This is a genomic window from Rhizobium sp. LjRoot30 (assembly GCF_964253915.1).
In the GTDB taxonomy this organism is placed as follows: domain Bacteria; phylum Pseudomonadota; class Alphaproteobacteria; order Rhizobiales; family Rhizobiaceae; genus Metarhizobium.
Window position 1 is genome coordinate 170,180 of record NZ_CAXUSG020000006.1, and the last position, 57,671, is coordinate 227,850.

The 57,671-nt window shown below is 63.1% G+C and carries 48 protein-coding genes (2 of these 48 running past the window's edge); 31 read left to right on the forward strand and 17 right to left on the reverse strand.

Going from position 1 to position 57,671, the window contains the following annotated elements:
* The 22 genes from ACSQ3I_RS14375 to ACSQ3I_RS14480 all read left to right on the forward strand — a co-directional run.
* A protein-coding gene (locus ACSQ3I_RS14375) for a carbohydrate ABC transporter permease (protein ID WP_435999943.1) crosses the window boundary here: on the forward strand, window positions 1-792 show its 3' portion. The gene continues 69 nt to the left of window position 1, outside the view; only the last 792 of its 861 coding nucleotides appear in the window; its start codon lies off the left edge, out of view; its stop codon occupies window positions 790-792.
* 23 nt (window positions 793-815) lie between these two features.
* Window positions 816-1,742 (forward strand): carbohydrate ABC transporter permease, encoded by a 927-nt coding sequence (locus ACSQ3I_RS14380; protein WP_435999945.1) that lies wholly within the window; start codon window positions 816-818, stop codon window positions 1,740-1,742.
* 3 nt (window positions 1,743-1,745) lie between these two features.
* A complete protein-coding gene (locus ACSQ3I_RS14385) occupies window positions 1,746-2,840 on the forward strand; it encodes an ABC transporter ATP-binding protein (protein ID WP_435999947.1) in 1,095 nt (364 codons plus the stop codon).
* Window positions 2,841-2,842: 2 nt separating this feature from the next.
* On the forward strand, window positions 2,843-3,901 hold the full coding sequence (locus ACSQ3I_RS14390; protein WP_435999949.1) for an ABC transporter ATP-binding protein: 1,059 nt from the start codon (window positions 2,843-2,845) through the stop codon (window positions 3,899-3,901).
* A gap of 36 nt (window positions 3,902-3,937) precedes the next feature.
* The gene (locus ACSQ3I_RS14395; protein WP_435999951.1) at window positions 3,938-5,029 is read left to right on the forward strand and encodes a Gfo/Idh/MocA family protein; all 1,092 of its coding nucleotides are present in this window, start codon (window positions 3,938-3,940) and stop codon (window positions 5,027-5,029) included.
* 21 nt (window positions 5,030-5,050) lie between these two features.
* Window positions 5,051-5,965 (forward strand): sugar phosphate isomerase/epimerase family protein, encoded by a 915-nt coding sequence (locus ACSQ3I_RS14400; RefSeq protein ID WP_435999953.1) that lies wholly within the window; start codon window positions 5,051-5,053, stop codon window positions 5,963-5,965.
* A gap of 224 nt (window positions 5,966-6,189) precedes the next feature.
* Window positions 6,190-7,371, forward strand: coding sequence for an aldose 1-epimerase family protein (locus tag ACSQ3I_RS14405; RefSeq protein ID WP_435999955.1), 1,182 nt, complete (start codon window positions 6,190-6,192; stop codon window positions 7,369-7,371).
* Window positions 7,368-8,162, forward strand: a complete 795-nt coding sequence (locus ACSQ3I_RS14410) for an SDR family NAD(P)-dependent oxidoreductase (protein ID WP_435999957.1) — start codon at window positions 7,368-7,370, stop codon at window positions 8,160-8,162. The genes ACSQ3I_RS14405 and ACSQ3I_RS14410 overlap by 4 nt, the downstream gene beginning before the upstream one ends.
* Before the next feature lie 30 nt (window positions 8,163-8,192).
* On the forward strand, window positions 8,193-9,386 hold the full coding sequence (locus tag ACSQ3I_RS14415; RefSeq protein ID WP_435999959.1) for a CaiB/BaiF CoA transferase family protein: 1,194 nt from the start codon (window positions 8,193-8,195) through the stop codon (window positions 9,384-9,386).
* 2 nt (window positions 9,387-9,388) lie between these two features.
* Window positions 9,389-10,534, forward strand: coding sequence for a carbohydrate ABC transporter substrate-binding protein (locus tag ACSQ3I_RS14420; protein WP_435999961.1), 1,146 nt, complete (start codon window positions 9,389-9,391; stop codon window positions 10,532-10,534).
* A gap of 7 nt (window positions 10,535-10,541) precedes the next feature.
* The gene (locus ACSQ3I_RS14425; RefSeq protein ID WP_435999963.1) at window positions 10,542-11,312 is read left to right on the forward strand and encodes an enoyl-CoA hydratase/isomerase family protein; all 771 of its coding nucleotides are present in this window, start codon (window positions 10,542-10,544) and stop codon (window positions 11,310-11,312) included.
* 121 nt (window positions 11,313-11,433) lie between these two features.
* Window positions 11,434-12,585, forward strand: coding sequence for a fumarylacetoacetate hydrolase family protein (locus tag ACSQ3I_RS14430; protein WP_435999965.1), 1,152 nt, complete (start codon window positions 11,434-11,436; stop codon window positions 12,583-12,585).
* An 18-nt stretch (window positions 12,586-12,603) separates the two neighbouring features.
* Window positions 12,604-14,037, forward strand: coding sequence for an aldehyde dehydrogenase family protein (locus tag ACSQ3I_RS14435; protein ID WP_435999967.1), 1,434 nt, complete (start codon window positions 12,604-12,606; stop codon window positions 14,035-14,037).
* Window positions 14,038-14,142: 105 nt separating this feature from the next.
* The gene (locus ACSQ3I_RS14440) at window positions 14,143-14,892 is read left to right on the forward strand and encodes a GGDEF domain-containing protein (protein WP_435999968.1); all 750 of its coding nucleotides are present in this window, start codon (window positions 14,143-14,145) and stop codon (window positions 14,890-14,892) included.
* A gap of 323 nt (window positions 14,893-15,215) precedes the next feature.
* Window positions 15,216-16,373, forward strand: coding sequence for a transporter substrate-binding protein (locus ACSQ3I_RS14445; RefSeq protein ID WP_435999970.1), 1,158 nt, complete (start codon window positions 15,216-15,218; stop codon window positions 16,371-16,373).
* Entirely contained in the window at window positions 16,370-16,960 is a 591-nt protein-coding gene (locus ACSQ3I_RS14450) for an ANTAR domain-containing response regulator (RefSeq protein WP_435999972.1), read from the forward strand. Before ACSQ3I_RS14445 ends, ACSQ3I_RS14450 begins: the two co-directional genes overlap by 4 nt.
* A gap of 20 nt (window positions 16,961-16,980) precedes the next feature.
* Complete coding sequence (locus ACSQ3I_RS14455) at window positions 16,981-17,880, forward strand: proline iminopeptidase-family hydrolase (RefSeq protein ID WP_435999974.1); 900 nt, start codon at window positions 16,981-16,983, stop codon at window positions 17,878-17,880.
* Window positions 17,881-17,967: 87 nt separating this feature from the next.
* The gene (locus ACSQ3I_RS14460; RefSeq protein WP_435999976.1) at window positions 17,968-19,665 is read left to right on the forward strand and encodes an ABC transporter substrate-binding protein; all 1,698 of its coding nucleotides are present in this window, start codon (window positions 17,968-17,970) and stop codon (window positions 19,663-19,665) included.
* Between the two features lie 78 nt (window positions 19,666-19,743).
* On the forward strand, window positions 19,744-20,781 hold the full coding sequence (locus ACSQ3I_RS14465; protein ID WP_435999978.1) for an ABC transporter permease: 1,038 nt from the start codon (window positions 19,744-19,746) through the stop codon (window positions 20,779-20,781).
* 10 nt (window positions 20,782-20,791) lie between these two features.
* Complete coding sequence (locus ACSQ3I_RS14470) at window positions 20,792-21,763, forward strand: ABC transporter permease (protein ID WP_435999980.1); 972 nt, start codon at window positions 20,792-20,794, stop codon at window positions 21,761-21,763.
* A 4-nt stretch (window positions 21,764-21,767) separates the two neighbouring features.
* On the forward strand, window positions 21,768-22,793 hold the full coding sequence (locus tag ACSQ3I_RS14475; protein ID WP_435999982.1) for an ABC transporter ATP-binding protein: 1,026 nt from the start codon (window positions 21,768-21,770) through the stop codon (window positions 22,791-22,793).
* Window positions 22,790-23,779 carry an ABC transporter ATP-binding protein gene (locus ACSQ3I_RS14480; protein ID WP_435999984.1) on the forward strand — a complete coding sequence of 330 codons (990 nt, stop codon included), beginning with the start codon at window positions 22,790-22,792 and terminating at the stop codon, window positions 23,777-23,779. The genes ACSQ3I_RS14475 and ACSQ3I_RS14480 overlap by 4 nt, the downstream gene beginning before the upstream one ends.
* An 18-nt stretch (window positions 23,780-23,797) precedes the next feature.
* Here the strand turns inward: ACSQ3I_RS14480 and ACSQ3I_RS14485 are convergent, their stop codons facing one another.
* The 9 genes from ACSQ3I_RS14485 to ACSQ3I_RS14525 all read right to left on the reverse strand — a co-directional run bounded on the left by ACSQ3I_RS14485 (window position 23,798) and on the right by ACSQ3I_RS14525 (window position 34,213).
* Window positions 23,798-24,259 (reverse strand): MarR family winged helix-turn-helix transcriptional regulator, encoded by a 462-nt coding sequence (locus ACSQ3I_RS14485; protein WP_435999985.1) that lies wholly within the window; start codon window positions 24,257-24,259, stop codon window positions 23,798-23,800.
* Between the two features lie 109 nt (window positions 24,260-24,368).
* Complete coding sequence (locus ACSQ3I_RS14490) at window positions 24,369-25,697, reverse strand: glycerate kinase type-2 family protein (protein WP_435999987.1); 1,329 nt, start codon at window positions 25,695-25,697, stop codon at window positions 24,369-24,371.
* A gap of 53 nt (window positions 25,698-25,750) precedes the next feature.
* Entirely contained in the window at window positions 25,751-27,406 is a 1,656-nt protein-coding gene (locus ACSQ3I_RS14495) for a GMC family oxidoreductase (protein WP_435999989.1), read from the reverse strand.
* Window positions 27,407-27,589: 183 nt separating this feature from the next.
* Window positions 27,590-28,357, reverse strand: coding sequence for a 3-ketoacyl-ACP reductase (locus tag ACSQ3I_RS14500; protein ID WP_435999991.1), 768 nt, complete (start codon window positions 28,355-28,357; stop codon window positions 27,590-27,592).
* Window positions 28,354-29,862, reverse strand: a complete 1,509-nt coding sequence (locus tag ACSQ3I_RS14505; RefSeq protein ID WP_435999993.1) for an FAD-dependent oxidoreductase — start codon at window positions 29,860-29,862, stop codon at window positions 28,354-28,356. Before ACSQ3I_RS14505 ends, ACSQ3I_RS14500 begins: the two co-directional genes overlap by 4 nt.
* Window positions 29,863-29,870: 8 nt before the next feature.
* Entirely contained in the window at window positions 29,871-30,986 is a 1,116-nt protein-coding gene (locus tag ACSQ3I_RS14510; RefSeq protein ID WP_435999995.1) for an ABC transporter ATP-binding protein, read from the reverse strand.
* Window positions 30,987-30,991: 5 nt separating this feature from the next.
* Complete coding sequence (locus tag ACSQ3I_RS14515) at window positions 30,992-31,876, reverse strand: carbohydrate ABC transporter permease (RefSeq protein WP_435999997.1); 885 nt, start codon at window positions 31,874-31,876, stop codon at window positions 30,992-30,994.
* On the reverse strand, window positions 31,876-32,754 hold the full coding sequence (locus tag ACSQ3I_RS14520) for a carbohydrate ABC transporter permease (protein WP_435999999.1): 879 nt from the start codon (window positions 32,752-32,754) through the stop codon (window positions 31,876-31,878). Before ACSQ3I_RS14520 ends, ACSQ3I_RS14515 begins: the two co-directional genes overlap by 1 nt.
* A 217-nt stretch (window positions 32,755-32,971) precedes the next feature.
* Window positions 32,972-34,213, reverse strand: coding sequence for an ABC transporter substrate-binding protein (locus tag ACSQ3I_RS14525; RefSeq protein ID WP_436000001.1), 1,242 nt, complete (start codon window positions 34,211-34,213; stop codon window positions 32,972-32,974).
* 332 nt (window positions 34,214-34,545) lie between these two features.
* Here ACSQ3I_RS14525 and ACSQ3I_RS14530 point away from each other — a divergent pair, with 332 nt between their 5' ends.
* The gene (locus tag ACSQ3I_RS14530; protein WP_436000003.1) at window positions 34,546-35,601 is read left to right on the forward strand and encodes a LacI family transcriptional regulator; all 1,056 of its coding nucleotides are present in this window, start codon (window positions 34,546-34,548) and stop codon (window positions 35,599-35,601) included.
* Between the two features lie 77 nt (window positions 35,602-35,678).
* On the opposite strand, the gene ACSQ3I_RS14535 is transcribed toward ACSQ3I_RS14530, so the two are convergent.
* From ACSQ3I_RS14535 to ACSQ3I_RS14555, 5 genes are read right to left on the reverse strand one after another with little or no spacing between them, the layout of a single operon-like run.
* Window positions 35,679-37,187: an aldehyde dehydrogenase family protein gene (locus ACSQ3I_RS14535; protein ID WP_436000004.1), complete on the reverse strand. Its 1,509-nt coding sequence runs from the start codon at window positions 37,185-37,187 to the stop codon at window positions 35,679-35,681.
* The gene (locus ACSQ3I_RS14540) at window positions 37,187-37,966 is read right to left on the reverse strand and encodes an enoyl-CoA hydratase/isomerase family protein (protein ID WP_436000006.1); all 780 of its coding nucleotides are present in this window, start codon (window positions 37,964-37,966) and stop codon (window positions 37,187-37,189) included. The genes ACSQ3I_RS14535 and ACSQ3I_RS14540 overlap by 1 nt, the downstream gene beginning before the upstream one ends.
* Window positions 37,959-39,572: an acyl CoA:acetate/3-ketoacid CoA transferase gene (locus ACSQ3I_RS14545; RefSeq protein ID WP_436000008.1), complete on the reverse strand. Its 1,614-nt coding sequence runs from the start codon at window positions 39,570-39,572 to the stop codon at window positions 37,959-37,961. Before ACSQ3I_RS14545 ends, ACSQ3I_RS14540 begins: the two co-directional genes overlap by 8 nt.
* 9 nt (window positions 39,573-39,581) lie before the next feature.
* Window positions 39,582-40,583, reverse strand: a complete 1,002-nt coding sequence (locus tag ACSQ3I_RS14550) for a Gfo/Idh/MocA family protein (RefSeq protein WP_436000009.1) — start codon at window positions 40,581-40,583, stop codon at window positions 39,582-39,584.
* Entirely contained in the window at window positions 40,580-41,620 is a 1,041-nt protein-coding gene (locus ACSQ3I_RS14555) for a LacI family DNA-binding transcriptional regulator (protein WP_436000011.1), read from the reverse strand. Before ACSQ3I_RS14555 ends, ACSQ3I_RS14550 begins: the two co-directional genes overlap by 4 nt.
* 470 nt (window positions 41,621-42,090) lie before the next feature.
* Here ACSQ3I_RS14555 and ACSQ3I_RS14560 point away from each other — a divergent pair, with 470 nt between their 5' ends.
* The gene (locus ACSQ3I_RS14560; RefSeq protein WP_436000013.1) at window positions 42,091-43,254 is read left to right on the forward strand and encodes a dihydrodipicolinate synthase family protein; all 1,164 of its coding nucleotides are present in this window, start codon (window positions 42,091-42,093) and stop codon (window positions 43,252-43,254) included.
* A gap of 154 nt (window positions 43,255-43,408) precedes the next feature.
* Here the strand turns inward: ACSQ3I_RS14560 and ACSQ3I_RS14565 are convergent, their stop codons facing one another.
* On the reverse strand, window positions 43,409-43,603 hold the full coding sequence (locus tag ACSQ3I_RS14565) for a hypothetical protein (protein ID WP_436000014.1): 195 nt from the start codon (window positions 43,601-43,603) through the stop codon (window positions 43,409-43,411).
* Window positions 43,604-44,317: 714 nt separating this feature from the next.
* A complete protein-coding gene (gene speB / locus ACSQ3I_RS14570) occupies window positions 44,318-45,367 on the reverse strand; it encodes an agmatinase (RefSeq protein WP_436000016.1) in 1,050 nt (349 codons plus the stop codon).
* A 152-nt stretch (window positions 45,368-45,519) separates the two neighbouring features.
* Here speB and ACSQ3I_RS14575 point away from each other — a divergent pair, with 152 nt between their 5' ends.
* Together ACSQ3I_RS14575 and ACSQ3I_RS14580 are read left to right on the forward strand one after the other, a co-directional pair.
* Window positions 45,520-46,497 carry a LysR substrate-binding domain-containing protein gene (locus tag ACSQ3I_RS14575; RefSeq protein WP_436000018.1) on the forward strand — a complete coding sequence of 326 codons (978 nt, stop codon included), beginning with the start codon at window positions 45,520-45,522 and terminating at the stop codon, window positions 46,495-46,497.
* 124 nt (window positions 46,498-46,621) lie between these two features.
* Window positions 46,622-47,791 (forward strand): aminotransferase, encoded by a 1,170-nt coding sequence (locus tag ACSQ3I_RS14580; protein WP_436000235.1) that lies wholly within the window; start codon window positions 46,622-46,624, stop codon window positions 47,789-47,791.
* A 317-nt stretch (window positions 47,792-48,108) separates the two neighbouring features.
* Here ACSQ3I_RS14580 and ACSQ3I_RS14585 read toward each other — a convergent pair whose 3' ends face one another.
* On the reverse strand, window positions 48,109-49,215 hold the full coding sequence (locus ACSQ3I_RS14585; RefSeq protein ID WP_436000020.1) for a vWA domain-containing protein: 1,107 nt from the start codon (window positions 49,213-49,215) through the stop codon (window positions 48,109-48,111).
* Between the two features lie 259 nt (window positions 49,216-49,474).
* Here ACSQ3I_RS14585 and ACSQ3I_RS14590 point away from each other — a divergent pair, with 259 nt between their 5' ends.
* From ACSQ3I_RS14590 to ACSQ3I_RS14610, 5 genes are all read left to right on the forward strand, one after another.
* A complete protein-coding gene (locus ACSQ3I_RS14590) occupies window positions 49,475-51,781 on the forward strand; it encodes a KAP family P-loop NTPase fold protein (RefSeq protein ID WP_436000022.1) in 2,307 nt (768 codons plus the stop codon).
* A 333-nt stretch (window positions 51,782-52,114) separates the two neighbouring features.
* Complete coding sequence (gene repA / locus ACSQ3I_RS14595) at window positions 52,115-53,374, forward strand: plasmid partitioning protein RepA (RefSeq protein ID WP_436000024.1); 1,260 nt, start codon at window positions 52,115-52,117, stop codon at window positions 53,372-53,374.
* Between the two features lie 273 nt (window positions 53,375-53,647).
* The gene (gene repC / locus ACSQ3I_RS14600; RefSeq protein WP_436000026.1) at window positions 53,648-54,883 is read left to right on the forward strand and encodes a plasmid replication protein RepC; all 1,236 of its coding nucleotides are present in this window, start codon (window positions 53,648-53,650) and stop codon (window positions 54,881-54,883) included.
* A gap of 125 nt (window positions 54,884-55,008) precedes the next feature.
* The gene (locus ACSQ3I_RS14605) at window positions 55,009-56,292 is read left to right on the forward strand and encodes a 4-aminobutyrate--2-oxoglutarate transaminase (RefSeq protein WP_436000028.1); all 1,284 of its coding nucleotides are present in this window, start codon (window positions 55,009-55,011) and stop codon (window positions 56,290-56,292) included.
* Between the two features lie 2 nt (window positions 56,293-56,294).
* Window positions 56,295-57,671, forward strand: partial view of an NAD-dependent succinate-semialdehyde dehydrogenase gene (locus ACSQ3I_RS14610; protein WP_436000030.1) — the 5' portion only. 108 nt of this gene lie beyond the right edge of the window; only the first 1,377 of its 1,485 coding nucleotides appear in the window; it begins with the start codon at window positions 56,295-56,297; its stop codon lies beyond the right edge, outside the window.

Genomic DNA, 57,671 nt, shown 5'->3' on the forward strand with positions numbered 1-57,671 from the left:
ATCCCGACGCTCTGGATGGCCTCGATGGCCTTCAAGCCGATCGCGGAATGGTCGGCCACCGGCGCCGATCTCACCTGGTGGCCCAAGGCGCCGACGCTCGACAATTTCCGCTTCATCTTCGGCACCTCGACCAGCGACCTGATCGTCGCGCTCGACCGCACCGCCGGCAAGCCGATCCTGTCGTCGCTGCTGTCGGCCGTCTTCGGCACGATCATCGCAATGGTTTGCGGCACGTCTGCGGCCTACGGCCTGTCGCGCTTCAGCTCCGGGCAGAACCTGCCGCTGGCGCTGATCCAGTTGCGTCTCTTCCCGCCGATGGCGGTGATGATTCCCGTGATGATCATGTGGGCCTTCTTCGGGCTGGTCGATACCTGGTGGGGCCTGGCGCTGATCTACGGCATCGTCACCTTGCCCTTCGCCTTCTGGCTGATGAAGACCTTCTTCGACGACATGCCGCGCGAAATCGAGGATGCGGCGCTTGTCGAAGGCTGCTCGCGGATGCGGGTGTTCATGAAGATCACCCTGCCGATGATGCGCCCGGCGCTCGCCAGCTCCGCCCTCTTCGTCTTCATCCTCAACTGGTCCGACTATCTCATCGCCCTGCTTCTGACGACCCGCGAATGGGTGACGATCCCGGTCTACATGGCCTCGCTGTCGTCGTCGATGACCGGCCAGCTCTACGGCGCCAAGGCCGCCCTCGGCCTCATCGCCGCCGTTCCGCCCGTCATCATGGGCATCGCCATCCAGAAACATCTGGTCCGCGGACTGACCTTCGGAGCGCTGAAACAATGAACGCGCTGGTAACTGAGGAGAAAATGCCCGTGGCCAACGATATCGCCAGGACAGAACCCCACGCCGAAGATGGCGGACGCCGGCTCGGCTTCATGCTGACGCTGCCCGCGCAGATCCTCGTGCTGTTCATCGCCGTGTTCCCGCTGCTGATGCAGCTCTATATCAGCCTGACCGACTGGTCGCCGCTCGACGGCGTCAGCTGGTGGCAGGCCTACGAATCCTGGAACAGCTTTGCCAACTACACCGACCTGATGGGCGACACCCGCTTCTGGAACGCCCTCGGACGCACGGCGCTGGTGATGGCGATCTGCGTGCCGGCGGAATTCCTGCTCGGCCTCGGCCTCGCCATCCTGTTCATGGACGATTTCGCCGGCAAGCGGGTGTTCTATTCGATCATGCTGATCCCGATGATGGTCGTTCCTGCCGTCGCCGGCTACATGTTCTTCATGCTGTTCCAGTCGGGCGGGCCGATCAACGACATCCTGTCGACGCTGACCGGCCAGCCGATCACGCTCGCCTGGCTGTCCAACCCGACAACCGCGCTGATTGCCGTGATGATCGCCGATATCTGGCAATGGACGCCGCTGATGTTCCTCATCCTGCTCGCCGGCCTCGTCGGCGTACCGGAGGACCAGGTGCGGGCCGCCACATTGCTCGGCGCCTCCTGGTGGCAGCGTTTCCGCACCATCGTGCTGCCGAAGATGAAGACCATCATCATCATCGCACTCGCCATCCGCGTCATCGAGAATTTCAAGATCTTCGACACGCTCTATATCATGACCGGCGGTGGCCCCGGCGTCGCCACCGAAACCATCTCCGTCTACATCTACAAGGTGACGCAGAACGACCTGATCTGGGGTTATGTCGCGGCGATCGCCCTTGTCATCCTCATCGCGCTCTCCATCGTCGTATCGCTGGCGATCAGCCGGATGAACCGGAAGGAAGCCTGATCCATGACCTCGATCCACCTCAACAACCTCGTCAAGAAGTTCGGGGCCTTCACGGCGCTGAAGACCATGGACCTGGAAATCCGCGACGGCGAATTCATGGCGCTGCTCGGTCCTTCCGGCTGCGGCAAGTCCACCACCATGAACATGATCGCCGGCATGGAAGAACCCTCCGAAGGCAAGATCCTGTTCGACGGCCGCGACATGAACGGCGTGCCGATGGGCCGCCGCGGTGTCGGTTTCGTCTTCCAGAACTATGCGATCTTCACGCATATGAGCGTTTACGACAATCTGGCCTACGGCCTGAAGGTCACCGGCGTCGCCAGCAGCGAAGTCGACCGCCGCGTCAAGGCGATCGCCGATTTCCTGCAGCTGACGCCGATGCTGAAGCAGCCTTCGGCAAAGCTGTCGGTCAATATCCTGCAGCGCCTGGCGATCGGCCGCTCGGCCATCGTCGAACCGGCGATCTTCCTGCTCGACGAGCCGCTGTCCAACGTCGATGCCGCCTTCCGTGCCGTCATGCGCACCGAACTCAAGCACCTGCAGCGGCAGTTCAAGCAGACGATGGTCTACGTCACCCACGACCAGCTGGAGGCGATGACCATGGCCGACCGCATCGCCGTCATGGACCACGGTGTCCTGCAGCAGGTCGGCACGCCGCTCGAGGTCTACAACAACCCCAACAATCTCTTCGTCGCCAGCTTCATCGGCTCGCCGGGCATGAACCTGATCAAGGGCAAGCTCGCCGACAGCGATCGCGGCCTGATCGTCGATCTCGGCGGCCTCGGCCGCAGCGCGCCGCTGGATGCGGCGCTTGCTGCAGCCGCCCGCAAGGCCGGCGTGCAGGACGTCGTCTACGGCTTCCGTCCGGAACGGGCGACGCTTTCGGCTGCCGGCGAGGGTCTGGCTTTGCCGGTGACCTTCGTCGAGCGCATCGGCGCACGCACGGTCGTCCATCTCGGCGACGGCGAGCAGCGGGTCAAGGCGGTGTTCGACAACGACGTCTCGGTGGAGAACGGCGGCACGGCCCATATCGCCGTCGAAGCCGGTTCGGTCCGTCTCTTCGACGCCCAGAGCGGCGCCAGCATCAAGGGAGAATGACGATGGCCGGCATTTCCTTCCGCAATGTCACCAAGCGCTACGGCAAGACCGTCGCCGTCGACAATGCCAGCTTCGATATCCAGGCAGGCGAATTCTTCTGCTTCTTCGGCCCGCCGCTTTCCGGCAAGTCGACGATCCTGAAGCTGATCCTCGGCCTCGAAACGCCTGACGAGGGCGAGGTGCTGATCGGCGGCAAGCCGGTCAACCACGTCTCGCCGGCCGGCCGCAACGTCGCCATGGTGTTCCAGAACCTCGCGCTTTTCCCGCATATGACGGCGGGCGAAAACGTGCGTTTCCCGCTGGTCGAGCGGAAAATCCCGGAAGCGACGATCAAGGCGCGTGTCGATGAAGTGGCCGGCAAGCTGCATATCGGCCACCTCTTGCACAAGCCGCCGGCACAGCTTTCCGGCGGCGAGCGCCAGCGCGTGGCGATTGCGCGTGCGCTGGTGCGCGATCCCGTCGCCTACCTGATGGACGATCCGATCTCCGCGCTCGACGCCCGCCTGCGCGAAGAGACCCGCGTCGAACTGAAGCGCATCCAGCGCGATCTCGGCCAGACGCTGATCTATGTCACCCACGACCAGGAAGAGGCGATGTCGGTGGCCGACCGCATGGCGATCATGGAACAGGGCTCGATCCGCCAGATCGGCACGCCGGTGGATATCTACGACCGGCCGGCCAGCCGCTACGTCGCCCAGCTTCTCGGCGCGCCAATGATGAACATCATGAACGCCACGACATCGGGACGGATCGAAGCCGGCGAGGGCACCATCGTGCTGCCGCTGGATGCGGCGCCGCAAGGCGTGTCCGGCCTCGGCATCCGCCCGGAAGACCTCAAGGTCGAGCCATGGGCGGAGCGCCACACCGGCAAGCCGGCCAAGGTCTACGAAGTCGAGCCGCTCGGCGGCTACACCGTCGTGACGCTGGATACCGGTGCGCAAAAACTCCGGGCGCTGATGCGCGGCCAACCTCAGATTGCGCTCGACAGCGCCGTGGCATTGAGCTGCAACCCGGCACGGGTACATTTCTTCGGAGCAGCGGGCGAGGCGCTGCGTGCGTAAGCTCGAACGAACAAGCATATGAAATGGGAGGATACCATGAGTGATGCCAAGGGCTTCGTGCCCGACCCGCCGGTGCGGGCGAAGGAGTTCAACATCGGCTGCATCGGCGCCGGCATGATCATGGCGGAATGCCATCTCGCCGCCTACAAGGAAGCCGGCTTCCCGGTCACCGCCATCGCCTCGCGGACGCAGGAGAAGGCCGCGGCCGTTGCCGAGCGCTGGGGCATCCCGACCGTTCACGCCACGCCGTCCGAGCTGATTGCCGATGCCGATGTCCAGATCCTCGACATCGCCTATCCGCCGGACCAGCAGCCGGCGCTGATCCGCGAAGCGCTGAAGCAGCCGCACATCAAGGCGATCCTGGCGCAGAAGCCGCTGGCATTGACGCTGGACGAAGCCAAGGCGCTGCGCGACGAAGCCGCCGCCGCCGGCAAGATCCTCTCTGTCAACCAGAACATGCGCTACGACCAGTCGATGCGCGTGCTCAAGCAGATCCTCGACAAAGGCGAACTCGGCACGATCGTCATCGCCACCATCGAGATGCGCGCCATCCCGCACTGGCAGGCCTTCCTCGAAGACTACGACCGCCTGACGCTGTCGAACATGAGCGTGCACCATCTCGACGTGCTGCGTTTCCTGTTCGGCGATCCGGATGCCATCACCACCGTCACCCGCACCGATCCGCGCACCAAGTTCGACCACAAGGACGGCATCACCGTTTCGACGCTGACCTTCCCGAGCGGCGTTCTCGCCGTGTCGATGGAAGACGTCTGGTCCGGCCCGCGCGAAGAGGGTTTCGACAGCGACATCTACATCAAGTGGCGCGTCGAAGGCACCGACGGCGTGGCGCAGGGCACGATCGGTTGGCCGGACGGCTCGCCGTCCACCCTGTCCTACGCTTCGAAAACCACCACCGGCGGCAAGTGGGTCACCCCCACCTGGGAGACGATGTGGTTCCCGCAGGCCTTCGTCGGCGTCATGGAGCAACTGCAATACGCTGTGAAATCCGGCGAACCGCCGGCACTTTCCGTCGCCGACAACGTCAAGACCGTGGCGCTGGTGGAAGCGGGTTACCGCTCCATCGCCGAGGGGCGCACGGTCAAGCTTTCCGAAATCTCGATCAACTAATTCCAAGGGAGGATTTTTATCATGATGCAGTCAGGTATTTTCACGGGTTACTTCCCGTACGGCCTTGAAGAGACCGCCAAGAAGATCCGCGCGCTCGACTTCAACACCGTCCAGCTCGACATGCACTTCAAGGATGTCGACGTTTCGGCCGGCCAGATCACCAAGGAGAAATGCGTCAAGATCCGCGAGACCTTCCGCGATCACAACCTGCCGATCTCGTGCATTTCCGGCTACACCAACATCATCCATCCGGATAAGGACGAGCGCGCCCGCCGCGTCGGTTACCTCAAGGAAATCATTGCCAACGCGCAATATCTCGGCACGCCCTACGTGATTTCCGAAACCGGCACCTACAACACCGAATCCGACTGGGTGCATCACCCGAAGAACAAGACGGAAGAAGGTTTCGAGGAGTGCCGCAAGGTCATCGCCGACCTCGCCCAGCATGCCTATGACCACGGCGCCGTCTTCCTGCTCGAAACCTATGTCAACAACGTCGTCGGCTCGGTCGAGGAGACCGTGAAGATGTTCGCCCAGGTCGATCATCCCGGCCTCGGCCTGCTGATGGACCCGACCAACTATTTCGAGTCCCACAACATCGACCGCATGGACCAGATCCTCAACCAGGTCTTCGACACGCTGTCGGACAAGATCAAGATCGGCCATGCCAAGGACGTCAAGCGTTCGGGCGACGACAAGACCGAAAAGCATGCCGATATCGGCGACTCGGATGCGCTCGAAAGCCACACCTTCCGCGGCGTCGGCGAAATCGAACTGCCGGCCCCCGGCCTCGGTTCGCTGAACTACGACCTGTACCTGAAGCGCCTGGCGCAGAAGCACCCGAACATTCCGATGATCATCGAGCACCTCGACGAAAGCGATGTTCCGCGCGCCAAGAAGTTCCTCGACGGCAAGCTGCGCGCGCTGGGTCTTTGATGCATCCGGCGGCCGGGCCTTCGGTCCGGCTGCCAAAGCCTTCTCCTGCCGTCATCCTCGGGCTTGACCCGAGGATCCAAGCACCGTGCGGCAGATGCTCGGGTCAAGCCCGAGCATGACGAGAGGGAGGCTGGTTCCCTAGACAAACAAGTGCCGGGCCTTCCGCCCGGCGCCTCACCACCAGAAACGCAAGGCCGCTTGCGACGACAAACAGGAAGAAGACCATGGTCGAACTCTACGGGAAGGCGCGGTCGCGCCGCGATATCGCCGCCAGCGCCGGCTCCTTTTCGCAATTTGCCGGCGTCCGCCTGATGACGCTCGGCGATGGTGTCGAGCGCGGCATCCGCCTCCTGGAGTTCCGCAGCGGCACCGGCCTGCGCTTCACCGTTCTCATCGACCGTGCCATGGACATTGCCGATTGCGAGTATCGCGGCATGGCGATCGGCTGGAATTCGCCCGCCGGCTTCAAGCATCCGGGCCTTGCCGAATATGAAGGCGAGGGCGGGCTTGCCTGGCTGCGCTCCTTCTCCGGCCTGATGGTCACCTGCGGCCTCGACCACATCCTGTTCATGAACGACGAGCCGGGCGACAGCTATGTCTACGGCCCGCGCAAGACGATCAGCCACTCGCTGCACGGCCGCATCGGCACCATTCCCGGCAAACTGACCGGCTATGGCGAAGAATGGCAGGGCGACGACTGTATCCTCTGGTGCGAAGGCGTCGTGACCCAGGGCACGGTGTTCGGCGAACACCTGGAGCTGATCCGCCGCATCGAGATCAAGGCCGGCACCAACGACATCAAGCTGACCGACCGCGTCGTCAACCGCGGCTTTTACCGCACGCCGCATATGTATTGTTACCATATCAATGTCGGCCACCCCGTGCTGTCGGAAAACTCGCGCTACATCGCGCCGCTCAAGGAGGTCGTCTGGGCAGCCCATGCCGGCGCCGACTACCGCAAACAGGGCGTCGGTTACCGCACGCTGCCGGCGCCGCAGCTGAATTTCCACGAACAGGTCTGGCAGCACGAAATGGCAGCCGATGCGAACGGCGAAGTGCCGGTGGCGCTGGTCAACGACGCGCTCGGCATCGGCTTCGAGGTCACCACCCGCAAGGACCAGTTCCCCTGCATGTACGAGTGGCAGAACCTGCAGTCCGGCCAGTATGCGCTGGGTATCGAACCCTCGACCAACCACGTGCTCGGCCACACCGCCGCCCGCGAACGCGGCGAACTGATCTGGCTGGAGCATGGCGACGAGCGTCGTTACGACACGACCTTGCGCATCCTCGGCGATGCCGCGGCGATTGCCGAAAGCGAGGCCCGCATCACGGCGCTGGCGAAGCAGCCGGCCGAAGAATACCCGCAGCCTTCCGGCAATCACCTGCCGATCGGGGGCCGGGCATGAACATGCAGCTGACGCAGACCATGGAGAAGGCATCGATGATGTCGATTGCGGGCAAAGTCATCCTCTACACCGGCGCCGCCGGCGGGCTGGGAACCGAAACGACGCTGAGCTTTTTGCGCGCCGGTGCCAAGGTCGTGGCCATCGACAACAACCCGGAAAAGACGGCCGGGCTTCTCGAAGCCGCCACCCGCGAAAACCTGACGGGCCTGACGGTGAAGGCGATCGATCTCTCCAATCTGACCGCCCTGCGGCAAGAACTGGAAGCCGTGGCCAAGGAAGTCGGCGGCTTCGACGTCGTCATCAACAATGCGGCGATCTATCCCTCGAAACCCTTCGAGGACTATACGATCGAGGAAATGCAGGCGGTGCAGCGGGTCAATGTCGATGCCGGCATCGTCTGCGTGCAGGTGGCCTTGCCGCATATGCGCGCCAACAACTGGGGCCGCATCGTCAACATCGCCAGCGTCACCTTCTACGGCGGCTGGGCGAACCTTTCGCCCTACGTCCAGTCGAAGGGCGCGCTTGTCGGCCTGACCCGCGGCTGGGCGCGCGAATTCGGCGCCTACGGCATCACCGTCAACGCCATCTCGCCCGGCGCCTTCCCGACCGATGCGGAAAAGATCCATCCCGATCCGGAAGGTTATACGCGCCACGTGCTCGACCACCAGGCGGTGAAGCGTCGCGGCAGCCCCGCCGATATCGCCAATGCGCTGACCTTCCTGATTTCCGATGCCGCAGGTTTCATCACCGGCCAGACGCTGAACGTCGATGGCGGCTGGGTGATGCACTGACCGTTCGTTCAATACAAGGACTTGAAAACAATGGGTATTCTTAGCGGCTTCCGCGTTCTCGACTGCTCGATCGCGATGGCAGGACCGTTTGCGGCGCAGCGCCTCGGCGATCTCGGCGCCGATGTCGTCAAGGTCGAGCCGGTGACAGGCGAATGGCAGCGCCATGTCGCCGCCGGCGGCGCCGAAGGCAACAAGGTCAACGTCTCCTTCCTGTCGCTCAACCGCAACAAGCGGTCGCTGGCAATCGACCTGAAATCGCCCGAGGGCAAGGAAGTGCTGCTCGACCTCGTCAAGACCGCCGACGTCTTCCTGCAGAACTACCGTCCCGGCGTCGCGAAACGCCTCGGCGTCGATTACGAAACCCTGTCGAAGCTCAACCCGCGCCTCGTCTATGTCTCGATGTCCGGTTATGGCGAGGACGGTCCTTATGTCCACCGCCCCGGCCAGGATCTCGTGCTGCAGGGCATGTCGGGCGCGATGCTGTCGGCCGGTCGCGAAGGCGAGGCGCCGACGGCAGCGGGTCAATATCTGGTGGACGCCATCACCGCCTACACCGCCTTCGAAGGCGCACTGGCAGCGCTCTTCCACCGCGAGCGCACCGGCGAAGGCCAGCTCGTGCAGGTCAACATGCTGGATGCGATCACCACCATCCAGATGCAGGAGCTTTCGGTCTACACCGTCGGCCACAAGCCGCAGACACGCTCCGCCGAGCCGCATGCGCATGTCTACATCCGCGCCCCCTACGGCGCTTTCGCCACCAGCGACGGTTTCATCATCGTCGCCTTCCCGAAGCTGAAGACGCTCGGCGAGGTGATCGGCGAGGACAGTTTCCTCACCATGGTCGACGAAGTCGATACCTGGTCGCGCCGTGACGAGATTTTCGCCAAGACCCGCGAAAAGCTGAAGACCAAGACCTCCGAGGAGTGGCTGGCACTGCTGCGCGCCGCCGATATCTGGTGCGGTCCCGTCTATGGATATGCCGATCTCGTCGAGGACGAGCAGATCAAGCACAACGGCACCTTCGTCGAATACGAACACCCAACCGAAGGCCTGGTGAAGACGCCGGGCTTCCCGATCAAGTTCTCGAAGACGCCCTCCGTCGTCGAGCGCGGCGCACCCGTCACCGGCCAGCACACCCGCGATATCCTGCGCGAGGCCGGTTACGACGACGCCCGCATCGACGCTTTGGAAAAGGCGGGCGCCATCGCCTCGGGAGAGATCTGACCATGCAACGCCTGAAAGCGCTGACGTGGGATCATCCACGCGGCTACAATGCGCTGGCGGCGGCTGCCCAGCGCCCTGAACTGGCCGAATCCGGCCTTGCCATCCAGTGGGACAAGCAGCCGCTGGAAGGCTTCGAATCCCATCCGATCGCCGATCTCTGCGCCCGCTACGATCTCGTCGTCCTCGACCATCCGCATGTCGGCGAAGCCGTTGCCGGCGATTGCCTGCAGCCGCTGGAAGAGGTGTTCGGTGCCGAGGTGATCGCCGGGCTGGAGGCGGACAGTATCGGCCCATCGCTGCGCAGCTATCGTTTTGCCGGATCGCATTGGGCGCTGCCGCTCGATGCGGCGACGCAGGTCATGGCAGCACGCGCCGACCTGATCGACGGCATCCCGGTTCTCTGGGATGAGGTTGTTGCTCTTTCGGAAAAGACCGGCAAGGTCGCTCTGTCCCTGGCAGGCCCGCATGCAGCACTCTCTTTCCTCTCCATAGCCGCCGCCTTCGGCGAGCCGCCGGCGGAGAAGGATCCCGACCTGCTGGTCTCGCCGGAAACGGGCAGGGCGGTCTACGACCTGATGCTGCAGCTTGCGGCGAAAAGCCCGCTGTCAGTCCGGGACAAGAACCCGATCGGCATCCTCGGCCACATGGCAACCCATGACGACGTGGTGCTCTGCCCGCTCGTCTATGGTTATGTGAACTACGCCGCACCGCACGCCGGCCAGCCCATCGCCTTCCACAATGCCCCGCGAAAAACCGTCGGCGACAGGCCGGGCTCGACGCTTGGCGGCACTGGCATCGGCATTTCGCGCCGCTGCAGCGTGACGCCGGAATTGCGTCGGCACCTGCTCTGGCTGATGGGCACCGACGCGCAGATCGGCTTCATTCCCGGCCACGAAGGCCAGCCGTCCCGGCGAGAGGCCTGGCACGATGCCGGCGTCAACGGCCGCTGGGGCGATTTTTACCAAAACACCGCCGATACGCTGGAGCAGGCCTATGTGCGCCCGCGCCACAACGGCTACATCGCCTTCCAGGGCGCAGCTTCGGCGCTTCTCCGCCAGGCATTCGAGGAACGGGCGGCGGCAGATGCCGTGCTCGACCGCCTGCAGGCACTTTATACCGACCATCGCGGCGCCGGTGGCGAAAGGTAGGATAACAATGACCGAAGACATCCTCTTCACCATCGACGGCGCGGTTGCGACGATCACCCTCAACCGGCCGCAAAAACTTAACGCCGTCACGCCTGACATGGCCGACGCCATCGTTGCGGCCGTCGAGACCTGCAACGACAGCGACACGATCCGCTGCGTCATCCTGACGGGTGCGGGCGAACGCGCCTTCTGCGCCGGTTCGGATATCCGCGAACTCGATACCTACGAGACCCCCTGGCAGTTCCGCAACCGCCCCGACTATTGCGACGCTTTTCGCGCACTGCTGAAGCCGACCATCTGCGCCGTCAACGGTTATGCCTTCGGCGGCGGGCTGGAGACGGCGATGTCCTGCGACATCCGCATCGCGTCCGACAACGCCCAGTTCGCCGCTCCCGAGATCAAGCTCGGCTGGATCGGCGGCGGCGGCATGGCGGCGCATCTGATGCATTCCATCGGCGCCTCCAATGCCGCGCTGATGCTGATGACCGGCGATCCGATCCCGGCCGACAAGGCGCTCGCCTGGGGCCTCGTCAGCGAGGTCGTGCCGCAGGCAGACCTGCTCTCGCGTGCCCGCGCCATTGCCGAGGTGATCGCTGCCCGCGCGCCGATTGCGGCGGAAACCGCCAAGCTCAACCTCAAGGCCGCCAGCTCGATGCCGCTCGAAAAGGCGATCGAATACGAACGCGACCTGCAGACCATCTGCTTTGCCACCGCCGACGCAGCCGAGGGCAGGGCCGCCTTCAAGGAAAAGCGCGCGCCCGTTTTCAAGCGGCGCTGAGGCTGGTTTCAGCTGTGTGGGCGCGCTATGGTCGCGCCCAAAGCAATTCCGGGAAAACTGCGCTGCGGTTTTGCATTCGGCATTGCGAAAAAACGAAAGAATTTCAGGGAGCACTCATTTCATGTCGTCATCCGATTTCGCCAAGGCCGGAACCTTCGTCGGTCGCGTCTGGGACCCGAAGGTCGAAGGTCCGCTGCTTGTCGCCATCCGCGGCAACGATGTCGTCGACATCACCTCGAAGGCCGTGCCGACGATGCGCGACCTGCTTGAGCTGGAAGACCCCGCAGCCTATGTCGCCAAGGCGACCGGCCCTGTCGTCGCCAGCCTGGCCGATCTCCTTGCTGCCAAAGCCGGCGCACTCGATACGGCGGCACTGCACCTCATCGCGCCGAACGACCTGCAGTCCGTCAAGGCCTGCGGCGTGACCTTCGCCCGTTCGATGATCGAACGCGTCATCGAGGAGCGCGCCGCCGGCAATCCGGATCTCGCCGTCAAGATCCGCGAAAAAGTGACCGAGATCATCGGCGACAGCCTGCGCAACCTCAAGGCCGGTTCGCCGGAGGCCGCCAAGGTCAAGGAAGCGCTGATCGAGGAAGGTGTCTGGTCGCAATATCTGGAAGTCGGTATCGGCCCGGATGCGGAAGTGTTTTCCAAGGCGCAGGTGCTCTCGTCGGTCGGTTATGCCGCCGATGTCGGCCTGCATCCGATCTCCAAGTGGAACAATCCCGAGCCGGAAATCGTGCTTGCCGTCAATTCGAAGGGCGTGGTGCAGGGCGCCACGCTCGGCAACGACGTCAACCTGCGCGACGTCGAAGGCCGCTCGGCCCTACTGCTCGGCAAGGCGAAGGACAACAACGCCTCCTGCTCGATCGGCCCGTTCATCCGCCTGTTCGATGCCAGCTATTCGATCGACGACGTCCGCAATGCCGATCTCAGCCTGACGGTCGAGGGCGAGGACGGTTTCGTGCTGCACGGCAAGAGCTCGATGAAGGAAATCAGCCGCGATCCGCTGGATCTCGTTTCCCAGACCATCGGCCGCCATCACCAGTATCCTGATGGCTTCATGCTGTTCATGGGCACGCTGTTTGCACCCACGGAAGACCGTGATACCAAGGGTCAGGGTTTCACCCACAAGGTCGGGGATATCGTGACGATTTCCAACGACCTCTTGGGTTCCCTGACCAACCGTGTGCGGCTTTCCACGGAGTGCGCTCCATGGACGTTCGGCGCATCCCAGCTCATGCGCAACCTCGCCGCTCGTCAGCTTATCTAATTCGATCGGAAAGACATTATGACCATCCATCAGAACCTGATCGCCGGTGAATGGACCGGCGTGGATGCCAGCGACAACATCAACCCGTCGGATACCAACGATGTGGTGGGCCGTTATGCGCGCGCATCGGCCGCCGACGTCGCCCAGGCGATCGCCGCCGCCAAGGCCGCCTTCCCGGCCTGGTCGCGTTCCGGCATCCTGGAGCGCCATGCGATCCTGAAGAAGGCCTCCGACGAGATCATCGCCCGCAAGGAAGAGCTGGGCCGCCTGCTCGCCCGCGAAGAAGGCAAGACCCTGCCCGAAGCCATCGGCGAAACCATCCGCGCCGGCCAGATCTTCGATTTCTTCGCCGGTGAATGCCTGCGCCTCGCCGGCGAGGTGCTGCCCTCGGTGCGTCCCAACATCGGCGTCGAGATCACCCGCGAGCCGCTCGGCGTCATCGGCATCATCACGCCGTGGAATTTCCCGATCGCCATCCCGGCCTGGAAGATCGCCCCGGCGCTTGCCTACGGCAACACCATCGTCTTCAAGCCCGCCGACCTCGTGCCCGGCTGCGCCTGGGCCATCGTCGACATCCTCCACCGCGCCGGCCTGCCCAAGGGCGTGCTCAACCTCGTCATGGGCAAGGGCTCGGTCGTCGGCCAGGCGATGCTCGACAGCCCGGATCTCGCCGGCATCACCTTTACCGGCTCCACCGGCACCGGCAAGCGTGTCGCCCTTGCTTCCATCGAGCATAACCGCAAGTTCCAGCTGGAAATGGGCGGCAAGAACCCGATGATCGTTCTCGACGATGCCGACCTGACCGTCGCCGTCGAAGCGGCTGCCAACTCCGGCTTCTTCTCCACCGGCCAGCGCTGCACGGCATCATCGCGGCTGATCGTCACCGAAGGCATCCACGACAAGTTCGTCGCCGCCCTCACCGAAAAGCTGAAGACGCTGACCGTCGACAACGCCCTGAAGGCCGGCACGCATATCGGCCCGGTGGTCGACGAAAAGCAGCTGAAGACGGACACCGACTATATCGAAATCGGCAAGTCGGAAGGCGCCAAGCTCGCCTTCGGCGGTGAACTGGTGAAGAACGAGACGCCCGGCTTCTACCTGCAGCCGACGCTGTTCACCGAAGCGACCAACAGCATGCGCATTTCGCGTGAAGAGATTTTTGGCCCGGTCGCCGCCGTCATCCGCGTCAAGGATTACGACGAGGCGCTTGCCGTTGCCAACGATACGCCGTTCGGCCTGTCGGCCGGCATCGCCACGACGAGCCTCAAGCATGCGACGCACTTCAAGCGCAACAGCGAAGCCGGCATGGTGATGGTCAACCTGCCGACCGCCGGCGTCGATTTCCATGTGCCGTTCGGCGGCCGCAAGGGTTCCTCCTTCGGTCCGCGCGAGCAGGGCAAGTATGCGAGCGAGTTCTTTACAACCGTCAAGACCGCTTACACGCTGGCCTGATCCATCGGCGGGGAGGGGGAAAACCCTCCCCGCAAAATTTTCAAAAAAGCTCAATTCCTTCGTGGCGTTAACGACCGTTTCATTGTCGTTGCGCAACAATGAACCATGGGCAGGATCTTTCGGAAATCTATCATCGTCACAGTCGTCTCCATCGTCGCATCGATCGGGGCGATGGCGGCTTTCGGTGTCGAAATTTCCGGCATGACCTTATGGATGCCGATCGCCTGCAGCCTGTTATGCGCCTTTCCGGGGAGTTTCTGGAATTTTTACCAGCAGGAGAGGCTGCGCAGGCTCAATCGTGAGTTAAAGATTGCCCATGCCTCCCTGGCCGCTGCCAATGCGACCCTGGAGCAAAAGGCGAGCAGCGATGCCATGACCGGCTTCCTCAATCGGGAAGCGTTCCTTTCCGCGATCGAACGGGCGCACCAAAATGGCAGCCGGGGCGCCCTGCTGATGGTCGATGCGGACCACTTCAAGCAGGTGAACGATGCCTACGGACACCTCACCGGCGACGATGCCCTGATGATGATCGCGTCGGCGATCCGTGGCTCGCTTCGCGAAACCGATCAGGTCGGCCGGATCGGCGGCGAGGAATTCTGTGTTTTCCTCAAGGGAGCCAGCCTCAAGGTTGCCACCGACATTGCCGAACAGTTGCGACAGCGGGTGGAAAAGCTGGTCTTCGTACCCTCTCAAGGTAAGCGTCATGCGCTCACCGTCAGCATTGGCGGTGAAGTCTGCCGGCCGGGCACCGCCATCATGGAAGCGATGCGCGAAGCCGACCGGCGGCTGTATGCGGCCAAACACGGTGGCCGCAATCGTGTCGTCATGCCGGAAATCGCCACCCAGGCGGCCTGAAAACGCATGCCTGCTTGCCGGCGCCGCCGGCATTTCGGCGTCGAGCGTGCCGTGAGATTGCAAGGCAATATAATCCAATTTTTAGGCAGTCCAGAGAATTGACTAAAACCCAGCCATGTTCTAGCCTTGCTTTCGAAATCGGCAAAAGCTGCCAACGGCAATAGGGCCCCGACACCGCAAACGCGGTTTGGGGCTTTTTGCGTTTCTGGTACGCTAAGAAGCCGTCGATAAAAAAGGGAACCGAACTTGGCGATGAGGCTGGATACGGCATTGATGGATTTCGCAACGCCTTTTCAGGCGTGCGGACGACAGGTGCCGGGCCGATGACCCGCCAAACCATTCCGGTCTCCATCCTCTATTCGACCACCGGCTCCTATGCCAGCCTCGGCCGCGAGGCGCTGGCCGGCGCCATGGCGGCAATCTCGGAGGTCAATTCCGATGCCGCCCTTTCGTTCCGGATCGAGCCGCGGATCGACGATCCCGCCGGCCGGGCGGAACGGTATGCACTGCTGTCCGACGCCGCGATCCGCGACCACGGCTGTCGCCACATCATCGGCACGATCACCTCCTGGAGCCGCAAGGACGTGCTGCCGGTCGTCGAGCGCCGCGGCGCGCTGCTGTGGTACGGTTTTCCCTATGAGGGTTACGAGGCGAGCGAGAGCGCCATCTATCTCGGCGCCTGTCCGAACCAGCATCTGCTGCCGCTGTTCGATCACATGCTGCCCCGCTACGGCCAGCGGCCCTTCATCATCGGCTCCAATTACATCTGGGGCTGGGAAATCAACCGGCTTGCCCGCGAAGTCACCGAAGCGGCCGGCGGGCAGGTGGTGGCTGAACGCTTCGTGCCGCTCGGCTCGACCGAAATCGAGCACCTGATCGCCGAGATCCATCAGAAACAGCCGGATTTCGTGCTCTGCAACCTCGTCGGCGAATCCGCCACGGCCTTTTTCGACGCTTATCACGCCCGCCGTGAAAGCACGCCGATGCCGACCATCGCCACCTGCAATGTCACCGAACTGGAACTCGAGAACCTGAACACGCCGGCCCGGGCGGGGCATATCTCGACATCCATCTACTTCGACGATCTCGATACGCCGGAAAACCGCGATTTCAAGGCACGCATGGCCATGCGGCACGGCCAGGACCGGCGGCTGACCACCTCCTTCGTCGGCGCCTACATGAGCGTCTCCATCCTGGCCCGCGCCATCGCCGATGCCGCCACCGATGCGCCGGATGCCATCCGCGGTGCCGTCACCTCGCGGCTCTTCGACACGCCGATCGGTCAGGTCGGCATCGATCCGCGCACACAGCACGCCACCTTGCGGCCGCACCTGGCATTTTCGGACCGGAACGGCGAATTCCGCATCATCAGCAGCGCGCCGTCCGCCATCGAGGCCGATCCGTTTCTGGTCCACGCGCTTGGCAAACCTGCCGTCGGCACGGATACCGCCGCCGGAACGGTGCTGAAGGTGATCAAATGAACCGCAGCGACCGCCTTCCATTGGCCACCTGGCGCGCCATCACCCTGCACCGGGAGCATCCGTCCGTCGACGCGCTGAAGCGACAGCTCGAACTCATGCACATCCGCGTCAGCGTCGTCTGGCCGCAGCTGGACGAGACGGATGCCGGCGCCGATGTCGTGTTCTTCGATGCCGACATGGGCCATGACGGCCAGTTTCCCTGGCCGGCCGGCTTTGCGCCGATGCCGATGATCGCGCTGATCGGTTCGGAGGCGCCGGGCCGTGTCGAATGGGCGCTGGCGCAGGGATCGAACGCCCATCTGCTCAAGCCGATCGGTTCGACGGGCGCCTATAGCGCGCTGCTGATCGCGGCGCATGCCTACCAGCTTTCCAGCAGGCAGGCCGACGATATCCGCACGCTGGAGGACAGGTTGCGCCAGCGGCCTGCCGTCGTGCACGCCGTCTTGAAACTGATGCAGCAGAGCCGCTCCGACGAGGCCGGCGCCTGGAAACGGCTGCGCAAGATTGCCATGGACTGGGGAATGACCGTGGAGGAGGCGGCGGAATCGATCTGCCGCGATGAACGGCGCACGCGAAGCGGCGCCTGATAAAGAGTGGAACAAGGAGAATGAAAGTGTCGATTACGGAAGGTTTTGCCCCTTACGGCGAATACAAGACTTGGTACCGCGTGACGGGGGACCTGACCTCGGGCAAGCCGCCGCTGATCGTGGCGCATGGCGGGCCGGGCTGCACGCATGACTACGTCGACAGCTTCAAGGACATCGCCGCCACCGGCCGCGCCGTCATCCATTACGACCAGGTGGGCAACGGCAAATCGACCCACCTGCCGGAAAAGGGCGGAGATTTCTGGACCGTCGCCTTCTTCAAGGCCGAACTGCACAACCTGATCGACCATCTCGGCATCCGCTCCGCCTATTGTCTGCTCGGCCAGTCCTGGGGCGGCATGCTGGGCGCGGAATTTGCCGTCGACCGGCCGGAAGGCCTGAAGGCACTGATCATCGCCAACTCGCCGGCCGCCATGGTCACCTGGATCTCGGAGGCCAACCGCCTGCGCGACGAGTTGCCGGCCGATGTCCAGGCGACCCTGCTGCGTCATGAAAAAGCAGAAACCACCGGCAGCGCCGAATACAAGGCGGCGACCGACGTCTTCAACGAGCGCCATGTCTGCCGCGTCGTGCCGATGCCGCCGGAGGTCAAGCGCACCTTCGATGCCATCGACGCCGATCCGACCGTCTACCACACCATGAACGGCCCGAACGAATTCCACGTCATCGGCACGATGAAGGACTGGTCCATCGTCGGACGGCTCTCGACCATCTCGGCGCCGACGCTGCTGATTTCCGGCCGCTACGACGAGGCGACCGAAGCCTGCGTCATGCCCTATTCGCAGGAGATCCCCGACGTGCGCTGGCGCATTTTCGAGGAATCCAGCCACATGCCGCATGTCGAGGAGCGCGAGGCCTGCATGGCGGAAGTCGCCTCCTTCCTCGACGAGAAGGCCTCTTAAAATTTGCCTGCCGGACGAAAGTCCCAACAAGCCGCCCGCAAAGGGCGCCCAGTGAAGAATTCCATTCAAACAAGAGGGAACGATAGTATGGGTCTCAATTTTTCTTTCCTTACCCGCAGGACCGGCCAATTGCTGGCCGGCGCGCTGCTGGCGCAGACGGCGCTGTGCGGCGTCGCACTCGCCGAAGACCGTGCCGAACTGATGGCAAAACATCGCGGCGGCACGATGACGCTCGCCGCCGTTTCGGCTGCCGGCACCATCGATCCGATGATCAACTATACCGCCCAGTTCTGGCAGCTTTACCAGATGACCTATGACGGCCTCGTCAAGTTCAAGCAGGCCGGCGGCACCGATGGCTTCGAGATCGTCCCGTCGATCGCCGAGGCGATCCCGCAGGCCGAAAACGACGGCAAGACCTATGTCTTCAAGATCCGCAAGGGCATCAAGTTCTCCAACGGCAAGGACGTGACGCCGTCCGACGTGCTGGCCTCGTTCCAGCGTATCTTCAAGGTCAAGGGCCCGACGACCGGCAGCTTCTACGGCGGCATCGTCGGCGCCGACAAGTGCATCGAGACGGCGGAGACCTGCACGCTCGAAGGCGGCGTGACCGCCGACGACGCGGCCGGCACGGTGACGATCAACCTGACAGCCCCGGATGCCGAGTTCTTCTCGAAGCTCGCCGTGCCGCATGCCTCGATCCTGCCGGCCGATGCACCGCTGGCCGATGCCGGCACCACGCCCATTCCCGGCACCGGCGCCTACTTCTTCGAAAGCTACAATCCCAACGAACAGCTGGTCATGAAGCGCAATCCGCACTTCAAGGAGTGGAGCGCCGATGCACAGCCCGATGGTTATGCCGACGAGATCATCTACAAGTTCGGCCTGACGGAAGAGGCGGCGATCAACGCCATCATCAACGGCCAGCTCGACTGGCTGTTCGATACGCCGCCAGCCGACCGCCTGCCGGAAATCGGCTCGAAATATGCAAGCCAGATCAAGATCGACCCGCTGGCCGCCTTCTGGTACGCGCCGATGAACACCAACCTCGCGCCCTTCAACGATCCGAAGGTTCGCCAGGCGCTGAACTACGCGCTCGACCGCGATTCGCTCGTCGGCCTGTTCGGCGGCGAAGTGCTGGCCCAGCCGACCTGCCAGATCCTGCCGCCGGACTTCCCCGGCCATGTCGACGATTGCCTCTACACCAAGGAACCCGGCCCGACCTGGGCTGAGCCCGACATGGACAAGGCGCTGCAGCTCGTCGAGGAATCCGGCACGAAGGGCCAGAAGGTCACCGTCATTGCCGAAGACAATGCCGTTGCGCGCGGCATTGGCACCTACATCCAGAGCGTTCTGTCGGAACTCGGCTACGACGCCTCGATGAAGGCGGTTTCGCCGAACATCCAGTTCACCTACATCCAGAACACCAACAACAACGTGCAGATCAGCATTTCGCAGTGGTACATGGACTATCCGGCCGCTTCGAACTTCCTGAACGTTCTGCTGTCGTGCTCGTCGTTTACGCCGGGCAGCGATTCCTCCATCAACATCTCCGGTTATTGCAACAAGGACCTGGATGCCAAGATGAAGGAAGCCATGACGCTGGCGCTGACCGATCCGGCCGCCGCCAACGCCAAGTGGGCGGAAGTCGACAAGGGCTTCATGGAACAGTCGCCGATGGCGCCGCTGTTTACGCCGAAGAGCGTCAACTTCACCTCGGCACGACTGGGTAACTACCTGTTCAACAAGCAGAACCGGTGGATTGTCTCGCAGTCCTGGGTTCAGTAACTACGAAAGACAGGCGGCGTGATCGCGCCGCCTGTTCCCGCTCCGCGCCGCCCGCGCATCCGGACCTTCGGATAAGAAATGACTGACGCTTCCAATCCTGTTCTGACCGACCCCGCCGTCCCGGCGGCAGTGGCCGCTCGCACTGCCTCCGGGCCATGGCAACGCTCCTGGCGCATTCTCAAGCGCGACCGTGCCACGCTGCTGGCCGCCGCCGTGCTGATCCTCATCATCCTGTCGAGCCTGGCGGCACCGTTCTACGCCCGCTACGTCTCGGGCACCGATCCGTTCCGCTCCAATCTCAGCGCCCGCATTACCATCGACGGCAAGCGGACCAAGGTCATGCAGGCCTCGACGGAAGGTCTCGGCCTCGGCGTCACGCCGATCGGGCCGACCTGGGGGCCGCAATATCTGCTCGGCGCCGATACGCAGGGGCGCGACGTCGCTGCCCGGCTGCTCTATGGCGGCCGCAATTCGCTGCTGATTGCCGCATCCTCCACGGCGATCTGTCTTTTCTTCGCCGCGGTGGTCGGCATATCCGCCGGCTTCTTTGGCGGCGTCGTCGACAAGGTGCTGTCGCGCATCCTCGACATTCTCTGGGCCTTTCCCGTCTACCTGCTGGCGATCTCGCTTTCCATCGTCCTGATTTCGCAAGGCATCGTCATCGGCCCGGTGGAAATCACCGGCGACAGCCTGCTCCTGCCGATCTTCATCATCGGCATCATCTACGTGCCTTATGTCGCCCGGCCGGTGCGCGGACGCGTGCTGTCGCTGAAGGAAAGCGAATTCGTGCTGGCGGCGCGTGGCCTCGGCATTCCCGCCTGGCGCATCCTTGTCTACGACATCCTGCCCAACGTCTCGACCATGCTGATCGTCTTCGTGCCGCTGATGATGGGGCTGAACATCATCACCGAATCCTCGCTCTCCTTCCTCTCCATCGGCGTGCAGGCGCCTGATGCCAGCTGGGGCACGATCATCCAGGACGGCCAGACGCTGCTCTACACCCGGCCCGCCGTGGCCCTGGCGCCGGGCATCGCCATCGTCCTGACGGTGCTCTCGCTCAACGTGCTCGGCGACAGCCTGCGCGATGCGCTCGATCCGCGCACGAAACTGGTCTGAGGAGGGTCTTATGGTTTTTGCTGTTCTCCAGCGCATCGGCCAGATGATCTTCGTGATGTTCGGCATCTCGGCGCTCGTCTTCCTGATCTTCTTCGCCACGCCCGGCTCCGATCCGGCCGCACGCCTTGCCGGCCGCAACGCCTCGCCGGAAACGGTCGAGGCCGTCCGCAAGGAATTCGGCTTCGACCGGCCGCTGCCGGTGCAATATGCCATCATGATGAAGCGGCTGTTCATCACCCAGGACCTGACCTCCTTCGTCAACCGTGGCTACAAGATCGTGCCCGCCGTCACCTCGGCAGCGCCGGTAACGCTGTCGCTGGTGGCCGGTGCTGCCATCCTCTGGCTGATCGGCGGCGTCTTCGTCGGCGTCGTCGCCGCCCTGACGCGCGACAGCTGGATCGACCGCGGGCTGATGGCCCTGGCGCTGATCGGCGTCTCCATGCCGGTCTACTGGCTGGGTGAGGTGATGAACCTCATCACCCAAAGCCGGTTTCACGATACCTGGATGTTTTCCTGGGTGCCGGCGCTTGGCTACAAGCCGCTGTTTTCCGATCCCATCGGCTGGTTCAAGACGCTGATCATTCCATGGTTCACGCTGGCCGTGCTCTATATCGGCATCTATGGCCGCGTGCTGCGTGCCAATCTGGTCGAGGCCTATCAGGAAGATTTCATCCGCACCGCCCGCGCCAAGGGCCTCAGCCCGGCGCGCGTGATGATCCGCCATGCGCTGCGCACCTCGCTCATTCCCTTCGTGACGATGTTCGGGCTGGATTTTGGCGTGCTGGTCGGTGGCGCGGCCTTGCTGACGGAGGTTGTGTTCAGCCTCAACGGCGTCGGCCGGCTGACCTACCAGGCGCTGCTCAACCTCGACCTGCCGATGATCCTCGGCACCGTTATGTATGCCTCCTTCTTCGTCGTGCTCGCCAATGCGCTGGTCGACGTCGTCTATGTGTTGATCGACCCGCGGGTCAGGGCGGATTGAGACGATGCAACAGAAAGACAAACCCATCCTTCTCGACGTCGATGGCCTGTCGGTGTCCTTTGCCACTGACCGCGGCATGGTCCGCGCCGTCAACGACGTCTCCTTCCGGGTACACGAAGGCGAAATCCTGTCGATCGTCGGCGAAAGCGGCTCCGGCAAGTCGGTGACGCTGTTGTCACTGCTCGGCCTGCACGACCGCAAGACGACGCAGGTGCAGGGCGCCGTGTCCTTCCGCGGGCAACATCTGCTCGACCTGCCGGCCAGCAAGATGCGGGCGATCCGGGGCAAGGAGATCGGCCTCATCTCGCAGGACCCGATGACGGCGCTGACGCCGGTCTATACGATCGGCTGGCAGATCGCCGAACAGATCCGCGCGCACGAGGCGATTTCCGCCCGCGCCGCCCGCAAGCGTGCCATCGAACTGCTCGGCGAAGTCGGCCTTTCCAATCCCGGCGAGGCCGTCGACCGCTATCCGCACCAGCTGTCCGGCGGCATGCGCCAGCGCGCCGTCATCGCCATGGCGCTGTCGTGCAACCCGGTGCTGCTGGTCGCCGACGAACCGACCACGGCGCTCGACGTCACGGTACAGGCGCAGGTGCTGGACCTGATCCTGCGGCTGCGCAAGGATTTCGGCTCCGCCATCATCCTGATCACCCACGACATGGGCGTCGTCGCCGAAGTGGCCGATGAGGTGGCGGTGATGTATGCCGGCCGCATCGTCGAGCGCGGCCAGACGGAGCAGCTGTTCTCGGCGCCGATGCACCCCTATACCTGGGGGCTGATGGCCTCGATCCCGCCGCTCTCGGGCGCCCGCCTGCCGCGGCTGCGCTCGATACCCGGCATGCCGCCGACCCCGGAGACCATCCCGCCGGGCTGCGGTTTCGCCCCGCGATGCGCCTTCGTGCAAGAGGCCTGCGCCGAACGGCCGCCGCTGCGCCGCTCGGGCGACCAGGCAGCACTTTGCATCATCGACGACACCGAACGCCCGGCCCTCAGGCAGGCAGCCCTTCCCCTGGAGGAAACCCTATGAGCGCGGAAACTTCCGCTCCGGCGCCGCTGCTTTCGGCACGCACGCTGACGAAAAACTTCATCGTCGGCAAGACGCTCAAGCCGGGTTCCGGCCGCACCCTGCATGCCGTCGATGCCATCAGCCTCGACGTCTATCCGGCTGAAACGCTTGGCCTTGTCGGCGAATCCGGTTCCGGCAAATCGACGCTCGGGCGCTGTCTCACCCGGCTCTACGATATCACCGCCGGGCAGCTGACCTTCGACGGCGCCGACATCACCAAGGCCGGCACCGCCGCGCTGAAACCGGTGCGGCGCAATATGCAGATGATCTTCCAGGATCCGTCCGCCTCGCTCAATCCGCGCCGCCGCATCCGCGACATGCTGGGCGAGGTATTGCGCGTCCACAACATCCGCGAAGGCGCCGCCGTCAACGCGCGCCTGGAAGAGCTGATGGAGCTTGTCGGCCTGCGCCGGGAATATCTCGACCGCTATCCGCACGAATTTTCCGGCGGCCAGCGGCAGCGCATCGGCATCGCCCGGGCGCTGGCCGTCGAGCCGAAGCTGATCGTTGCCGACGAACCGGTTTCGGCGCTCGATGTTTCCGTGCAGGCACAGGTCGTCAACCTGTTCGGCGAATTGCGGGAAAAGCTGAACCTCACCTATGTGTTCATCGCCCACGATCTGGCTGTGGTGCGCCATGTCTCGACGCGGGTGGCGGTGATGTATCTCGGTTCCATCGTCGAGACCGGCGAGACGGAGGCGCTGTATTCCCGGCCGCACCACCCCTATACGGAAGCCCTGCTTTCGGCCATTCCGCAGCCGCACAATCGCGGCAAGCGCCAGCGTATCCTGCTGCAGGGGGAAATTCCGAGCCCGCTGTCGCCGCCCGCTGGCTGCAAGTTCTCCAGCCGCTGTCCTTATGCCCGCGATATCTGCCGCGAGGTGCGGCCGCCACTGACGACCATAACGAGCGGCCGAGAAGTCGCCTGTCATTTTCCGCTGGAGTGACAATGTGTTCGCGGCGGCTCAGGTGTCCCCGGACATCCCGTCGACCGGCATGCGGCATGCTTCCAGAAGATTGACCTTCATTGTTGCCAGCATGCCGAACAGTTTTTCGCGGTCGTCCGTGGAGATGCCTTCGAGCGCTTCTCCACGGGTGACATCGCCGATATCGCGCATGACGTCGAGCAGCGGCCGAGCCTCCTCGCGCAGGTAAAGCAGCCAGATCCGCCGGTCGGTCGGATGCTGGCGCCGCTCGATCAGCCCGCGCCCGGAAAGCTTGTCGAGGATGCGCACCAGCGTGATCGGCTCCACCTCGAGGATATCGGCAAGTCCGCCCTGGTGGATGCCCTCGTTGTTGGCGAGATAGGCGAGCGTCTGCCACTGCGAGCGTGTCAGGCCAAGCTCACGGGCCCGCTGCTCGAAACGCTTGCGCAACAACCTCGCGACATCGTGCAGCAGAAAACCGAGGGTGGGGGTAACGCTCATGAGAAAGAAAGCCTGCTTTTCATAAGCTTCCTTATCATATTGGCCCGGACGATGACACGGCCAAACGAATCCCCCGCCGCTTTCCGGCAGGGGACAGAGTTGCCCGCCCTCAGACCACCAATATCGCCCTGAAATCGTTGACGTTCGTGCCGGTCGGGCCGGGAACGAACAGATCGCCGGACAGCTGGAAAGCCGACCAGGCATCGTGACTGGAAAGGAAGGCGCGGGGATCGCCGCCGGCTGCCCGGATGCGCGACACGGTGGCGGCATCCGCAAAGGCGCCGGCATTGTCTTCCGAACCGTCGATGCCATCGGTATCGGCGGCGAGCGCAAAAATGCCTTCGGTGCCTTCGATATCCACGGCAAAGGAGAGCAGGAATTCACTGTTGCGGCCGCCCTTGCCGTAACGATCGGTGATCGTCACCGTCGTTTCGCCGCCGGACAGGATGACGACCGGCTTGGGGAACGGCCGGTTGCGGCCGGCAACTTCGCGGGCCAGTGCCGCATGCATGCGGCCGATGTCGCGGGCCTCGCCTTCGATGGCGTCGGAGAGGATCACCGCCTCGACGCCGGCTTCGCGGGCGCGCTCGGCGGCGGCTTCGAGCGAGACGCGCGCAGAAGCGATGACATGGCATTCGTGGTTTGCAAAGGCGGCGTCATCGGGGCCGGGGGCGGCGGCTGCCGGCGAGCGCAGATGGTCCATCACCGCCTGCGGCAACGCCATCCGGTATTCGGCGATGATGGCGAGCGCATCTTCCGCCGTCGATCCGTCGGGAATGGTCGGGCCGGAGGCGACGAAAGCCGGGTTGTCGCCGGGCACGTCGGAAACGATGAGGCTGACCACCCTTGCCGGTGCAGCGGCATAAGCCAGCCGGCCACCCTTGATGCGCGAGACATGCTTGCGCACGACGTTCATGGCCGAAATCGGCGCGCCGGAGGCCAGCAGCGCCTTGTTGACCGCAATTTCGTCCGCCAGCGTCAGTCCCTCGGGCGGCGCCGGCAGCAGCGACGATCCGCCGCCGGAGATCAGGGCGATGACGAGATCGTCTTCCGTCAGCCCCTCGACCAGCTTCAGCAAGGCCGCCGAACCGGCAAGCCCAGCCTCGTCGGGCACGGGATGGGCGGATTGCAGCACCTTGATCCGCTGGCACGCCTCGATAGGTCCATGCCGGGCGACGACGACACCTTCGATCGGTCCGTCCCAGCAGGCTTCGAAGGCCGCTGCCATCTGGCTCGCGGCCTTGCCGGCGCCGATGACGATCGTCCGGCCTTTCGGTTTCGCCGGCAGATGGGCGCGGATCGCCGCCAGCGGATCGGCGGCGATGACGGCGGTTTCGAACAACGATGTCAGGAAGGAGCGGGGGTCGATGGACGTCACGGAATCACCTGTCTGAGCACGATCCCGAAAAGCGGCAGGCTTTAGGGAAAGATCATGCATGAAAACAAAAGGTTAGAGCGAGAGATACCTCATCCCGCTCCAGGATTTCGGCGTCACCTTATATCGGCGCGGGCGCGGGGGCGAGCATCGTTGCGCTCATGGCTGAAAATCATCGGCGGCAGCGGATCGCGGTTGCGGATGATGTCGGCTCCCTTCTCACCGACCATGATCGTCGGCGCATTGGTGTTGCAGGAGGGAACGCGCGGCATGACGGAGGAATCGCAGACACGAAGGCCGTCCAGCCCGTGCACCTTCAGGTCAAGGCCGACCACGGCCATCGGATCGGTGCCCATCTTGCAGGTGCCGACGGGATGGTGGTCGGTCTTGGCATTGGCGCAGCCATACTCGAACAGCTCTTCCTCCGTATTGACCTTCGGTCCCGGCAAGCGTTCGGCGAGGATGTATGGCTTCAAGGCCGCCTGCTGGAAGATTTCGCGGGCGATGCGCAGGCCTTCCAGCGACATTTTCCGGTCGTGCGGATCGGACCAATAGTTCGGGTCGATCAACGGCGCGGCCGATGGATCGGAGGAGGAGAGGCGCACGGTGCCGCGTGAGCGCGGATGCAGGTAGGCGGAATTCAGCGTCACGCCGGCATTCTTCAGCTTTTCGACACCGGCCTCGATGCCCGAGCCGAGGCCGAGGTGGAACTGGATGTCGGGCGAGCGCGCCTCCGGATCGGCGTACCAGAAGCCGCCGGTCTCGAACAATGACGAGGCGACGGGGCCGGAGCGGAACAGCACATATTGCAGCCCTGCCCACAAAGTCCGATGCAGCTTGGCGACGCCGTCATAGGTATGGTCGCCGGTGCATTCGGAGATGACGAACAGATCGAGGTGATCCTGCAGGTTGGAGCCGACGCCGGGCAGGTCGTGGTTCACCTTGACGCCGACGGAGGTCAGGTGGTCAGCGGGGCCGATGCCGGATTGCTGCAGCAGTTTCGGCGAACCGATGGCGCCTGACGTAACCAGCACCTCGCGCTCGGCGCGGATGACTTCCGAACCGCCCGAGGTCACCACCTCGACGCCGACCGCCCGCCGGCCTTCGAGCACGATGCGGGCAACACGGGCGCCGAGCTTGACGGTCAGGTTCTTGCGGTGGCGGATCGGCGACAGGTAACCGAGCGAGGCGGAGGAGCGGCGGCGATTGCGCTGCGTCAGCTGGTAGAAACCGACACCGGCCTGCTGGCGGCCGTTGAAATCGTGGTTGTAAGGGATGCCGAGCTCCTGGCCGGCGCGGATATAGGCATCGCAGATCGGCAGGGCCGACACCGGCATCGAAACGCCGAGCGGGCCGCCATAGGCGTGGTAATCGTCGGCAAAACGCTGATTGTCCTCGGCGCGCTTGAAATAGGGCAGGATCGAGCGGTAATCCCAACCCTCGCAGCCATCCTCGCTGGCCCAGAGGTCGTAGTCGGCGGCGTTGCCGCGGGTATAGAGCTGGGCGTTGATCGACGAGCCGCCGCCGATGACCTTGGCCTGGGTGTAGCGCAGGACCCGGCCCTTCATGTGTTTCTGCGGCACGGTTTCCCAGCCCCAGCTGGCGACACCCTTGGTCATCTTGGCGAAACCGGCCGGCATGTGGAACAGCGGGTTCCAGTCGCTGCCGCCAGCCTCGATCAGCAGCACCTTGATGGCGGGATCTTCGGTCAGCCGGTTGGCGAGCACGCAACCGGCCGGGCCGGCTCCAGTGATGATGTAATCATAGGTCATGTCGTCGTTCCTCAAATTGTCCTGGCGGAGAAAGCCCCTCATCCGCCTGCCGGCCCCTTCTCCCCGCAAGCGGGGCGAAGGGGGTATGCCGCACTGTCTTCCCCGATCTCGACGTTGGGTTTGGCAAGTCCCCTCTCCCCGCTTGCGGGGAGAGGGTTAGGGTGAGGGGCAGATCCGCAACGCCTAAAGCCGCCCGATCGCCAAGCCACCATCCGCCTGGATCACCGACCCCGTCGCGAAGGCGAACTGGCCGGAAGCCAAGGCAGCGCAGATCGAACCGATATCGCCGGCCTCGCCCCAACGCTTCATCGGCACCAGCCCGCCTTCGATCAGCCTGTCGTATTTGCCGGCAACGCCTGATGTCATGTCGGTGCGGATGATGCCCGGCCTGACCTCGAAGACGCCGATGCCATCCTCCGCCAGCCGGAGCGCCAGTCCCTGGCTGAAGGTAGCCAGTCCGGACTTGCTGATGCAATAATCCAGCCGCTCCGGCGAACTGAGTGTGGCAGAGACGGAGGTGATATTGATGATCGAGCGGGCGCCATCCAAGTTGGCGGCTCCCAACATCCGCTTGACAACGGCCTGGGTGAAAAACACCGTGCCGCGCAGATTCGTCGCTAGGATCGTGTCGAAATTTTCCGGCGTCAGATCGAGGAAATCGCCGCGGACGACCGACGCCATGCCGGCGTTGTTGACGAGGCAATCGATCCGACCGAAGCGGCCGATGACGGTATCGACCGCGGCCTCATGTGTGGCGAGGTCGGAGAGATCCGATTGGACGTAGATGGCTTGGGCGCCGAGATCCCGCAATTCCCGAACGGCCGGGTCCGCCGGATCTTCCGGGCCGACGCCGGTGAGCGCGATGTCGAAACCGGTGCTGGCCAGTGCCCTGGCAATGCCAAGGCCGATGCCGCGCCGGCCGCCGGTGACGATGGCGACGGGACGGGTCATGCGCGAAACTCCGTCCTGGTGATGTGATCGGCGACCCGCAGGGCCTGTGCCGCAACCGTCAGCGCCGGATTAACGGCGGCCGAGGTCGGCAGGAAGCTGGCATCGACGACGAACAGGTTTTGGTGCTGGAAGGCGCGGCAATAGACATCGAGCGGCGCCTGCGCAGGGTCGGTCCCGATCACCACCGTGCCGCATTGATGCGACGGCGTGCGTTTGTCGAAGGCGCGCGACAGCACGATGGGGAAGCCGGCAGCGCGCAAAACGCCCTTCAGCTTCGAGACGAGATCGAGATGCGCCTGCCAGTTGGTGCGGTGCCATTTCAGCACGATACGGTCGCCATCGACCATGATGCGGCTTTCCGGATGCGGGATGTCCTCGCTCATGGCGTAGAAATCGATCGCATGCGATGCGACGCGATCCAGCAGCCATTCCGGGATAGCAGGCATGTTGGCCTTGAGGATTTTTCCCGAAACCTTGCCGAGCAGCTGGACATTGCCGAGCGGCGGACCGCCTTCGCCGTCAGAAAGATAAAAGTCATTGAAACCAAACGTCTTTTGATAGACGGAATCGTTCTTGTAAAAAGGCGAAAGCGCGATGACGGCGCTCGAATTGTGGTTCATGAAATTGCGGCCGACCTGATCCGAGGCGTTGGCAAGGCCAGTCGGATGTTTGTCGTTGGCCGAGCGCTGCAGCAGCACGGAACTCTGGACGGCACCGGCCGACAGGATCACCAGTTTCGGCGAAATGCTGTGCCGCTCGCCGGCCTTTTCATATTCGACCGTTTCGATGGCGCCGCCATCGGCAGCGGTGACAAGCCGCGTGACCCGCGAACCGGTCTGCAGTCGGACGTTCGGATGTTGCAGGGCGAGCGCCAGCGCCGTGGTTTCCGCATCCATCTTGCCATCGGCGCTGTTGGGATGTGCGTCCCAGGGCGTTTTCGCCTTGGATAGCCAGCGATCGATATCGACACCGAGCGGCAGCGAGTAAGGATGGATGCCGTTCGCCTTCAACCGGGCGCGCACCTTGGCGATGGCCGGCTCCTCGGGAACAGGCGGGAAGGCGTAAGGGAGGGAGTGGGCGGGTTCTGTCGGATCTTCTCCGAGTGCGCCGCGCACCTGGTACATCTGCTCGGCCTGCGAATACCAGGGCTCCAGCTCTTCATAAGGAAACGGCCAGGCGGGCGAGACGCCTTCCAGATGCGCCATCTCCTCGAAATCTTCCTTGCGATAGCGCACCAGCACCGCGCCGTAAAATTTCGAGTTGCCGCCGACATTGTAATAGTTGCCGGGGTTGAAGGCGGTGCCATCCGCCTCGTACCAGAATTCCTTGGGGCGGAAGTGGCCGCGCTGGAAAATGGCGCGCTGGTCGCGGTTTTCCGGCCGATCCTCGATGTGGTTTCCCGCTTCGAGGATCAGGATATCGGCGCCGGTCGCCGCAAGCCCTGCGGCGACGGTCGAGCCGCCGATGCCCGAGCCGATGATGACGATATCCGGTTGTTTGCTCATGGTTCGTCTCAGGCGATGCGCAGCTGGCTCTGCGGGTCGAAGAACACCGCCTTGTCGAGATTGAAGGCGAGGCGTGCGGTCTGGCCTGCGGCGATGCGCACGTCGGCGCGCAGACGAGCGACGACTTCCTTCATGCCGAGCTTGGTGACGGCAAAGGTATCTGAACCGGCGGGCTCGACGACCTCGATGGCGCAGTCGCCTTCGGCAATCGTCTGGGCGTTGCGGTCGGCGCCGTCAGGGTCGGTCAGGGCTTCCGGGCGGATGCCGAAGATCACCTGCTTGCCGGCATAACCGGCGAGCGCCTCGCGGCCGGGGGCGACGGGCAGTTTCAGCGGCGTCGCATTCGGCCGGTCCAGCGACACCTGCAGGGCATCGCCGTTTTTCTCGATGGTGGCGGAGAGCAGGTTCATCGCCGGCGAACCCATGAAGTCGGCAACGAACATGTTGGCCGGGTTGTTGTAGATCTCGGCCGGCGAGCCGAACTGCTGCAGGATGCCGTCGCGCAGCACGGCGATCTTGGTCGCCAGCGTCATCGCTTCGATCTGGTCGTGGGTGACGTAGACGATGGTGGTCTTCATGCGCTGGTGCAGGCGCTTGATTTCCGTGCGCATGTCGACGCGCAGCTTGGCATCGAGGTTGGACAGCGGCTCATCGAACAGGAAGACCTGCGGATTGCGCACCAGCGCCCGGCCCATGGCGACGCGCTGGCGCTGGCCGCCGGAGAGCTGGCCGGGCTTGCGGTCGAGCAGGTGGCCGATCTGCAGCATCTCGGCGACTTCCTTGATCGCCTTTTCCCGCTCTTCCTTCGGCACGCCGCGGATTTCCATGCCGAAGGCGATGTTTCCCGCCACGGTCATGTTCGGATAGAGCGCGTAGGACTGGAACACCATGGCGATGTCGCGCTTCGACGGCGGCAGGTCGGCGACGTTGCGGCCGTTGATGGCGATCTCGCCCGATGAAATCGGCTCCAGGCCGGCAATGGTGTTGAGCAGGGTCGACTTGCCGCAGCCGGAGGGGCCGACCAGCACCAGGAAGCCGCCTTCCTCGATCTCCAGGTTGATGTTCTTGAGGATTTCGAGCGCGCCGTAGGACTTGCGCAGATTGGTGATTTTCAGGAACGACATGGTTCTTATCCCTTGACGGCGCCGGACATCAGGCCGCGGACGAAGTAGCGGCCGGAAACGATGTAGACGATCAGCGTTGGCAGGGCGGCGAGGATCGCGCCTGCGAAGTGGACATTGTATTCCTTCACCCCGGTGGAGGAGGAGACGAGGTTGTTGAGCGCGACGGTCATCGGCGTCGAGGTGGCACCGGAGAAGGAGGCGCCGAACAGGAAGTCGTTCCAGATATTGGTGAACTGCCAGATGACCGAAACGACGATGATCGGACCGGAGGACGGCAAGAGGATGCGGTAGAAGATCTGGAAGAAGCTCGCCCCGTCGATCTGCGCCGCCCGCACCAGCTCGGTCGGGAAGTTTTCGTAATAGTTGCGGAAATAGAGCGTCGTGAAGCCGAGGCCGTAGATCACGTGCACCATGATCAGCCCCCAGATGGAGCCGGCAAGGCCAAGCATGCCGAGGATGCGCGCCATCGGGATCAGCACGATCTGGAACGGGATGAAGCAGGAGAGCAGCAGCAGGCCGAAGAAGATGTTCGATCCCCTGAACTGCCATTTGGTCAGAACGTAGCCGTTCAGCGCGCCGATGATCGTCGAGATGGCGACGGCCGGCACGACCATCAGGATGGAGTTCAGGAAGAACGGTTTCAGGCCGGTCGGCTGTACGCCGATCTGCGCCGTCGACCAGGCGGAAATCCACGGCTCGATGGTCCAGACCTGCGGCAGGTTCAGCATGCCGCCCTGGCGGATTTCGTCGAGCGGCTTGAAGGAATTCACCACCATGACGTAGAGCGGCAGCATGTAATAGACGGCGAAGAGGATCAGCGCCGCATAGATCAGCGTGCGGGTCAGGTGGCCGTGGGAAATGGCATTCTGGGGATTGGCGGCTCCGCTCATCAGCGTTTCCCTCCACGGATTTCGGAATAGAGATAGGGGATGATGATCGAGAAGATCATCGCCAGCATGATGATCGCCGAAGAGGCGCCGATACCCATCGAGTTGCGGGTAAAGGTGTAGGAATACATGAAGGTCGCCGGCAGTTCGGTCGCCTGTCCGGGTCCGCCGCCGGTCAATGCCACGACCAAGTCATAGGCCTTGATGGCGAGGTGGGCGAGCACGACGAAGGCGGAGAGGAAGACCGGGCGCATCAGCGGGATGATGATGCGGCGATAGACGGTGAGCGTCGAGGCGCCGTCGATCTGGGCGGCCTTGATGATCTCGTTGTCGACGCCGCGCAGGCCGGCGAGGAACATCGCCATGACGAAGCCGGAGGACTGCCAGACGGCAGCGATGACGACGCAGTAGATGGCGTAGTTGCGGTCCTTGATCCAGTTGAACGAAAAACTTTCCCAGCCCCAGATGTGCATGGTGTTCTCAAGGCCGATGCCGGGATCGAGGAACCACTTCCATGCGGTGCCCGTCACGATGAAGGAGAGCGCCATCGGGTAGAGATAGATCGGCCGCAAAAAACCTTCGCCGCGGATCTTCTGGTCGAGCAGGATGGCGAGAAACAGGCCGAGCACCGAGCAGATGATGATGTAGAGCGAGGCGAAGATCGCCAGGTTGCTGATCGCCCGCCACCAGTGCGGCAAGGCCCAGAGCTTCGAATAGTTGGTGAAGCCGATCAGGTTGTAGGAAGGCAGCATCTTGCTGTCTGTCAGCGACAGATAGCCGGTATAGGCGATGAAGCCGTAGACGAAAATCAGAATGACAACGAAGCTCGGCGCCAAGACCAGCTTGGGCAAGAACTCCTGCAATCGGCTGCGACTGTCCATGTCGATCACCACCTGGATGCGCCTCTGCGGGCGCTTTTATTGAAAGAAAGTGGAGAGTAAGCCCCCTCATCCGGCTGCCGCCACCTTCTCCCCGCTGGGGAGAAGGCCTTTGCGGCTCGCTCGACATCCCCTCTCCCCTCGGGGAGAGGGCAGGGTGAGGGGGAAGTTCTCCAGCGTCTGCCAGGTGAAGCCTGTTCACCCGGCAGGGTGTTGATGCTTACTTCGCAGCCTCGACGGCAGCAGCCAGTTCCTTCACGGCGTCTTCAGCAGACAGTTCGCCGTTGAATTCGCGGGTCACGACGTCGTAGATGGCGTTCTTGACAGCAGCCGGGTTGGCATGGCCGTGGGCCATCGAGCCGAACAGCTTGCCGTTCTTGTCTGCGTCTGCGAGGTCGGCCATGGCCTTCTTGCCGCAAGCGTCGAAGGCTTCGTTGGAAACGTCCGTGCGTGCCGGAGCCGAACCCTTGACGACGTTGAAAGCGGACTGGAAGACCGGGCTTTCGATGGCCGAAGCCATCGCCATCTGCGCCGGGATCTTGTCGTCGGCAACCTTGAACATCGCGAACTGGTCGGAGTTGAAGGTTACAGACCCTTGAGTTTCCGGATAACGGATGCAGACGAAGTCGGTGCCGGGCACCTGCTTGGCCTTCACAAACTCGCCCTTCGCCCAGTCGCCCATGAACTGCACGCCGGCCTTGCCTTCGATGACCATGGCGGATGCCAGGTTCCAGTCGCGGCCGGAGAAATTGTCGTCAACGTAGGAGCGCAGCTTGGTCATGCGCTCGAAAGCGGTCTTCATCTTGTCGCCGCCCAGAGCAGCCGGGTCGAGATCGATGAAGGCGCTCTTGTAGAAGTCGGTGCCAAGCGAGAGAACGACGGCGTCGAAGATCGTCGCGTCCTGCCACGGCTGGCCGCCATGAGCGATCGGCGTGATGCCCTGGGCCTTGAAGTTGTCGAGCAGGGCGACGAGTTCGTCCCAGTTCTGCGGCTCCTTGCCACCGGCCTTGTCGAGGGCAGCCTTGTTGATCCACATCCAGTTGGTGGAGTGGACGTTGACCGGAGCGGCGATCCAGTGGCCGTCATACTTCGAGAACTGCTGCAGGGCGCCCGGGATGACCTTGTCCCAGCCTTCCTTGGCAGCGACGTCATCGAGATTGCCGAGTGCGCCTTCCTTGGCCCAGTCGAGAATGTCGAAGCCGAGCATCTGCACGGCGGTCGGCGCGTTGCCGGCCGTAACGCGGGCGCGCAGGACGGTCATGGCTTCCGTGCCGCCACCGCCGGCAACAGGCATGTCGGTCCAGGAAATGCCCTTGCCTTCGAGGTCCTTCTTGAGGACGTCGAGAGCGGCAGCTTCACCGCCGGATGTCCACCAGTGCAGAACTTCCACGTTCTCGGCAGCCTGTGCGGCGCCTGCCATCATTGCCAATGCTACTGCCGTCGTCGTCAAAAACTTGCGCATCGTATACCTCCCGTTTGCAAGTTGTGTCGGCGGAAACTCCCTCTCCGCCGCTGTGCTCATCGCGTCCTTCCCGAGGACGAGTGGGCCACGGCCTCCCGGCCGTTGGTGCCATTTAAAACGTTATAAATCCCATCAAGTCAAGGTCCGGCGGGGCTGCCTCCGGAAATTGATTTGACCATCGTTAACTCTTGAATTTCCATCGTTTTTGGTGTCAGCGCCCTATGTGTTACGTACCGCATTGCACAATTTAAATCGTTTGCAGCGCAAGATTGCCTGGGATGCCCGACCGCGTTAAGGTGCCGCCGCAAATGCGAAGAGAGAAGACGAGCCACGTGTCCAGCATACCGAAATTTCCTGCCGGAGAGGGCAAGGGTGGCGCCAGGAAGGGCAAGCCGACGCTTCGCACCATCGCGGAGCTGACCGGCCTTGCCGTTACCACCGTTTCCCGGGCGCTCAGCGATGCGCCGCAGATCTCCGCCGAGACGCGCCGGCGCGTTCACCAGGTGGCCTCCGAGATCGGTTATTCCCCGGATCGCGCCGCCCAGCGCCTGAAGACGGGGCGAACCAATGTCATCGCCGTGCTGCTCGAGCCGCACGAGGAAATCCTCGGATACGGCACCTCGATCATGGCCGGCGTCGCCAAGGCGATGCAGGGCACCGCCTACCACCTGATCGTCATGCCGAACCTGCTGCACACCAGCAACATGGCGGCCGTCAGCTACATCATGCGCAACGGCATGGCCGACGGGCTGATCATCTCGCGCACCGAGCCGCTCGATCCGCGCGTCAAACTGCTGATGGAGAATGACTTTCCTTTCGTCACCCACGGACGGACGGAACTTTCCAGTTCCCATCCCTACGTCGACTACGACAATTTCACCTTCACTTATGAGGCCACCAAGCGGCTGATCGCCAAGGGAAGGCGCAAGCCGGCGCTGATCAGCGGCCCGTCGCAATTCACCTTCGCCAGCCACATCCTGCACGGCTTCATGACCGCCGTGCGCGAGGCCGGTTGCCCCTACGAGATCATTTCCGACATCGACCTCGACCATCCGGCCGGCGTCATCCGCGACCGGATCGCCACACGCTATCGGCAGGGCGATGCGCCGGATGCCTATATGTGCGGCGGCGAAGTCTGTGCGCTGGCGACGATCACTGGTATGAGCGATTGCGGCCTGACGCTCGGCGTCGAATACGACATCGTTGCCAAGCAGACCTCGCAGCTTCTCTCCGCCATCCAGCCGCAGGTCGAAAGCATCTACGAGGACCTGATGGCGACCGGCGAACATATGGGCCGCATCCTGCAGAAACGCATCGCCGGCGAGACGGATATGCGCGAGTTGCAGATGCTGCTCTGTCCCGAAGGGCCGTTTCGCGACGCGACGTGAGGAGGGCGTAAGACGCCCGGCATTTCCTGTCATCTTGTCCCTCCTTTCTCTGAAGAGCCTGTTGCTATTCCTGAAAATTACCGCGGCATCCACCAGCCGGTGCGGCTGCCGATATGCATGTTGAGTGTCTTCGTCTCGGTGTAATCCTCCACCGCATGGCGGCCGAGTTCGCGGCCGAGGCCGGACTGCTTGTAGCCGCCGAAGGGCAGCTCCGAGGCGCCATCCATGAAGGTGTTCATCCAGACCGTGCCGGCGCGCACCTTGCGGCCGATCGTCAGGCAGGTGTCGAAATCGCGGCTCCAGACGCCGGCCGACAGGCCGTAGTCGACCGAATTGGCAATGCGGATCGCCTCTTCCGTCGTTTCGAATGTCAGCACCGAAAGCACCGGCCCGAACACTTCCTCGCGGGCAACGGCCATGTCCGGCTTGACGTCAGAGAGGATGGTCGGCGCCATAAACTGGCCGAGACCAAGATCGAGCGTGCCGCCGCCGAAGGCCATGGTCGCGCCGTTTTGCATCGCGCCCGATACATAGCCGCTGATCTTGTCGAGATGCTGCGGGGTGATGATCGCGCCGACCTGGGTCGACGGGTCGAGCGGATCGCCGACCTTGACCTTCTTCGACAGTTCGGCAACGCGGGCGACAACATCGCTGGCGATGCTCTTGTGCAGGATGAGCCGCGAGCCGGCATTGCAGCATTCGCCGGCATTAAAATAGGCACCGAAGACGGCGGCATCGATAAAGGCATCGAGATCGCAATCGGGGAAGACGATCTGCGGGTTCTTGCCGCCGAGTTCCAGCGATACTTTTTTCAGCGTCTGGGCCGCATTGGCCATGGTCAGCCGGCCGACCCCGGTGGAGCCGGTAAAGGAGACCATGTCGATATCGGGATGGCTGGTCAAAGTCGGGCCGACCTCGGCGCCGGTGCCGACGATGATGTTGACGACGCCTTCCGGCACGCCGGCTTCCAGCAGGATTTCACCCAGAACCAGGGTCGAACCCGAGGTCAGTTCCGAAGGCTTGACCACCGTCGTGCAGCCGGCGGCGAGCGCGAAGGGCAGTTTCTGGCCGACGATCAGGAAGGGGAAATTCCACGGCGTGATGATCGAGACGACACCGACCGCCTCGCGCAGCACGACGCCGAGGGTGCCGTCACCCAGCGCGTTGTAGCTCTCGCCGTGCAGGTCGCGGGCAAGGGCTGCCGCATAACGCCAGATATCGACGGAGCCGGCGATTTCGCCGCGCACCTGGGAGATCGGCTTGCCGGCCTCGATGGCATCGAGGAAGGCGAGTTCTTCGGCCCGCTCGGCGATCAGGTCGGCGGCTTTCAACAGGATGCGGGAACGCTCCGAGGCAGTCATGCGCGGCCAGGGGCCGTTGTCGAAGGCTTCGCGGGCGACGGAGATGGCGCGCTCGGCATCCACCTTCGTGGCGGCCTGATAACGGCTGACGGTGACGCCGTGGCTCGGCGCTACGCGCTCGATGGTGCGGCCCTCGGCACCCTTGCCCCAAGTGCCGCCGATGAGCATGGAGAATTCGCGCAGCTTCAGGTCTGCCGTCGGCTTCGGGCGGATTTCGATCGTCATTACCATTCTCCCGTAAAATGTGCGGCGCGCTTTTCCGAAAAGGCCGCGACGCCTTCCTTCAGATCGCCGGTCTTGGCGACGAGGATGGAGCCCAGCGCCTCGACGGCTGCACCATTGTCTTCACCGTTGGCAACGGCGAGCATCAGTTTTGAAATTTCGAGCGCTGCCGGTCCGCGGGTCGCGATGCGGGCAGCGTATTCCTTTGCGGCGGAGACGACGGTGCCGGTCTCGACCACCATGTCCGTCAAGCCATTCTGCAAGGCTTCTGCCGCGGAAAAGATCTCACCGCCCAGCACCATGCGCCGGACGATCTGCGCCCCGAAACGTTTGACCAGCCGTTGCGTGCCCGACCAGCCCGGCACCATGCCGAGCGAGGTTTCCGGCATGCCGATGCGGATCTGGCTTTCGGCGATGCGGATATCGGCGGCACCCGCCAGTTCCAAACCGCCGCCCAGCGCGTGGCCGTTCATGGCGGCGATCAGCGGCATGCGCAACGTCGCCAGCCGGTCGAACACCCGGTGGCCGAAACGCACCCATTGATGGCCGAATTCGTTGGCGCTCATGCCGCCCCAGGCCTTGATGTCGCCGCCGGCGGAAAAACCCTTGCCCTCGCCGGTGAGGATGGCGACGCGGATATCGGCATTGGCCTCCACCGTGTCACAGGCGCTTGCGAGCGCCTTCAGCATGTCGATGTCGAAGGCATTGAGTTTTTCCGGGCGCGACACGGTCATGATCGCGACCGGTCCCTCAACCTCGATGCGGACGCCCTTCTCAGCCATGGGTCGCTCCCGTCAGCGTGCGCGGCGCCTTGATCGGCAGCGTCAGGTGGAGTGGGGCTTCGCTGAACAGCGCTGCATCCATGGTCTTGAGCGTGTCGGAAACGATCAGCGGGAATTCCGCCTGGTCGAGGATATGCGCCTCCAGGTCGACACCGGGCGCGATTTCCGTGAGCACGATGCCCTCAGGCGTCAGCTTCATCACCGCACGTTCGGTGACATAGGTGATGTCCTGCCCCTGCTCGACGGCGCGGCGGCCGGAGAAGGTGACATGTTCGACCTCGTTCACCAGCTTCTTCAGCTTGCCGTCCTTCTCGATCACCAGTTTGCCGGCCTCGATGGCGAGCTTGGCGCCGGCATTAAACATGCCGGAGAAGACGATCTTTTTCGCCCTTGCGGTGATATCGACAAACCCGCCGGCGCCGGCCGTCACATGCGGACGGAAGGAAAGTTTTGAGACGTTGACCGAACCATCGCGGCCGATTTCCAGGAAGGAGAGCAGCGAAGCATCGAAACCCGCACCCTGGAAATAGGTGAACTGGTAGGGCGAGGGCATATAGGCATCGGCATTCGAGGCGCAGCCGAAGGCGAAATCGAGCAGCGGCACGCCACCGACGGCACCCTGTTCGATCACCCAGGTGATCGCGCCGTGCAGGCCTTCTTCGAGCAGGATGCGCGGCACGTTGGCGGAAATGCCGAAGCCGAGATTGACGCAGCTTCCCGCTTCCAGCTCCTGCGCCACGCGGCGGGCGATGACCTTCTGGACGTTGAATTCCGGCACGCGAAAGCTGTCGAGCGGGCGAAAAATTTCGCCCGAGATCGCCGGGTCGTAGAGCGTCTGCGTCGTCTGCTTCTGGTCGGGATCAACGATGACGTAGTCCACCAGCATGCCGGGCACGCGCACATCATGCGGCTTCAGCGAGCCTTCCTTGGTGATGCGCTTGACCTGGGCGATGACGATGCCGCCATTGTTGCGGGCAGCGAGCGCCTGATCGAGGCCGCCGAGATAAGCGCCTTCATGCTCGTAGGTCAGGTTGCCGCGTTCGTCCGCCGTCGTGGCGCGGATGATCGCCACCTGCGGCGCAATAGCCGGGAAATAGAGGTATTCGTCACCGGCGAAGGTGATCTTTTCCACCACCGCCTCGGCCTTCGCCGCCTCGTTCATGGCGCAGCCATGGCGGGAGGGGTCGACGAAGGTATCCAGGCCGATCTTGGTGATGACGCCGGGGCGCTTGGCCGCCGCCTCGCGGTGCATGTCGAACAGCACGCCCGAGGGGATGTTGTAGGCCGGGATCTGGTTGCCCGTGATCATCTGCCAGATGAGCGGCGGCTCGGCGGAGGACGGCCCGGAAGGATAGGAACCGCCGATGATCTTCTTCAGCAGGCCCTTCTTGGCGATGTAATCCACCCCCTTGATGCCGCTCATGTCGCCGGCGGCGATCGGGTGCAGCGTGGTGATATCCTGCGGATGGCCGGTGGCGTCGAAACGCTCGCCGATGGCCTTCAGCATCAGGTCCGGGCAGCCGAGGCCGCTCGACGACGAGACGGAAACGATCGCTCCATCGGGGATCAGGGCTGCGGCTTCAGAGGGGGTGATGTGCTTGTTCATTTCAACAACTCAAAGTCCAGGTTCGATCTTGGCGGTCGCGCCGGTTTCGGCAGCTTTGGCGACGGCAAGGCCGGTTGCCAGCGACCAGAGACCGTCCTCGCCGGTGCAGAGCGGCTTGCCGTTGCCGGCAATGGCCGCGTCGAAGGCGATCAGCGTGTTTTCGTAGAGATTGCGGTGGTCGAGCGGCAGGGACTGCTCGCCCTCGGCATTGCGCAGGATCACGGTGCCGACCGGTTTTTGCGTCATGCAATGGCTGCCGAGAAGCGAGCCTTCCGAACCATGCACTTCCAGTGCCGTCACCGCATATTTGGTGGTGAAACCATCGTGGAAATGGGCGATCAGGCCGGATTGGAAGCGCAGCACGCTCATCGCCGCATCTTCGAGGCCGGCTTTCGCCATGCCGCCATGCTGGGTGAAGGCAATCGCCTCGACCGGATCTTCGCCGAGAACGAAACGCAGGGCATCGGTATCGTGCACGGTCAGGTCGAGGATCGCGCCGCCGCCGGCTTCCGGCTTGTCGAGGCGCCAGCCCTGCAGGTGTTCCGGCAGGTAACCGGCATGGCAGATGCGGGCGGCGATCGGCTTGCCGATCCTGCCGGCGGCAATGGCATCGCGGATGGCACGGTGCGTGGCGGCGCCGCGCAGATGGTGGTTGGTGGCCATGACGACACCGGCGGCGCGTGCCGCCTCGACCATGGCACGGGCATCCTCCAGGCTGGTCGCCAGCGGTTTTTCGCAGAGGATGTGCTTGCCGGCCCTGGCGGCGGCGAACACCTGGTCGCGATGCAGTTCGTTGGTGGTGGAGATGTAGACGGCATCGACCTCGGGATCGCCGACCAGCGCCTCCAGCGTGGTGACCGATTTCGGGATGTTGTGATCGGCGGCATATTTGGCGCCGCGCTCAGCGCTGGTGCTCATCACTGAGACGATCTCTCCCCCGACCGCCCGGATGGCATCGATAACCCATTCATGGGCAATCGTGCTGGCGCCAATCAAACCCCACCGCGTCATACCGCGCTCCTCCATTTTTGATTTCTCGCGCCACAGCTCTGGCGCACCACAAGGCGCACCGCGCCGACGATTGCCTCGGGCTCGGCCTTGCCGGCATTGATCTGCTTCATCAAAAGCTGCGCCGCCCGCCGACCCATGCCCTGCGGATCGACATTGACCGTGGTCAGCGCCGGCACCGCCGTCTTTGCCTCGATCACATCGTCGAAGCCGATCACCGCAAAATCGGCGCCGGGTTCCATGCGCCGGGCGCGCAGGCCGTCACAGACGCCGAAGGCGACCGCATCGTTGAAGCAGAGCGCTGCCGTCGGCCGCTCGGCGATCAGCATGGCGCGCTCGATCGCCTCGACACCGCCGGCACGCGACGGTGCCGAACCGACGATCAGTTCATCGGCAAAGGGCAGGCCGGCTGCCGCCAGGCCATCGCGGAAACCCTTGAGGCGATCTTCGAAGACGGCCGTATCGGGAAAGCCGCCGAGAAAGGCGATGCGGCGATGGCCGAGGCCGGCCAGATGCGCCACCGCCTGCGCCGCACCCATACGGTTGTCGGACAGAAGCGACGACACCTTGGCGCCGGAAATGTTGCGCACCGTCAGCACGACGGGGATGCCGCTTGCCACCAGCGGCTTGAAATCCGCAGCTTCAGTGCCGCGGGCGGGCGAAATGATCAGCCCGGAAATGCCGTGCTCACGCATCGAGGCGATGACCTCGCGCTGGCGATCAATGCTTTCGCCGGTGTTCGACAGGAACTGTACATAGCCCGCCGACTGCACGACCATGTCGACGCCGACGGCGAGTTCGGCAAAGAAGCTGTTGGTCAGGTCGTTCACGACGATGCCAATGATTTTCGACGAGGCGGTCTGGCGCAGGTTGGCGGCGGCACGGTTATAGACGTAACCGAGGTCACGGATGACGGCATTGACCTTCGCCCGCGTCGCCTCGTTGACCAGCGAACTGCCCTGCAGGACGAGGGAAACGGTCGACTTCGACACGCCGGCGGCGTGCGCGATATCGACAACTGTCACCCGTCCCTTGCTCATCGCTTCCTCCGCGGCCCTCCCGGCCTTTGTGTCGGTATTAATTGGATCGATCCAAATTTGTCAAGCGTGAAAATGAAAGACGAGTGGGGATGGAGGGGTTTTTCAGGCTTTCGGACGATGAAGAGAAAACACCCTTCAAGGAATGCAAGGCCAACGTGGACACGACACTCTCCCACCCCACGCCGTCATGCTCGGGCTTGTCCCGAGCATCCAAACACGCGCATGATTGTATTCTAACTGACTGGTATCACTCCATGAATTTGACCTCGGCAGATCCTCGGGACAAGCCCGAGGATGACGGTTGAGGGGAGGACAGAGGCAGACGCAAACACCTGCGGGGATTTTCCGGACGGGTGAGGGGGTTGCACCCGACACCTCCCGCACCCCATCTCGCCATTCCCATCAACTCACTCTTGCAATTTGGAACGATCTAAATTATCACCCTCCAAAATCGCGGAGGAACCCAATCGATGACACATGTGAAGCTCCCGAAGGCGGATGGGACGGTCGAGACTTACAGCCTGACGGGCACGCCGACCGAACGCCCGGCTGCCGTGCCGACATTCAATCGCATCGCTTATGCAGCAGCCCATGTGGTGTCCGATCCGAAACGGGAACTCGATCCGTGGAACCGTCCGGCAATCGACTGGAAGGCGACGATGGCTTTTCGCCATCATCTCTGGTCGCTGGGTTTCCAGATCGCCGAAGCGATGGATACCGCACAGCGCGGCATGGGCCTCGATTGGGCCGGCGCGCAGGAGCTGATCCGGCAGTCGCTGGCGGAGGCAAAAACCGTCGAGGGCGCCGATCTCGCCTGCGGCGCCGGCACCGATCACCTGTCGCCGGCCGACACCAAGACGCTGGACGATGTCATCCGGGCCTATGAAACCCAGGTCTCCTTCATCGAGAAACATGGCGGCCGCACCATCATGATGGCCAGCCGGGCGCTAGCGCGCGTTGCCCGCTCCGGCGACGATTACGCGGCCGTCTACGGCCGCATCCTCGGCCAGACGAAGGACAAGGTGGTGCTGCACTGGCTGGGCGACATGTTCGACCCGCAGCTGGCCGGCTATTGGGGCGGCGATAGCTTCGAGACGGCGCTGGAAACCGTGCTGTCGATCATCGCCGACAACCGGTCGAAGGTGGAAGGCATCAAGATTTCGCTTCTCGACAATGCCAAGGAGATCGAACTGCGCAAACGCCTGCCGGACGGTGTCCTGTGCTTCACCGGCGACGATTTCAACTATGCCGAACTGATCGAAGGCGACGGCGAGCGCCACAGCCATGCGCTGCTGGGCATCTTCGATGCTGTCGCGCCACAGGCGTCCAAGGCGCTGGCCGCGCTGGCCGGCGGGGACACGGCGACGTTCCGCAGCGTGATCGAACCCACCGTGCCGCTGTCCCGCAAAATTTTCGAGGCACCGACGCAATATTACAAGGCGGGCGTCGTTTTCCTCGCCTGGCTGAACGGCCACCAGGATCATTTCACCATGCCGGCCGGCATGCAGTCGGCCCGCGGCATCAACCACTACGCAGATATCTTCCGTCTCGCCGACCGGGCCAACGTGCTCGACAAGCCCGACCTGGCGATCCGCCGCATGAGCAGCCTCGCCGCCCTCCACGGCGTCGAATGACATCAAAAAGGGCGATGGAAAAAGTTCCATCGCCCTGAAAAAATATTCCAACCCTAAACCTTTAGTCTATAGCCGCCGTTTCCCGGAAACGGCCGGTGCAAAGGCGAAAATAGCCGTTCCCCGGCACAACCGGAGCACAGTATGCCGCGACACATCAAGCGTAAGGCGCAGCTTCGTCTTTGCTGGCGAGCAGATTGGCGATGGCGCGTTTGACCGCTGCCGGAGAATCGAAAAGCTGCTCGTCCAGAGCATGAACGTGGTATTTCACGGCGATAAACTTCAGACGATCATCGTCCGGGATGACAATTCCCACAGGAATCCCTGCGAATTCAATAACTTGCTTTTGCATATGCGTACTCCCTCCGCGCAACGGCGCAGACTAGGCGAATTTACGTGTGAAAAATCCGGAAGTGGACTTAAGACGACATTCGACAGGACGAACGGGAGGTGGGGTACGAGCATTTCACCACGAGCGCCGACTGTCCAAGGATGGACGTCATTGAATGTTTTTTGAACATGTCACTCTCCCCAGTTGGTGTTGCGCTCGGATTGACCCCGGATCGATAGACACTCGATCAGCTCGAACTATCTAACTCAATCCCGATTCCCGTTCAATGGCAAAAAAGACCTTAGATAGAATTTTTTTCCATTTGATGACGAAAAGGAGGCGGCATCGTGAAAAGTTGATTTTTTCCGAAGCACTCCCTGTCGACGGGCTCCTTCCCAAGATCGGCAACGGGGTGGAAGTAGGAAGTCATAGTGGCGACGGCAATGGCGGAGGGCGAAGTTGGGATTCACAACATCGTGTTGGTGCAACGCGGAACCCTGAGCCGGCAAACGATAAAAAACCGCCGGTGCGGAGCGCACCGGCGGCTGTTCAGTTTGTCGATATGGCCCCTCATCCGCCTACCGGCCCCTTCTCCCCGCACGCGGGGAGAAGGGGATGTGCCGCGCCCTTCCGCCACACACAACGCCGCGTATGGCAAGTCCCCTCTCCCTGCCTGCGGGGACAGGGTTAGGGTGAGGGGCAACCCCGCAAGCGCGGCCAACTAAATCACCACCCTCAACGGCGCAAAGCGGGGCTGAACACCATCAGGCTGAGGATTTCGAACAGCACCTGGGCGCCGGCCTGGGCCGTGTTGAAGGTCGCGTCATATTGCGGCGCAACCTCGACGACGTCGCCACCGACGATGTTGAGGCCCTTCAGCCCGCGCAGAAGCTCCAGAACCTCGCGGGTGGTCAGGCCGCCCACCTCCGGCGTGCCGGTGCCGGGCGCAAAGCTCGGATCGAGGCTGTCGATATCGAAGGAAACATAGGTCGGGCCGTCGCCAACGATGGCACGCGCCTTTTCGATGATCGCCGGAATGCCGAGGCCGGTCACTTCTTCGGCATGCACCACGGTCATGCCGGCTTCATAGGAGAACTCCCACAGATATTCGGCCGGGCCGCGAATGCCGATCTGGATGGTGCGCGTCGGATCGAGCACGCCGTCGAGCACCGCATTGCGGAAGGGGCCGCCGTGGTGGAACTTCGTCTGGTCGAACAGGCCGCTGGTATCGCAATGCGCGTCGATGTGGATCAAGCCCACCGGCGCCTTCTTGCCGACCGCCTTGAGGATCGGATGGGTGATCGAGTGATCGCCGCCGACGGAGAGCGGCAGCACGCCGGCCTCGACGATCTGGCCGATGCGGCGTTCGATATCGTCATGGCTCATCTCCAGGCGATAACGGCTGGCAAACGGCACGTCGCCGATATCGGCAACCTTGATGTCGAAGGCCGGGGCGCATTTCAGCACGTGATTGTAGGGGCCGATGCGATCGATGGAGCGCAGCGCCCGCGGCCCGAAGCGCGAACCCGGACGATTGGTGACGCCTAGATCCATCGGCACGCCGGTGATGGCCACCTGCAGGTCGCCGAAATCCGGATTGGTGGCATCCATCGGCTGGTAGGGCGCGCTGAGAAAGGTCGGCACGCCGGCATAAGGCGCCACGCGCGTGCCGTTCGAAAAGATCTTGTCGGCAACCTTGGCGAAGGCCGGATCGAAGATTTCGCCCGCCTGGCTATCGGCATATTTCGAGCGCAGCGCATCAAGCTTGCTGTTGTCCCATGTCATTGTCGTTCACCTCTTTGCTTGGGGAACGCTTGTCGTCGAACGACGGGCGTTCCGGATGGGTTTGGCGACATTAGGGGGCAACTCATCTGGAAAGGCAATTGATATTGTTGTAGCGTTTCGTGTGAGAAAAATTCACGGATAGCACCGATCCGATGTCAGCCCGCCTGCCGCCGCTCAACCCACTCCGCGCCTTCGAGGCCGCCGCCCGGCGTGGCTCCGTCTCCGCTGCCGCGCGCGAACTCACCGTCACCCACGGCGCCGTCAGCCACCAGATCAAGACGCTGGAGGAAACGCTTGCCGTCCGACTTTTCGAACGCGGTGGCAAGCGGCTACGGCTGACGCCGGAAGGCGCGCTTTTGTTTCCGGCGGTGACCAAGGCGTTCGAGGATATCGCCGCGGCGACGGCGCTGCTCGCCCGGCCGCAGACCAGCGGCGCCTTCAAGGTCGCCTGCGTTCCGGCGCTTTTGTCCTTCTGGCTTTTGCCGCGCCTCAGCCAGTTCACCAGCCGTTTTCCCGATATCAGCCTCACCCTTGTCGCCTCCAACGATCCGGCGCTACTTTATGCCGCCGACGTCGACCTCTGCCTGCTCTACGGCAACGGCCGCTGGCCGGAGGCCTGGGTGCGGCTGTGGAGCAGTTTCGAGCTGTTTCCGGTGGTCAGCCCGACACTGCTCAGCAGTCGGCCGCTGCGCTCCGTCCGCGACCTGCGCGACCACGTGCTGCTGCATGGCGACGATGGCGGGGAATGGCAGACCTGGCTGGCCGCCGCCGACGCGCTCGACCTGCCGCGGACGCAGCAGCATTTCATGAGCGACGCCCGGCTGTCGACGGAGGCCGCGCTCAACGGGCAGGGTGTGGCGCTCGGCGATGCGATCACCGCCAGCACGCTGGTCGGCCGCGGCGATCTCATCATCCCCTTCGATCTCTCCGTTCCGGCCAAGGATGCCTATTATGTCGCCTGCCGCCCCGCCGCCAAGGCGACGCCGATTGCCCAGGTGTTCATCGACTGGCTGTTTGCCAGCCTCGAAAGCGAGCGGCTTGCCGAACCGCAGGGTTTTGCCCGCCATATCGTCCGCAGCCGCGCCGGAAAGGCCGAGGCGGTGGAAAACCCGACGCCGCATGGTTCCTGATGCCAGGAAGATGCTATGACGGCACGCTGCCACCAGCCGCTGCCGAAACCGCAAAGGTTTGCGCGCCGCGCCGTCATGCCGAGATTTCATTCATTCCCTATGTGCTCTAGGAACCGCCATGCCCTTGCCGACCCTCAATCCGCTGATCCGCTCCCTGTCCGCACCGCCGGTTCCTTCCGTGCTGGCCTGGGCCAGGGAATATAAGGGCGACCGAGGGCCGCTCATCGATCTCAGCCAGGCCGTGCCGGGTTATCCGCCGCATCCCGACATGCTGGCCTGGCTTTCCGAGGCGGCCGGCGAACGGCGGTTTACCGGTTATGGCGCCATCGAGGGCGAGGATGAATTGCGCCAGGCCTATGCCGCGCATGCGGCGGCGCTGTATGGCGCACCGCTGGAGCCCGATAACATCCACATCACCTCCGGCGCCAACCAGGCTTTTATCAGCGTGCTGATGGCCGTTGCCGGGCACGGCGACAGCGTGGCGCTGACCAACCCCTTCTATTTCAACCAGGAAACGACGATGGCCATGCTGGGCATCAAGCCGGTGACGATCGCATGCGATCACGCCGGCGGCTTCCTGCCGAGCCTCGATGCCGTCCGTTCGGCCCTGACCACCGGCGTCAAGGCGCTGGTGCTGGTCACGCCCAACAATCCGACCGGGGCGATCTATCCGTCCGGCCTGCTGCGGCAGATCTTTGATCTTTGCCGGGCAAGTGGCACGTGGCTGATCCTCGACGAGACTTACCGCGATTTCCTTCCGGCCGAAGAGGAGCAGCCGCATGGGCTGTTTGCCGTTGCCGGCTGGCAGGACACGCTGATCTCGCTCTACAGCTTTTCGAAATCCTTCTGCATCCCCGGCCATCGTCTCGGCGCCGTCACCGCAGGCCCTGATGTGGTCGAACAGGTCGCCAAGGTGATGGACAACCTGCAGATCTGCGCGCCGCGCTCGGCCCAGGCCGCCGTCGCCAAGGCCTTGCCGGCGTTGAAGGCATGGCGCGACGGCAACCGCAACGAAATCATGCGCCGCGCCGCCGCCCTGAAGGGCGTGATGGCCGAGCTGCCGGCGTGGAAGATGGATGCCATCGGCGCCTACTTCGCCTTCATCCGCCATCCGTTCGAGGGCGTTTCATCTGCCAGGGTCGCCGAAAAGCTGGCCAAGGAGGCGGGTGTCGTCTGCCTGCCGGGCGTCTATTTCGGCCCGACACAGGATGCCTATCTGCGCTTTGCCTTCGCCAATGCCACGTCGGAGACGATCGGCCGGCTGACGGAGCGGTTGCGGGGGTTTGCGATCTGAGGTGGGCGGCGGCCATTCTCAACTGGTGAAAGGCCCGTGATACTAACCCTCTCCCCGCGTGCGGCAGGGCTTTCACTTCTGGCGGGACTTCGCCCATTTCCCCTTCTCCCCAGCGGGGAGAAGGTGGCCCGAAGGGTCGGATGAGGGGGCCAAACGGACAGGGTTGTGCCGTGTGGCACCCCCTCATCCCGCTGCCGCGACCTTCTCCCCGCTGGGGAGAAGGGGCAGGCGGCACCCTCTTATTCCATATGCGATAACCCTGCCGCGTGCGGGGTGAGGGGCAGCCACTAGTGTCAACGCCGGCCGCCCTAAAGCCCTTACCGAAGCTGGCTGCGCAAGGTTTCGGCGACGACGGAATCGAAGCTGTCCTTCTTGTCCTCGGTCTTGCGTTTTTCCACGGTGAATTCATCCCGCTTCTTCACCAGGTCCGCCATGCGCTTTTCCAGCTGGTCGCGCTCTTCGATCTTCTGCTTGAGATAGGTTTCGCGCTCGCCGGCCGTTTGCGATTGCATCGGTTCGGGCAGCGCATCGTCCGACACCTCGTCGAGACGTTTCGCGCCGTTCTTGATGTCGGCGACCAGGTCGCCGCCGCCGGTGATGACTTCGCGGGAAATCGCGCGCTTGGAATAGAATTCGGAATTTTCGACGACGACCGAGGAAGGAGCGGCGGCTTTCTCCTCCATCTTGCTGCGGACTTCCTGTTGCTTTTCCGCATCGCCATACGGCATCACCGTGCCGTCGATCTCGCGCTGCAGATGGATGATCTCGTCGTCATAAGGTGTCTCGATGACGACGATTTCGCCGCCGTCCTGCGGAATGGGAATGTATTCGCCATGACCCATCTGGGCGATTTCCCGCCAGATGGAACGGGTATCCGGATCGTCGCCGGCCTGCACGGCATTGACGGTGATATCACGCTCCGCCGCCGTCTTCAGCACGTCGGGATAGAGCGGCGCATTGTCGTAGTCCATATGCGGCGGCGCATCGCCGACCAGGAAGACGATGCGGCGGGTTGTTTCGCCCCGATCCCAGCCGAGCTTGCGCACGGCGGTATCCAACGCTTCGTTGACCGATTCGGGCGTATCGCCGCCGCCATCGGCCTCGAAACGGATCAGCTTGCCGTAAAGGCCCTGCAGGTCCGGGCTCATGTCATGCGTCTCCACGACATAGGCGTCGCCGCGGTCGCGGTAGCCGATCAGCGCCATGCGGATATCCGCATCCGGGTTGATATCGACGATGGTATTGGCGATGCTCCAGATCTTGCGTTTGGCGCCATCGATCAGCCCGGCCATCGACCCGGTCGTATCGAGCACGAAGGCGACTTCGATGCGTGGGGCGCCATTCGAGGCGAGAGCTGGAAAAGGCAGTGAAAACAACGAGCCGCCCAGAAGGGCAGCCGTCAAAAGATTGCGTGTGAGCGGCATGTGGCGATCTCCCCTGAAGCAATATCGACGGGGGATAGTGTGCGGCCGGTTTTATGGCGAAGTTTCGATGCCATTGCGGCTGCACCATGTCGTGTGACATCCGTCACGTTTGCCGCACGCCGCCATGCGCCGTTACCTGCGCATATGAACATGTTCCGAATGCGTGATTTTTCGGTTGAAAGTGCCGGAAAGCGACGCCTTGCAGATTGCGTCCGGCGCCGTGTTGCCATTCAATTCGCGCACGCAAGGAGTGACCGCAATGCAGCAATTGCCCGATACCCCGATCTTTTCGCCGGAGCAGGACCTGTTCTCGCTCTCGCCCTTTTCGCAGCGCCTCGCACGGGTGCTGCGCACGGCGCAGGCGCGGGAAAACATGGTCGTCGGCCTGAACGGCGTCTGGGGCGGCGGCAAGACCAGCGTGCTGAACATGGCGGTCGCCTGGCTGATGGCGATGGAAAAGGCCGGCCTCGACCGCTACGCCGCCTCCGAGCGCGACGAGATCCAGGCCATGGACACGCTGATCGGCCGGGTCCACCCGGATGACCATGCCCGCCACCTGACGGCGCTGGAGCGGGAATGGGGCGGATCGGCCGGCGGGCAGACGGTGATCGTGCGTTACAATCCCTGGCTGGCGTCCGGCCACGATACGCTGGTCTCGGATTTCTTCCGTGTCCTCGGCGACCGGCTGGACGAGGTTCTCGACGACGAAATCCGCCTCTACATCCGCGCCACCGCCAGCCGGCTGGCGGATTTCATGGATCTGACCCGGCAATCCTCTTCCGGCATGGGCCGGCTTTTGGCACTCTACGCCGAAGCCAGCGGCGGCGGACCGCTGGCCGACAAGCAGGAGGGTGCCAAGCGCACCGGTTTCCTCAAGGGCCTGTTCCGCAAGGTGACGGCGACGCCGATCCCCGATACGCTGCAGGAAGCCCGCGACCAGCTGGCGGCACAGCTGAACAAGCTCAAGAACAGCCGCATCCTCGTGGTTATCGAGGATATCGATCGCCTGCGCCCGGACGAGGTGCGGTCGCTCTTGTCGATGATGAAGGCCATCGGCCAATTGCCGAACATCACCTATCTCATCGGTTACGACCGCTCGGTGCTGGACAAGGCGCTCGGCGAGGACGGCGACGAAAACGGCCTGCCGAAATTCCTCGAAAAGATCGTCCAGGTCGACCTCGACCTGCCGCGCGTGCCCGGCGAGCGGCTGCTCGAAGCCCTTTTGGCGCATGCCGGCGATATTTTTGGCGCTCCGCTGGACGCCAACGAACGGCAGGACCTGCTGCAGACGTTCAAGCGCCGCCGGGTATTGCTCACCACGCCGCGAGACGTCGGGCGCCTGCGCAATGCGCTGGTCTTCGCCGATGCAGCCACCGGCCGCTCGATCCGCACCACCGACCTGATGCGCATGGAAATGCTGCGCCTGAAGGAACGCGACGTGTTCGACTGGATCATGCGCCACGCCATCTATTTTCACCCGCGGATCGGCATGTCGACCTCCGATGTCAATGCCGAGGATCGTGCCTTCATCGCAGCCGGCATCGCCCAGGCAAGCAAGATCAATCGCGACGCCGTCGCCGACACACTGGCGCACACGTTCGAAAACGTCGCCCAGGCGCTGGGCGGTGTGGCACCGGACCCGAAGGACCGGCTGCACGAACTCGACACCCGCTACCCGCTCTACAGCTGGGAGGGATGGGAATGTTACCTGCAGTCCTTCCCGAACACCGACGTCATCGCCCAGGAAGAATGGGGCTATGTCCGGCAGATCGGCAGCGACCTGCCGAAGGCGCGCAACTACGTGCAGACGCTGCTGTCGCGCCGCCGTACGGACGGCAAGCAACTGCTCCTGTCTTTCCTCGACGGGCTGGACCGGCTGCTGCCCGGCGGCCCCGAACCTGTCGGCCTGCTGAACGCACTGCTCGAACTCGATGACACGGCCGTCTCCGCCGGTTTCGGCATGACGCATCAAAGCGCCTTCCGCGAGCTGCACCGGCTTTTTGCCCGCTGCGAGCATCCGGTGGAGGTGCTGACCGGCCTGACGCTCAAGGAAGGCGTCAATCCCTTTGCCGTTCTCATCGTTCTCGAGGTCTTTGCCGAACAGCTCGGCCTGATGGCGAAGGGCAAGTCGCGCGAACCCTCCGTCTTCAGCGAAAACGATCTGGTGGAGGGCATTTCCACAGTCTATCTCAGAATGTCGTCGGTGCCGGCGGAGCGATCGGCGGAGTGGTTTGCCACTGTCGATATCCATCGTCTGCTGTCGCTCGGCCTCGACCGCAAGACGCTGCTGCAATTCACCCAGAAGGCGCTGTCCAAATCGGCCGAGCAGCTGCGTTATCTCCTCGAGGAAGTCTGCACCAACTGGCCGTCCCGCCACGGCGTGCGCCTGCTTCTCACCCGCCGGCCCGACCCCGACCTCTACCCGCTGCAGGACATGCGCAACTACGCCGCCCGCATGTCGCGCAAATATCCCGACGACGATTTTTTCCACGATTTTGTCGAGGGCGCCGATGATTTCCTGGCAACGCCCGGCCTGAAGGATCGCAGCCAGCGGCTGAAAACGTGAGGCGCGGCTGACATTTCAGCCGGCTTTTCCTGACGAATTGATTCCATCGCCTTTTGATGGAATCAGCCGTTTTTATCTTTGTGACACTACTGTAAGTCATTGAAAAATAACGAATTGATCGACGCTCTTGACGCGACTCGACAATTTCACCACGCTCTAACGGAAAAAGACGCAGATTCCTCGTTCCGGCGTAACCGGATGGATCGTCTGTTAGAGTAACTGTCCAGCGTATTTACACGAGTGATGGAATCGCACGACAAGGCGAACTCGCAAGCTTTCATGGGAAGGCTGCGGTTTGACGACACCGGCGGTGGATAACGGAGAAGCATGCATATGGCATCGGTATCGAGACAGCTTGCAAGCCGGGACGCGGAAGGCGACGTGCGCCTGCCCGCCGACGAGGCGATTGCCGCCGATGCGCGCGCACTGTCCGAACAGCTCAAGGCCATGCGCGAGCGACTGTTTCCGCCGACATCGCAGAAATCGCTGCGCAGCTTCACCTCCGGCGAGGCGGCAAAACTGATCGGCGTGTCCGATGGCTATCTGCGCCAGCTGTCGCTGGCCGGCGACGGGCCGCAGCCGAGCATCGGCGTTGCCGGGCGCCGCTTCTATTCGCTGGCCGATATCAACGCGCTCCGCCGTTATCTTGCCGACCAGGCCATTGCCAAGGGCAATGCCGCCAAGGCGCGCACCTATCTGCCCTGGCGCAATGCGGCGCGGGGCGAACATGTCCAGGTGATCTCGGTCACCAATTTTAAGGGCGGCTCCGGCAAGACCACCTCCTCGGTGCATCTTGCCCAGTATCTCGCGCTCACCGGCCACCGGGTGCTGGCGGTCGATCTCGACCCGCAGGCGTCGCTGTCGGCCCTGTTCGGCTACCAGCCGGAGCTGGATCTCGACGGCAACGACACGATTTACGGCGCCATCCGTTACGACGGTTCGGCACGGCCGCTGAAGGAGCTGATCCGCAAGACCTATGTCGACGGTCTCGACCTGGTGCCGGGAAACCTCGAACTCCAGGAATTCGAACATTCGACGCCACAGGCGCTCAGCCAGCGTCATAGCGGCAAGGATGCCGGCCCGCTGTTTTTCGCCCGTATTTCCGCGGCGCTGCAGAGCGTCGCCGACGATTACGACGTCGTCGTGCTCGATTGCCCGCCGCAGCTCGGTTACCTCACGCTTTCCGCGCTCTGCGCCTCGACCTCGGTCGTCGTCACCGTGCATCCGCAGATGCTCGACGTCGCCTCGATGAACCAGTTCCTGTTCATGACCTCGGATCTGCTGAACGTCGTGCGCGAAGCAGGCGGGCAACTGAATTTCGATTTCCTGCGTTACCTCGTCACCCGTTTCGAACCGAATGACGGGCCGCAGGCGCAGATCGTCGGTTTCATGCGCTCGCTGTTCGGCGAACGGGTCCTGACTGCCAGCATGTTGAAATCAACGGCAATTTCCGATGCCGGCCTGACGAAACAGACGCTTTACGAGGTCGGACGGGAAAATTTCACCCGCGCGACCTACGACCGCGCGATGGAATCACTGCATGCCGTGAACAGCGAAATAGAGCGTTTGATTCACACCGCGTGGGGTCGCTGATCCCCGCACCAATTTTCCGTGCTACCATGACAGATGTCTTGGTACACCGCGTTTAAACCGAATTGAGCTTGAGAAAGGAACATCGAGAGCAAGAAAAAAGGCCCCCAAAACGTCGCCATTTCGGAAGCCCTCTTCTATGTAGCAATTCAAGAGAATCACTTCCAGCAATCAAAGTCAAGCGCCGCCAGCATCATTTGCTGACGGGATGATTCCTTTTGCCCTGAAATGTCCGTCACGGGTGCCTCTTGCCTCTTTCGAAGAGGACCCATTGGCATGGAAAGATTAGCGACGACGCCTTTTGGCGGCGCACGCATGCGTGCGGACATATTTAGCCTGCAGGCCGCTATCGCCCGGCGGCAGCAGGTTCTGAAAAAGGGCGAGGGTAATGACGACAGCGGCAGTGCCGACAAATGGCAACTGCTGCGGGCTCTGACCGAGGCGCGCGACGCCTATGGCCTTTCCGACAGAACGCTTTGCGTGCTGGAAGCTTTGACGAGTTTCCACGGCGAACGTGTGCTCGACGGCCGCGATCCGATCATCGTCTTTCCCTCGAATACGGAACTGTCCTTGCGTGCCCGCGGCATGTCGCCGGCAACGCTGCGACGGCATCTGGCCCTGCTGGTCGAGGCAGGCCTGATCATGCGTCGCGACAGCGCCAACGGCAAACGTTTCTGCCGCCGCGACGACAACGGCGCAGTGGAGAGCGCCTTCGGCTTCGACCTGGCACCGCTGGCGCTGCTGGCCGCCGAGATCCACGCCCACGCGGAAACTGCCCGCGCCCGTGCCAAGGCGATGCAGGCCTTGCGCATGGAAATCACCCTGCACCTGCGCGATATCGCCAAGACCATTCAGGCCGCCCTGATGGAACAGCGCTCCGGACAGTGGACGGATCTTGCCGACCGGCTCGCCGCACTGTCCGGCCGGATTTCCCGTGCAGCGGACATGGATGGCCTGAAAATGCGCCGTGATGCGCTTCTTTCGCTGCGAAATCAGGTGGAAAACACCTATCTCGAAAGCCTGAGCGAACAGGAAATGAGCGCCAGTGAATCCGATTTTGAGCGGCATATTCAAGATTCAAATATAGAATATAAATCTGAATCGATGGCTCCGGAAAAATCGACAGCCAAAATCGTGCCAGACGAACGGCAAGCCGTGGCTGAGACGCAGGACATGCAGCTTTCGCTCAAACAATTCCTGCAAGCGTGCCCGGACCTTTCGGCCTATAACCGCGATACGATCCGCAGCTGGAACGATGTCGCCCACACGGCCGATTTCGTCCGCGGCATGCTGGGGATCTCACAGGAGGCCTGGGGGAAAGCCCGCCGGGCGATGGGAGATCTTGGCGCGGCCGTCACCGTTGCCGCCATTCTCCAGCGCGGCACGGATATCCGCTCTCCCGGAGGATATCTGCGCGATCTGACCGGAAAAGCCGAGGCCGGACGCTTCTCGGTCTACCCGATGATCAGGGCGCTTGGCGGGGAAGGGCGGAGTGGAAATATTTTGCAGTAAATCTGCAAGAAATTTTCTGTCAAAGCCGTCGCGACCGTTGCCAAGGTTCGGATTTGGGTTCATACCTCCATGCGAACCGACGTCGCGGAGCGTCCTGCTCCGGCGATCAACAGATGGGGAAGCGGATGAAGAACGTCGATATTGCAGTACGCAAAAATGAAGCCATTTCGCGTGGCGTCGGCATGACCACACAGGTCTATGCGGACCGTGCCGAAAACTCCGAGATCTGGGACGTCGAAGGCCGCCGCTACATCGATTTCGCCGCCGGCATCGCCGTGGTCAACACCGGCCACCGCCACCCCAAGGTCATCGAGGCGGTCAAGAACCAGATCGACCGCTTTACCCACACCTGCCACCAGGTCGTGCCCTACGAAAACTACGTGGCGCTTGCCGAACGCCTGAACAAGGCCGTTCCCGGCAATTTTGCCAAGAAGACGATTTTTGCGACCACGGGCGCAGAAGCCGTTGAAAATGCCATCAAGATCGCCCGCGCCGCCACCGGCCGTTCGGCTGTCGTCGCCTTCACCGGCGCCTTCCATGGCCGTACCTTCATGGGCATGGCGCTGACCGGCAAGGTCGTTCCTTACAAGGTCGGCTTCGGCGCGATGATGAGCGACGTGTTTCACGTGCCGTTCCCGGTCGACCTGCATGGCATCACCGTCGACATGGCGCTCGACGTTCTCGACAAGCTGTTCAAGGCTGACGTCGATCCGAAGCGCGTTGCCGCGATCATTGTTGAGCCGGTCCAGGGCGAAGGCGGTTTCTACGAAGTGCCGCGCGTGCTGATGAAGGCTCTGCGCCAGCTCTGCGACGATCACGGCATCCTGCTGATCGCCGACGAAGTGCAGACCGGTTTTGCCCGCACCGGCAAGCTGTTTGCCATGGAACACTACGATGTCGTCGCCGACCTCACCACCATGGCCAAGGGTCTCGCCGGCGGCTTCCCGCTGTCTGCCGTCACCGGCCGCGCCGAGCTGATGGATGCACCGGGCCCGGGCGGTCTGGGCGGCACCTATGCCGGTAACCCGATTGGCATCGCCGCATCGCATGCCGTTCTCGATGTCATCGAGGAAGAACAGCTTTGCGACCGCGCCAACCTGCTCGGCAACCGCCTGAAGCAGCGTCTCGAATCCCTGCGCGAAGGCGTTCCGCAGATCGTTGACATCCGCGGCCCCGGTTTCATGGTTGCTGTCGAATTCAACCATCCGGGCACTGAAAAGCCGAATGCCGATTTCGCCAATGCCGTCCGCCTCAAGGCACTCGAAAAGGGCTTGATCCTGCTGACCTGCGGCGTTTATGGCAACGTCATCCGCTTCCTGTCGCCGATCACCGTCCAGGACGGCGTCTTCCAGGAAGGTCTCGACATCATCGAAGCATCCATGCGCGAATGCGCCGCAGAGGCGAAATAATCATGAGCATCTCCAACGCACTGTCTTCCAAGCTGAAGGATCCGTCGCTTGCTCCCGACAAGGCGCTTGTCGGTGGCCAGTGGCTTGCCGCAAGTGAAAGCGGCAAGACCTTCGAAGTCACCAACCCGGCAAACGGCGACGTCATCGCCGTTCTGCCCGACCTCGGCAAGGCCGAAGTCTCCAAGGCGATCGATGCCGCCCATGCCGCACAGAAGGCCTGGGCCAAAAAGACCGCCAAGGAGCGCGCGACAATCCTGCGCAAGCTCTTCGACCTGATGGTCGCCAATGCCGACGACCTCGCCACCATCCTGACCATCGAGATGGGCAAGCCCTGGGCGGAAGCCCGCGGCGAAATCCTCTACGGTGCATCCTATGTCGAATGGTTCGGCGAAGAGGCCAAGCGCGTCTACGGCGACACCATCCCCGGCCACCAGGCCGACAAGCGCATCATCGTCATCCGCCAGCCGGTGGGTGTCGTCGGCGCGATTACGCCGTGGAACTTCCCGAACGCCATGCTGGCCCGCAAGATGGCGCCGGCTCTGGCCGCAGGCTGCACCATGGTTTCGAAGCCGGCCGCGCAGACGCCGCTTTCGGCACTTGCCCTGGCGCTGCTGGCCGAACGCGCCGGTGTTCCGGCCGGTGTCTTCTCGGTGGTGACCTCGACCCAGTCGGCCATGGTCGGCCAGGAAATGTGCTCGAACGAGAAGATCCGCAAGGTCACCTTCACCGGCTCGACCAATGTTGGCAAGATCCTGATGCGTCAGGGTGCCGACCAGATCATGAAGCTCGGCCTGGAACTCGGCGGCAACGCCCCGTTCATCGTCTTCGACGATGCCGATGTTGATGCCGCCGTCGAAGGCGCGATGATCTCCAAGTACCGGAACAACGGCCAGACCTGCGTCTGCGCCAACCGCATCTACGTTCAATCAGGCGTCTACGACACCTTTGCGGCCAAGCTCGCCGAGCGGGTTTCGAAGATGAAGGTTGGCGACGGCATGTCGGAAGGCGTCAACGCCGGCCCGCTGATCGACCAGAACGCCCTAAAGAAGGTCGAGGAGCATATTTCCGACGCCGTTTCCAAGGGTGCCAAGGTTGCCGTCGGCGGCAATCGCGATGCGCAGGGCGGCCTGTTCTACCAGCCGACCATTTTGACCGGCGTGACCTCCGAAATGATGGTTGCCCGCGAGGAAACCTTCGGTCCGGTGGCACCGCTCTTCAAGTTCGATACCGAAGAGCAGGTCATCGAAATGGCCAACAACACGGAATTCGGCCTGGCCTCCTACTTCTATTCGAAGGACGTTGCCAAGATCTTCCGGGTTGCCGAACAGCTCGAATACGGCATGGTCGGCATCAACACCGGCCTGATCTCCACCGAAGTC

Coding starts and splice junctions, on each gene's coding strand:
- ACSQ3I_RS14380 (WP_435999945.1), top strand. CDS start 816: ATGCCCGTGGCCAACGATATCGCCAGGACAGAACCCCACGCCGAAGAT.
- ACSQ3I_RS14385 (WP_435999947.1), top strand. CDS start 1,746: ATGACCTCGATCCACCTCAACAACCTCGTCAAGAAGTTCGGGGCCTTC.
- ACSQ3I_RS14390 (WP_435999949.1), top strand. CDS start 2,843: ATGGCCGGCATTTCCTTCCGCAATGTCACCAAGCGCTACGGCAAGACC.
- ACSQ3I_RS14395 (WP_435999951.1), top strand. CDS start 3,938: ATGAGTGATGCCAAGGGCTTCGTGCCCGACCCGCCGGTGCGGGCGAAG.
- ACSQ3I_RS14400 (WP_435999953.1), top strand. CDS start 5,051: ATGATGCAGTCAGGTATTTTCACGGGTTACTTCCCGTACGGCCTTGAA.
- ACSQ3I_RS14405 (WP_435999955.1), top strand. CDS start 6,190: ATGGTCGAACTCTACGGGAAGGCGCGGTCGCGCCGCGATATCGCCGCC.
- ACSQ3I_RS14410 (WP_435999957.1), top strand. CDS start 7,368: ATGAACATGCAGCTGACGCAGACCATGGAGAAGGCATCGATGATGTCG.
- ACSQ3I_RS14415 (WP_435999959.1), top strand. CDS start 8,193: ATGGGTATTCTTAGCGGCTTCCGCGTTCTCGACTGCTCGATCGCGATG.
- ACSQ3I_RS14420 (WP_435999961.1), top strand. CDS start 9,389: ATGCAACGCCTGAAAGCGCTGACGTGGGATCATCCACGCGGCTACAAT.
- ACSQ3I_RS14425 (WP_435999963.1), top strand. CDS start 10,542: ATGACCGAAGACATCCTCTTCACCATCGACGGCGCGGTTGCGACGATC.
- ACSQ3I_RS14430 (WP_435999965.1), top strand. CDS start 11,434: ATGTCGTCATCCGATTTCGCCAAGGCCGGAACCTTCGTCGGTCGCGTC.
- ACSQ3I_RS14435 (WP_435999967.1), top strand. CDS start 12,604: ATGACCATCCATCAGAACCTGATCGCCGGTGAATGGACCGGCGTGGAT.
- ACSQ3I_RS14440 (WP_435999968.1), top strand. CDS start 14,143: ATGGGCAGGATCTTTCGGAAATCTATCATCGTCACAGTCGTCTCCATC.
- ACSQ3I_RS14445 (WP_435999970.1), top strand. CDS start 15,216: ATGACCCGCCAAACCATTCCGGTCTCCATCCTCTATTCGACCACCGGC.
- ACSQ3I_RS14450 (WP_435999972.1), top strand. CDS start 16,370: ATGAACCGCAGCGACCGCCTTCCATTGGCCACCTGGCGCGCCATCACC.
- ACSQ3I_RS14455 (WP_435999974.1), top strand. CDS start 16,981: ATGAAAGTGTCGATTACGGAAGGTTTTGCCCCTTACGGCGAATACAAG.
- ACSQ3I_RS14460 (WP_435999976.1), top strand. CDS start 17,968: ATGGGTCTCAATTTTTCTTTCCTTACCCGCAGGACCGGCCAATTGCTG.
- ACSQ3I_RS14465 (WP_435999978.1), top strand. CDS start 19,744: ATGACTGACGCTTCCAATCCTGTTCTGACCGACCCCGCCGTCCCGGCG.
- ACSQ3I_RS14470 (WP_435999980.1), top strand. CDS start 20,792: ATGGTTTTTGCTGTTCTCCAGCGCATCGGCCAGATGATCTTCGTGATG.
- ACSQ3I_RS14475 (WP_435999982.1), top strand. CDS start 21,768: ATGCAACAGAAAGACAAACCCATCCTTCTCGACGTCGATGGCCTGTCG.
- ACSQ3I_RS14480 (WP_435999984.1), top strand. CDS start 22,790: ATGAGCGCGGAAACTTCCGCTCCGGCGCCGCTGCTTTCGGCACGCACG.
- ACSQ3I_RS14485 (WP_435999985.1), bottom strand. CDS start 24,259: ATGAGCGTTACCCCCACCCTCGGTTTTCTGCTGCACGATGTCGCGAGG.
- ACSQ3I_RS14490 (WP_435999987.1), bottom strand. CDS start 25,697: ATGCATGATCTTTCCCTAAAGCCTGCCGCTTTTCGGGATCGTGCTCAG.
- ACSQ3I_RS14495 (WP_435999989.1), bottom strand. CDS start 27,406: ATGACCTATGATTACATCATCACTGGAGCCGGCCCGGCCGGTTGCGTG.
- ACSQ3I_RS14500 (WP_435999991.1), bottom strand. CDS start 28,357: ATGACCCGTCCCGTCGCCATCGTCACCGGCGGCCGGCGCGGCATCGGC.
- ACSQ3I_RS14505 (WP_435999993.1), bottom strand. CDS start 29,862: ATGAGCAAACAACCGGATATCGTCATCATCGGCTCGGGCATCGGCGGC.
- ACSQ3I_RS14510 (WP_435999995.1), bottom strand. CDS start 30,986: ATGTCGTTCCTGAAAATCACCAATCTGCGCAAGTCCTACGGCGCGCTC.
- ACSQ3I_RS14515 (WP_435999997.1), bottom strand. CDS start 31,876: ATGAGCGGAGCCGCCAATCCCCAGAATGCCATTTCCCACGGCCACCTG.
- ACSQ3I_RS14520 (WP_435999999.1), bottom strand. CDS start 32,754: ATGGACAGTCGCAGCCGATTGCAGGAGTTCTTGCCCAAGCTGGTCTTG.
- ACSQ3I_RS14525 (WP_436000001.1), bottom strand. CDS start 34,213: ATGCGCAAGTTTTTGACGACGACGGCAGTAGCATTGGCAATGATGGCA.
- ACSQ3I_RS14535 (WP_436000004.1), bottom strand. CDS start 37,187: ATGACGATCGAAATCCGCCCGAAGCCGACGGCAGACCTGAAGCTGCGC.
- ACSQ3I_RS14540 (WP_436000006.1), bottom strand. CDS start 37,966: ATGGCTGAGAAGGGCGTCCGCATCGAGGTTGAGGGACCGGTCGCGATC.
- ACSQ3I_RS14545 (WP_436000008.1), bottom strand. CDS start 39,572: ATGAACAAGCACATCACCCCCTCTGAAGCCGCAGCCCTGATCCCCGAT.
- ACSQ3I_RS14550 (WP_436000009.1), bottom strand. CDS start 40,583: ATGACGCGGTGGGGTTTGATTGGCGCCAGCACGATTGCCCATGAATGG.
- ACSQ3I_RS14555 (WP_436000011.1), bottom strand. CDS start 41,620: ATGAGCAAGGGACGGGTGACAGTTGTCGATATCGCGCACGCCGCCGGC.
- ACSQ3I_RS14560 (WP_436000013.1), top strand. CDS start 42,091: ATGACACATGTGAAGCTCCCGAAGGCGGATGGGACGGTCGAGACTTAC.
- ACSQ3I_RS14565 (WP_436000014.1), bottom strand. CDS start 43,603: ATGCAAAAGCAAGTTATTGAATTCGCAGGGATTCCTGTGGGAATTGTC.
- speB (WP_436000016.1), bottom strand. CDS start 45,367: ATGACATGGGACAACAGCAAGCTTGATGCGCTGCGCTCGAAATATGCC.
- ACSQ3I_RS14575 (WP_436000018.1), top strand. CDS start 45,520: ATGTCAGCCCGCCTGCCGCCGCTCAACCCACTCCGCGCCTTCGAGGCC.
- ACSQ3I_RS14585 (WP_436000020.1), bottom strand. CDS start 49,215: ATGCCGCTCACACGCAATCTTTTGACGGCTGCCCTTCTGGGCGGCTCG.
- ACSQ3I_RS14590 (WP_436000022.1), top strand. CDS start 49,475: ATGCAGCAATTGCCCGATACCCCGATCTTTTCGCCGGAGCAGGACCTG.
- repA (WP_436000024.1), top strand. CDS start 52,115: ATGGCATCGGTATCGAGACAGCTTGCAAGCCGGGACGCGGAAGGCGAC.
- repC (WP_436000026.1), top strand. CDS start 53,648: ATGGAAAGATTAGCGACGACGCCTTTTGGCGGCGCACGCATGCGTGCG.
- ACSQ3I_RS14605 (WP_436000028.1), top strand. CDS start 55,009: ATGAAGAACGTCGATATTGCAGTACGCAAAAATGAAGCCATTTCGCGT.